The 57,671-nt window shown below is 59.8% G+C and carries 46 protein-coding genes and 1 pseudogene (2 of these 47 running past the window's edge); 16 read left to right on the top strand and 31 right to left on the bottom strand.

Annotated elements, in window-relative coordinates; all coding sequences use genetic code 11:
* Window positions 1-2,200 carry the 5' portion of a TonB-dependent receptor gene (locus AC1ECK_RS16440; protein ID WP_480320923.1) on the bottom strand. 140 nt of this gene lie to the left of the window's left edge, so 2,200 of the gene's 2,340 nt are visible here — the first part of the coding sequence; it begins with the start codon at window positions 2,198-2,200; its stop codon lies off the left edge, out of view.
* Window positions 2,201-2,286: 86 nt separating this feature from the next.
* On the bottom strand, window positions 2,287-2,646 hold the full coding sequence (locus tag AC1ECK_RS16435) for a DUF2946 domain-containing protein (protein WP_480320921.1): 360 nt from the start codon (window positions 2,644-2,646) through the stop codon (window positions 2,287-2,289).
* Window positions 2,647-2,868: 222 nt separating this feature from the next.
* On the opposite strand from AC1ECK_RS16435, the gene AC1ECK_RS16430 reads away from it, so the two are divergent.
* The 3 genes from AC1ECK_RS16430 to AC1ECK_RS16420 all read left to right on the top strand — a co-directional run bounded on the left by AC1ECK_RS16430 (window position 2,869) and on the right by AC1ECK_RS16420 (window position 6,095).
* A complete protein-coding gene (locus tag AC1ECK_RS16430) occupies window positions 2,869-3,849 on the top strand; it encodes a D-2-hydroxyacid dehydrogenase (protein ID WP_480321073.1) in 981 nt (326 codons plus the stop codon).
* 135 nt (window positions 3,850-3,984) lie between these two features.
* Window positions 3,985-4,371, top strand: a complete 387-nt coding sequence (locus tag AC1ECK_RS16425) for a VOC family protein (RefSeq protein ID WP_480320919.1) — start codon at window positions 3,985-3,987, stop codon at window positions 4,369-4,371.
* A gap of 266 nt (window positions 4,372-4,637) precedes the next feature.
* Window positions 4,638-6,095 (top strand): MFS transporter, encoded by a 1,458-nt coding sequence (locus AC1ECK_RS16420; protein ID WP_480320917.1) that lies wholly within the window; start codon window positions 4,638-4,640, stop codon window positions 6,093-6,095.
* A 57-nt stretch (window positions 6,096-6,152) separates the two neighbouring features.
* Here AC1ECK_RS16420 and AC1ECK_RS16415 read toward each other — a convergent pair whose 3' ends face one another.
* Complete coding sequence (locus AC1ECK_RS16415; protein ID WP_480320915.1) at window positions 6,153-7,019, bottom strand: SGNH/GDSL hydrolase family protein; 867 nt, start codon at window positions 7,017-7,019, stop codon at window positions 6,153-6,155.
* A gap of 324 nt (window positions 7,020-7,343) precedes the next feature.
* Between AC1ECK_RS16415 and AC1ECK_RS16410 the strand changes: the two genes are divergently transcribed.
* The 3 genes from AC1ECK_RS16410 to AC1ECK_RS16400 all read left to right on the top strand — a co-directional run bounded on the left by AC1ECK_RS16410 (window position 7,344) and on the right by AC1ECK_RS16400 (window position 9,789).
* The gene (locus AC1ECK_RS16410) at window positions 7,344-7,727 is read left to right on the top strand and encodes a hypothetical protein (protein WP_480320913.1); all 384 of its coding nucleotides are present in this window, start codon (window positions 7,344-7,346) and stop codon (window positions 7,725-7,727) included.
* A gap of 119 nt (window positions 7,728-7,846) precedes the next feature.
* Window positions 7,847-8,050 carry a hypothetical protein gene (locus tag AC1ECK_RS16405; RefSeq protein ID WP_480320912.1) on the top strand — a complete coding sequence of 68 codons (204 nt, stop codon included), beginning with the start codon at window positions 7,847-7,849 and terminating at the stop codon, window positions 8,048-8,050.
* A gap of 224 nt (window positions 8,051-8,274) precedes the next feature.
* Window positions 8,275-9,789, top strand: coding sequence for a trypsin-like peptidase domain-containing protein (locus AC1ECK_RS16400; RefSeq protein WP_480320910.1), 1,515 nt, complete (start codon window positions 8,275-8,277; stop codon window positions 9,787-9,789).
* Between the two features lie 18 nt (window positions 9,790-9,807).
* Here AC1ECK_RS16400 and AC1ECK_RS16395 read toward each other — a convergent pair whose 3' ends face one another.
* A complete protein-coding gene (locus tag AC1ECK_RS16395; RefSeq protein WP_480320908.1) occupies window positions 9,808-10,941 on the bottom strand; it encodes a lactonase family protein in 1,134 nt (377 codons plus the stop codon).
* Between the two features lie 212 nt (window positions 10,942-11,153).
* Window positions 11,154-12,101: a helix-turn-helix domain-containing protein gene (locus AC1ECK_RS16390; RefSeq protein ID WP_480320906.1), complete on the bottom strand. Its 948-nt coding sequence runs from the start codon at window positions 12,099-12,101 to the stop codon at window positions 11,154-11,156.
* Between the two features lie 1,267 nt (window positions 12,102-13,368).
* Between AC1ECK_RS16390 and AC1ECK_RS16385 the strand changes: the two genes are divergently transcribed.
* Together AC1ECK_RS16385 and AC1ECK_RS16380 are read left to right on the top strand one after the other, a co-directional pair.
* A complete protein-coding gene (locus AC1ECK_RS16385) occupies window positions 13,369-14,142 on the top strand; it encodes a hypothetical protein (RefSeq protein WP_480320904.1) in 774 nt (257 codons plus the stop codon).
* A 320-nt stretch (window positions 14,143-14,462) separates the two neighbouring features.
* A pseudogene (locus AC1ECK_RS16380) lies at window positions 14,463-14,615 on the top strand (MFS transporter); the annotation flags it as partial.
* A 120-nt stretch (window positions 14,616-14,735) separates the two neighbouring features.
* Here AC1ECK_RS16380 and AC1ECK_RS16375 read toward each other — a convergent pair.
* The 10 genes from AC1ECK_RS16375 to AC1ECK_RS16330 form a co-directional block, all read right to left on the bottom strand.
* On the bottom strand, window positions 14,736-16,469 hold the full coding sequence (locus AC1ECK_RS16375) for a hypothetical protein (RefSeq protein ID WP_480320902.1): 1,734 nt from the start codon (window positions 16,467-16,469) through the stop codon (window positions 14,736-14,738).
* A 317-nt stretch (window positions 16,470-16,786) separates the two neighbouring features.
* Window positions 16,787-17,707 carry a phosphate ABC transporter substrate-binding protein gene (locus AC1ECK_RS16370; RefSeq protein ID WP_480320900.1) on the bottom strand — a complete coding sequence of 307 codons (921 nt, stop codon included), beginning with the start codon at window positions 17,705-17,707 and terminating at the stop codon, window positions 16,787-16,789.
* 28 nt (window positions 17,708-17,735) lie between these two features.
* Complete coding sequence (locus AC1ECK_RS16365) at window positions 17,736-19,280, bottom strand: acetolactate synthase large subunit (protein ID WP_480320898.1); 1,545 nt, start codon at window positions 19,278-19,280, stop codon at window positions 17,736-17,738.
* Entirely contained in the window at window positions 19,281-20,138 is an 858-nt protein-coding gene (locus AC1ECK_RS16360) for an HpcH/HpaI aldolase family protein (RefSeq protein WP_480320896.1), read from the bottom strand.
* A gap of 37 nt (window positions 20,139-20,175) precedes the next feature.
* Window positions 20,176-21,162, bottom strand: coding sequence for a DODA-type extradiol aromatic ring-opening family dioxygenase (locus AC1ECK_RS16355; protein WP_480320894.1), 987 nt, complete (start codon window positions 21,160-21,162; stop codon window positions 20,176-20,178).
* A 72-nt stretch (window positions 21,163-21,234) separates the two neighbouring features.
* Window positions 21,235-22,515 (bottom strand): MFS transporter, encoded by a 1,281-nt coding sequence (locus tag AC1ECK_RS16350; protein ID WP_480320892.1) that lies wholly within the window; start codon window positions 22,513-22,515, stop codon window positions 21,235-21,237.
* 95 nt (window positions 22,516-22,610) lie between these two features.
* The gene (locus AC1ECK_RS16345; protein WP_480320890.1) at window positions 22,611-23,462 is read right to left on the bottom strand and encodes an amidohydrolase family protein; all 852 of its coding nucleotides are present in this window, start codon (window positions 23,460-23,462) and stop codon (window positions 22,611-22,613) included.
* Window positions 23,463-23,518: 56 nt separating this feature from the next.
* Window positions 23,519-24,544, bottom strand: coding sequence for an amidohydrolase family protein (locus tag AC1ECK_RS16340; RefSeq protein ID WP_480320888.1), 1,026 nt, complete (start codon window positions 24,542-24,544; stop codon window positions 23,519-23,521).
* A gap of 73 nt (window positions 24,545-24,617) precedes the next feature.
* Window positions 24,618-25,595 (bottom strand): ABC transporter substrate-binding protein, encoded by a 978-nt coding sequence (locus AC1ECK_RS16335; protein ID WP_480320886.1) that lies wholly within the window; start codon window positions 25,593-25,595, stop codon window positions 24,618-24,620.
* Between the two features lie 267 nt (window positions 25,596-25,862).
* A complete protein-coding gene (locus tag AC1ECK_RS16330) occupies window positions 25,863-27,017 on the bottom strand; it encodes a porin (protein ID WP_480320884.1) in 1,155 nt (384 codons plus the stop codon).
* Window positions 27,018-27,366: 349 nt separating this feature from the next.
* Here AC1ECK_RS16330 and AC1ECK_RS16325 point away from each other — a divergent pair, with 349 nt between their 5' ends.
* Window positions 27,367-27,741 carry a hypothetical protein gene (locus AC1ECK_RS16325; protein WP_480320882.1) on the top strand — a complete coding sequence of 125 codons (375 nt, stop codon included), beginning with the start codon at window positions 27,367-27,369 and terminating at the stop codon, window positions 27,739-27,741.
* A 131-nt stretch (window positions 27,742-27,872) separates the two neighbouring features.
* Here AC1ECK_RS16325 and AC1ECK_RS16320 read toward each other — a convergent pair whose 3' ends face one another.
* Both AC1ECK_RS16320 and AC1ECK_RS16315 read right to left on the bottom strand, forming a co-directional pair.
* Window positions 27,873-30,239, bottom strand: a complete 2,367-nt coding sequence (locus AC1ECK_RS16320; RefSeq protein WP_480320880.1) for an LPS-assembly protein LptD — start codon at window positions 30,237-30,239, stop codon at window positions 27,873-27,875.
* A 209-nt stretch (window positions 30,240-30,448) separates the two neighbouring features.
* Window positions 30,449-31,333 (bottom strand): LysR family transcriptional regulator, encoded by an 885-nt coding sequence (locus tag AC1ECK_RS16315; RefSeq protein WP_480320878.1) that lies wholly within the window; start codon window positions 31,331-31,333, stop codon window positions 30,449-30,451.
* Window positions 31,334-31,411: 78 nt separating this feature from the next.
* Here AC1ECK_RS16315 and AC1ECK_RS16310 point away from each other — a divergent pair, with 78 nt between their 5' ends.
* Complete coding sequence (locus AC1ECK_RS16310) at window positions 31,412-32,713, top strand: aspartate aminotransferase family protein (protein WP_480320876.1); 1,302 nt, start codon at window positions 31,412-31,414, stop codon at window positions 32,711-32,713.
* Window positions 32,714-32,853: 140 nt separating this feature from the next.
* On the opposite strand, the gene AC1ECK_RS16305 is transcribed toward AC1ECK_RS16310, so the two are convergent.
* The 8 genes from AC1ECK_RS16305 to AC1ECK_RS16270 all read right to left on the bottom strand — a co-directional run bounded on the left by AC1ECK_RS16305 (window position 32,854) and on the right by AC1ECK_RS16270 (window position 43,409).
* Entirely contained in the window at window positions 32,854-34,023 is a 1,170-nt protein-coding gene (locus AC1ECK_RS16305; RefSeq protein WP_480320874.1) for a porin, read from the bottom strand.
* Window positions 34,024-34,827: 804 nt separating this feature from the next.
* Window positions 34,828-35,706, bottom strand: a complete 879-nt coding sequence (locus AC1ECK_RS16300) for an SMP-30/gluconolactonase/LRE family protein (protein ID WP_480320872.1) — start codon at window positions 35,704-35,706, stop codon at window positions 34,828-34,830.
* The gene (xylB, locus tag AC1ECK_RS16295) at window positions 35,703-36,470 is read right to left on the bottom strand and encodes a D-xylose 1-dehydrogenase (protein ID WP_480320870.1); all 768 of its coding nucleotides are present in this window, start codon (window positions 36,468-36,470) and stop codon (window positions 35,703-35,705) included. The genes AC1ECK_RS16300 and xylB overlap by 4 nt, the downstream gene beginning before the upstream one ends.
* 62 nt (window positions 36,471-36,532) lie before the next feature.
* A complete protein-coding gene (locus AC1ECK_RS16290; RefSeq protein ID WP_480320868.1) occupies window positions 36,533-38,938 on the bottom strand; it encodes a glycoside hydrolase family 3 N-terminal domain-containing protein in 2,406 nt (801 codons plus the stop codon).
* 85 nt (window positions 38,939-39,023) lie between these two features.
* On the bottom strand, window positions 39,024-40,154 hold the full coding sequence (locus tag AC1ECK_RS16285; protein ID WP_480320866.1) for an ABC transporter ATP-binding protein: 1,131 nt from the start codon (window positions 40,152-40,154) through the stop codon (window positions 39,024-39,026).
* 115 nt (window positions 40,155-40,269) lie between these two features.
* Entirely contained in the window at window positions 40,270-41,115 is an 846-nt protein-coding gene (locus AC1ECK_RS16280; RefSeq protein WP_480320864.1) for a carbohydrate ABC transporter permease, read from the bottom strand.
* A 2-nt stretch (window positions 41,116-41,117) separates the two neighbouring features.
* On the bottom strand, window positions 41,118-42,035 hold the full coding sequence (locus tag AC1ECK_RS16275) for a carbohydrate ABC transporter permease (RefSeq protein ID WP_480320862.1): 918 nt from the start codon (window positions 42,033-42,035) through the stop codon (window positions 41,118-41,120).
* A 57-nt stretch (window positions 42,036-42,092) separates the two neighbouring features.
* Complete coding sequence (locus AC1ECK_RS16270) at window positions 42,093-43,409, bottom strand: extracellular solute-binding protein (RefSeq protein ID WP_480320860.1); 1,317 nt, start codon at window positions 43,407-43,409, stop codon at window positions 42,093-42,095.
* A 272-nt stretch (window positions 43,410-43,681) separates the two neighbouring features.
* Here AC1ECK_RS16270 and AC1ECK_RS16265 point away from each other — a divergent pair, with 272 nt between their 5' ends.
* Window positions 43,682-44,758: a LacI family DNA-binding transcriptional regulator gene (locus AC1ECK_RS16265; RefSeq protein WP_480320858.1), complete on the top strand. Its 1,077-nt coding sequence runs from the start codon at window positions 43,682-43,684 to the stop codon at window positions 44,756-44,758.
* A gap of 37 nt (window positions 44,759-44,795) precedes the next feature.
* On the opposite strand, the gene AC1ECK_RS16260 is transcribed toward AC1ECK_RS16265, so the two are convergent.
* Window positions 44,796-45,185 carry a type II toxin-antitoxin system VapC family toxin gene (locus AC1ECK_RS16260; RefSeq protein ID WP_480320856.1) on the bottom strand — a complete coding sequence of 130 codons (390 nt, stop codon included), beginning with the start codon at window positions 45,183-45,185 and terminating at the stop codon, window positions 44,796-44,798.
* Window positions 45,182-45,415 (bottom strand): type II toxin-antitoxin system Phd/YefM family antitoxin, encoded by a 234-nt coding sequence (locus tag AC1ECK_RS16255; RefSeq protein ID WP_480320854.1) that lies wholly within the window; start codon window positions 45,413-45,415, stop codon window positions 45,182-45,184. The genes AC1ECK_RS16260 and AC1ECK_RS16255 overlap by 4 nt, the downstream gene beginning before the upstream one ends.
* Window positions 45,416-45,764: 349 nt before the next feature.
* Here AC1ECK_RS16255 and AC1ECK_RS16250 point away from each other — a divergent pair, with 349 nt between their 5' ends.
* From AC1ECK_RS16250 to AC1ECK_RS16240, 3 genes are all read left to right on the top strand, one after another.
* Window positions 45,765-47,549 carry an IlvD/Edd family dehydratase gene (locus tag AC1ECK_RS16250; RefSeq protein ID WP_480320852.1) on the top strand — a complete coding sequence of 595 codons (1,785 nt, stop codon included), beginning with the start codon at window positions 45,765-45,767 and terminating at the stop codon, window positions 47,547-47,549.
* Window positions 47,550-47,652: 103 nt separating this feature from the next.
* Entirely contained in the window at window positions 47,653-48,840 is a 1,188-nt protein-coding gene (locus tag AC1ECK_RS16245) for a fumarylacetoacetate hydrolase family protein (protein ID WP_480320850.1), read from the top strand.
* A gap of 204 nt (window positions 48,841-49,044) precedes the next feature.
* The gene (locus tag AC1ECK_RS16240; protein WP_480320848.1) at window positions 49,045-49,338 is read left to right on the top strand and encodes a BON domain-containing protein; all 294 of its coding nucleotides are present in this window, start codon (window positions 49,045-49,047) and stop codon (window positions 49,336-49,338) included.
* Window positions 49,339-49,780: 442 nt separating this feature from the next.
* Here AC1ECK_RS16240 and AC1ECK_RS16235 read toward each other — a convergent pair whose 3' ends face one another.
* Complete coding sequence (locus tag AC1ECK_RS16235; protein WP_480320846.1) at window positions 49,781-51,454, bottom strand: electron transfer flavoprotein-ubiquinone oxidoreductase; 1,674 nt, start codon at window positions 51,452-51,454, stop codon at window positions 49,781-49,783.
* A 236-nt stretch (window positions 51,455-51,690) separates the two neighbouring features.
* On the opposite strand from AC1ECK_RS16235, the gene AC1ECK_RS16230 reads away from it, so the two are divergent.
* Window positions 51,691-52,695, top strand: a complete 1,005-nt coding sequence (locus AC1ECK_RS16230; protein WP_480320845.1) for a LysR family transcriptional regulator — start codon at window positions 51,691-51,693, stop codon at window positions 52,693-52,695.
* An 89-nt stretch (window positions 52,696-52,784) separates the two neighbouring features.
* Here AC1ECK_RS16230 and AC1ECK_RS16225 read toward each other — a convergent pair whose 3' ends face one another.
* The 3 genes from AC1ECK_RS16225 to AC1ECK_RS16215 all read right to left on the bottom strand — a co-directional run bounded on the left by AC1ECK_RS16225 (window position 52,785) and on the right by AC1ECK_RS16215 (window position 56,609).
* Entirely contained in the window at window positions 52,785-54,353 is a 1,569-nt protein-coding gene (locus AC1ECK_RS16225) for an AMP-binding protein (RefSeq protein WP_480320843.1), read from the bottom strand.
* Between the two features lie 32 nt (window positions 54,354-54,385).
* Window positions 54,386-55,459 (bottom strand): hypothetical protein, encoded by a 1,074-nt coding sequence (locus AC1ECK_RS16220; protein WP_480320841.1) that lies wholly within the window; start codon window positions 55,457-55,459, stop codon window positions 54,386-54,388.
* Window positions 55,460-55,532: 73 nt separating this feature from the next.
* Complete coding sequence (locus AC1ECK_RS16215; protein WP_480320839.1) at window positions 55,533-56,609, bottom strand: ABC transporter substrate-binding protein; 1,077 nt, start codon at window positions 56,607-56,609, stop codon at window positions 55,533-55,535.
* A gap of 383 nt (window positions 56,610-56,992) precedes the next feature.
* Here AC1ECK_RS16215 and AC1ECK_RS16210 point away from each other — a divergent pair, with 383 nt between their 5' ends.
* Window positions 56,993-57,671, top strand: the 5' portion of a protein-coding gene (locus AC1ECK_RS16210; protein WP_480320837.1) for an NAD(P)/FAD-dependent oxidoreductase. The gene runs 509 nt beyond the window's last position; only the first 679 of its 1,188 coding nucleotides appear in the window; its start codon is at window positions 56,993-56,995; its stop codon lies off the right edge, out of view.

Raw genomic sequence — 57,671 nt, 5'->3', positions numbered from 1 at the left:
CGACCGTATACGTACTGGTGCCGCCGAAGACATCCGGATTGGTGTCCGTGTTCGTCAATGTGTTGTACTGACGTCCCGAGTAGTGCACGCCAGCGGTGAGCGTCGAGCGTTCGTCAAGGTGGTAGCTCGCCACCAGATCGGCGCGCCACAGCGGAATGCGGTAGAAATATTTGCCCACGGTCGCGGGATTCTGCGCATTGGCGAGAATCTTCGATTGCGTATAGGCCACACTCGTCATCAGATCGAGCCCGCGCACCCCTACATCCTGCCCCTCGTAGCTCGTCTCGACACCGCGCGAACGCACTTCGCCGATGTTCTGGAAGTTCGTGACGTTCGGCACCACTGTCGTATCGGTCTGGCTAAAGATCGTGTTCTTGACATCGTCCTGGAACAGCGTGAAGCGGAACAGCCCGTTCCAGTGCGCCCATTCAGCCGTCAGCTCCCTGGAGAGGTCGTTTTCCGGCCTCAGGTTCGGGTTGTTGTTGACGATCGACGAGCCGTTGATTTGCCCTTGAAACAGCTCGCTGACGGTCGGGAACCGGTAGGCGCGTCCGATCGACGCCCGCAAGATCAGATCGTCGCTAACGTCGAACGACAGCGATGCCTTCGGCGAGAAATGCTGGTCACTTACGTCGCGATAGGGCAAGCGGGCAGCGGCCAATGCCTGCGAGCCGTCGTAGGCTTGCCAGTCTTCATACCGCACGCCGTAAACCAGCTTCCAGCGCGGCAGGAAACGCCAGGCATCCTGTGCGTAGAGCGCCTGGGTCTGCGTCTTGCCCGCGAACGCGTTTGCGAACCGGGTGCCTGCGCCGTCGCTCCAGTTGAGCGTGTTGTAGGTCGTGTTGTCGAGAAAGTAATTGTCGTAGTGGTAACCGAACGTCAGCGCGTGATTCGCAAGACCCGCCTCGCGCACGGAGGGGGTATAGGTCGTTTTCAGGTCGAGCGTTTTCCAGCCCGTACCGTCTCCGAACGTCACCGTGCCTGGACCGTTGGCCGGTGCGCCTAAGCTCGCCGTGCGCGCCACGCTGCTGCCGACGTCGTAGTAAGAGGCAATCGCTTCGCCGTTCCAGCCGGTCGCATTGTGCGTCCTGAGCGTGAGACCGTAGAGCCAGTTTTCGCTGTAGCCCGCGCTGGGCGCAAACTGGGCCGCGGGAATCGCATACTCGTAGCCGCCGATGTTGACGTTGCCGCTGTAGACCGGATTGCCGTTGGCATCGCGCAGGAAAGTCGAGGTCTGGCTGTTATAGCTGTGATGCCAGTAGCCGAGCGTGAAGCCGGCTTGCAGTGTCGGCGTGAAGTCGTACTGCAGCTTCAGCTTGAACTGATCGTTGATCGAGTGTTCGATGCCTTCACCATTCACGCCGAGCACAGCGGTTTGCGTGTTGGTCTGGTTGTTGTAGAAATACGCCCCCGTCACCGGAATGTCGCCTGCTTTGGCGGGTGTGGCCGATTTGGCGAGCGTCCCGAACTGCAGCGGCTGGCTGGTGTTTTCCAGGTGGTTCACGTCGAGCAGATACGAGAAACTGCCGATCCTGTCGCCTATCGAGGCACTCGTCTCGCTCCCGTTGAAGTTGCCGTTCACGCCGAACAGGTTGAAGTGCTGGGTAAAGCCCTTGATGTCCGCCTCGGCCTGAAATTTCGTCGGCATGCGTGTCGTAATCAGCACCGTTGCGCCGAGCGAATTGCCCGGATATGCCGCGGAAAACGGACCATAGATGACGCTGACCTGCTGGATCTCATCAGGCGCGACCATCGACCATGCAGGTGGAAACGAATAGCTGTTGCCCAGCAGGTTGCTTAACAGCAGGCCGTCCGCGTAAACCAGTCCGCGTGCGCTTTGACTATTGCTCGTACCCCGAACGGCAATGATTGAGTTCAGATCACCGATAAAGCGCTTGCGCACCGCGAGGTTCGGCATGTACTGAAGCACATCCTCGCTATTCACCACATTCCAGTTCCCGAACTGCGCGGGCGTCACCGTCTCGACGGTCGCGGGGAGATTGGGGTCGACAAGCGCGACCGGAGCAGGTGCGCTAGCGGTGATCGTGACCGAGGGCAACGTGACATCGCTAGCCGGGCTCTCAGCTTGAGCAAAGGATGGAGCGACGGCAAGCGGCAATAGGCTAAGCGTGAAGTGCGAAACATGACACGCCCTCTTGCGGACGCAAAGAGGCCGGCTTCGCCAGGCGAAGTTGAACATGAAAATTTCCTGAAGGCATTGGACAAGCGGCCGCGCACGCCTTCAACAGGCGCATCGACAGGCACGGCCAGCAGCAATAACGACTATCAGGAAACAGCAGGCGGGTCGCGTGGGCGTCCGGAAGGGAAGGCGCCAAGCGGCGTAAAGCGGGTGTTCAGCACCGGCGCGGCGGCCACGCTGACGAGCACGAAGGTGGAAAGTGCTGCGGGAGGAATCGACGGTACCGCCATGTGATCCGCCAGCAGGTCGCAATAACCGCAGGCGGCTAGCGAAGTGACAGGCGGATGGTCCGGAGTACCAGGTTGATCGGCAGAGCAGAGCACGGCGACGGGTTCATGCGCGTGCGCGGAGACGACCAGTTGACTGACGATCGGCGCGAATACGATGAGCCACATGGCGATCAGGCCAAGCCATGCGGTCAGGTATTTGCGGTTGTAGAAGGTCATGATTTTTGGGCGCAATAACGCGCCGAAGTCTATCACCTGGAATCGGACATATCCAGAGTGGCCGGCGCGCTGCGTGGCGTTTTGACGCACGACGTCGATCGTTCGCTTTCCCGCGTGGAAAGTCCCATTGAGGATCGAGAAAGCCGTAGAGCCATGCGCTGTTCACAATGGAGGCACCGCTCACCCATGCTCAAGCATGTTAAGTCCAACTCCCGATCGCCAATGCCAAACGCCCCCGCTTCCGTGAAGGTCGTCTTTCTCGACCGTGCAACTATTTCGCCGCAGACCGTCCTCAAGGCGCTGCCTTTCCAGCATTCCCTCGAAATGTTCGAGCAGACGCCGTCCGAATCGGTTGCCGCGCGAATTGCCGACGCCGATATCGTCATTGCAAACAAAGTTCGCCTGACCGCGGCGGACCTCGACCATGCCAGTCATCTGAAGATGATTGCCATTGCGGCGACGGGAACCGACAACGTCGATCTGAAGACCTGCCGCAAGCACGGCATTGTAGTGAGCAACATCCAGAACTACGCCACGCACTCCGTCCCGGAGCACACGTTCGCGTTGATCTTCGCCTTGCGACGCAGCCTGGTAGCGTATCGCGACGCCGTGCGCGACGGCCGTTGGCTGCGAGCAAACCAGTTCTGCTTTTTCGATTTTCCGATCAGGGACCTGCGTGGTTCGACGCTAGGCATTGTTGGCGATGGTGCGTTGGGACGCGCAGTTGCCGAGATCGGCCGCGCCCTCGGACTGCGCATACTGTTCTCCGCGCACAAAGGCCGCGATGGCATGGGTTCGCTGTACACGCCATTCCGGGAGGTACTCGAGACTAGCGACATCATTTCGTTGCATTGCCCGCTCACGGCCGCTACGCGAAACCTGATCGACACGCCCGAGTTTCTCCAGATGAAGCGCAAGCCGTTACTGATCAACACCGCACGCGGCGGTCTCGTGAACGAGGCCGCGCTCGTGGCGGCCTTGAAGTCGGGCTCGATCTCGGGAGCCGGTTTCGATGTCGTGACACAGGAACCCATGCCGGCCAACCACCCGTTTCAGGAAGTGCTCCGCCACCCCGGCTTCCTGCTCACGCCGCACGTAGCGTGGGCAAGCGATGAAGCCATGCAAGCGCTTGCCGATCAGCTTGTCGACAACATCGCCGCGTTTCAGGCGGGCAATCCGCGCAACGTGGTAAGCGCAAGGTAGCCGGGTAAACCATCACGCTCTGCGCGACGACCTCGAAGCCTTTCCCGGCAAGAAACCCTGCTTGAGAATCCGTCGATTATCACGCCGGCAAATTTGGCTCACGATGCAAGGCACAAGTCAGACAAGGAGTTGAGCATGCCGTTGATTGACCATCTCGATCATCTAGTCCTCACGTGTGTCGATCCCGAGGCGACCCAACACTTCTACACGAAGGTCATGCAGATGGAACTGGAGACGTTCGGTGCCGGTCGCCTGGCGTTCCGCTTCGGTAACCAGAAAATCAATCTTCATGTTCGAGGAGCGGAATTCGAACCCAAGGCACACGTCCCTGTGCCCGGCGCACTGGATCTGTGCTTCATCGCTTCAGTTCCTCTAGATGAGGTTATCGAGCATCTGAACCAGGTTGAATGGCCGATCATCGAAGGACCTGTCGAGCGCACCGGTGCGACGCAGAAGATCCGCTCGGTCTATATTCGCGACCCCGATCTCAACCTGATCGAGATTTCCGAACTCTTGCATTGAATCGCACGGCCCGCAGCGCCGGAGCACAGTCCGGTATAGCGCGTGCGCCTGGCGAGCCGTCGCGATGACGGACGTCCATACGCAACCACTCCATTTCGACCCGTTCCGTTCGAAGTCCCCAGTCTGCGCAACCGATTGCACGGACTGGACCGCACCAGGCGCAGAACCGTGGGCGGCACAAAAGTACGACCCAATCCATTCAGCAATCAAATTGCATGGGATCGGAATAAGCGCTAAAGCGCCAACTCCGATCGACAGGAGACACCATGAGCACGAACAATCTCGATCTGGGCAGCAATGCGCCTGCCCAGCCGCCGTTCCATTCATCCGGCCCGAGCACGTCGACCGATAGCCATCCGCAGCCTGCGCAGAACCTCACACTCGGCGACTGGATGGACAACATGCCGGTGGGGTCGTTGCACCGATTCGTGGTGTTGGTGATCGGCATTGGCCTGTTCTTCGACATGTACGAGATTTTCCTCGTCAGCTCGATTGGCACGGCACTACAGAGCGAATACGGTATCGACCGGCACAGCACCGATTTCAAGTTCCTGCTCGCCTCTGCTTTTATCGGCATGTTCTTCGGCTCGATTTTTCTGGGCAGCATGGCCGACCGTATCGGCCGGCGCAAAGCGTTCCTGTTCAACCTGGTTTGGTACAGCGGCTTTTCGCTGGCCGGCGCGTTCTCCGTGAATGCGGAGATGCTGGTGATCTGCCGCGTGCTCACCGGCATCGGTGTTGGGGCGATCTATCCTGTTGCAGATAGCTTCCTGTCGGATATCCTGCCCAAGGAACGCCGCGGCCGGCTCGCCGCGTGGGCCTATACCACTTCATATGTGGCCGTGCCGCTGGTGGGATTCCTGGCGCTATGGCTAAACCCGATGCACTTCGGCATCGTGGCGGGCTGGCGAATCATTCTGGCGATCGGCAGTCTCGGCGCCGTGATGGTGCTGATCGTGCAGCACAAGTTGCCCGAAAGCCCGCGCTGGCTTCTGGCGCAGGGACGCGTCGAAGAGGCTCATGCCATGTTGCGGCGCTTTGCCGAAAGTGCGGGGGTGAAGATCTCGAACATCGCGCCAGAAGCGATTGCGCACCAACGCCCGATGCGGCTGCATGAGCGAATCGCGTTGCTACGGCGCGCACCCTACGGCAAGCGTTATCTGATGCTGACCATCTTCCATCTGTTGCAAGGATTCGGTTATTACGGGTTCGGCACGCTAGCCAGTACGGTGGTAAAAAGCCGTGGCTATGACGTCACTGACGGGACGCTGTTTATTGCGCTGTCGTTCCTTGGGTATCCCGTCGGATCGCTGCTTTCCATTCCTTTGCTGAACTGGATCGAACGCCGGACGCTCGTGATCTGGTCGATTCTGACAATCGCTGTCTTCGGGCTATGTTTCGCCTATTCGAACAACTCGGCGCTGATCGTGTGCTTCGGTTTTATGACAACCTGCGCGTCGAATGTCTTCAGCAATGCATACCATGTGTATCAGTCTGAGATATTTCCGGCTAGCGTGAAGTCCACTGCGATCGGCAGCACCTACTCGTTATCGCGTATCGTCAGCGGCATTCTACCCTTCGTCCTGCTGCCAATCTTGAGCCGCCAGGGCGCAGGCACCATGTTCGGCATCATTGCTGCGGCGCTGTTCACTGTAGCCGTCACTGTACGGATGCTGGGCCCTCGCACGACACGCCGCAATCAGGATGAAATCAATCCGGTGTAGCCGACTGAAGCCACCCTGCCCGCGCGTCATAGGCAGGCGTAGCGCGTCAATCGGTAATCAGATCCGTCCAGGAAACCTGAGCGACAGGGCCGCGCGGAATTTCTCTGCGATCCGGCGAAAGCCTTCCGGCGTTGGATGCAATTCGTTCGCCCATTCGTTCGCCGCCAGCGTTCCTTGCGTCTCCACGAACACGGCATCGGGCACGGTCGCGCAAAACGCCAGCAAACGCTGCTTGAACGCGCTCAGAATTTGCCGCACGATGTCCGAGCCATCCGCCAGCGCGGTCCATCCCCGGTCATCAAGAGAGGGCTTCAACCAGGGCCCCACCGACGGACATGCGCCAATGCCGGTTGGAACGGCAAAGTCATAGGCATGCACCAGCAGCAGCGCTTGGGGCGCGTATTGCTGCCGGATTTGCGCCAGGTCTGCGTAGGCCGCGAGCACGACGCCGAGGATATCGGCGAGTAATTCGTGATTCACCCCACCGCGCGGATCCCCATGCGCCGCGGCGGCATCCCGGAGCCACAAGCGAAACTGATTGCCGACCAGATCGTCTCCGCCACCCGAGAACATGATGAAATCGATCGGTCCATTCAGCGGGTTCTTGAGTGCAGAAATGAGGCGATGCCTTTTTTCGACGCCCAGTAGAGCGGTCGTCGCGGCGCCGATGTATGCGAGATTAAGAATGATCGGCTGCGGAACGCCGATGTCGGTCAGGCTGCCCCGGACGTCCTTGGGGTCGAGAACCGGGAGTGGGTAGTCAAACCAGGAGTCGCCATCCGCCACGCCAATCAGGGGCTGGGCGCCGCCAACCAATGCACGCGCTGCGTGGGCCACCGCCGCTTGATGTTCTGCCTCGCGCCGCGCCAGCTCGTCCTGAATCGAACGCTGATTTCTGACATATACATCAAGTTCTGATTCCACTTAGCTTTCCTTATGGTCTAGACCCTTGCTGCTGTCTGCTTAGGTTGTATCGTCGCACGTGATTTCCCCCATCGGCAAATGCCAGTTTCGCGATCTGTCCGGTGACCGCCCGAACCTCCTCGCCCACCGCAGGCGAAAGGAAAACGTCAGAAATCAGCCGGCGTCGCTACGCTTTGTAAGCATCTGCCCCATTGCGAGCGTCGCGACGGTTCGCGTGAGCCGCTTGGCGGAAGCCTCATCAGACGGTTGATCGCGCAAGGCTCAAGGATCGGCGTCGACAAGCCGTTATAGGCGTTGCAACCATGAAAACTCAGGGGAGAGACCATGAACAGCAATGAGCCACTCAGGCGCGAGTTCTATACGAACAGTCCCTCCTATTGCAGGGTGATGGGCGTCGTCGCGGCCGTAACCTTCGGTCTCTACCGGGTGGAGGGCGGCGGAACGGTCGGTCTGCTTTCCATCCGTTGGGAAAATCTGGGTAATGAGGTCGTACCGCAATTGCACGCCTACTTCGACAGTTGGCGCGTGCTTGCTTCGTTCTCTGACGTGCTTGCCCGCATGAGTGAAGTAGCGGGAGCGCCTTGCTCTCCCGAGGCCTTCTGCCAGATCCTGCTGGATTGCGGATTCGTCCATCACGCCGAGCCGGGATCGGGTGAAGGCATTCTATTGTCCCGGCAACGAGATCCGCTTCAGGGAAAGGGGGCTTGAGCCCGCAAGTTTTTTTGCTCAGGTCGAACGTCATGTTGTAATCGAGTGGCTCCACAAGGCGTTGGTTCTCGCCGGCTCGATCAATCACCAAACATTAGTCTTGGAAGGAAATTGTCATCATGTCAGTCACGGTTCGCGTCGAATATCAGTATTGCCAGCACGGCAAGAGAGGGGTTAAAACAGGAAGCGACCTTGTAACCGCGTCGGAGAATACCAACAGCGCGATCCTCGCTGTGCTTCGGCTGCTGCATCCGCACTGGGAGTCGATCAAGGTGCTCTCAGTGTCGACCGAGACGCCGTCAACGACGGCTTCAGGCGATTAGCGCGACGATTGGTTTGCCGAACTCAGCGCCTCGCTATGCCCGTCGCATCGGCACCCCAGGATTAGCACTCCCTGCATTTTTCCTGCCCCTCTTCTATAAATCAGTGTAGGGGAGGGCCGCGCATTTTTCGCACCAGAGTATTCGGTGTGCGGAGTGCGTTTGTCTGTCGATCGGCCCACATTACAAGCCCACCCTTGGCATTTCGACCGCCATGGAGGTGTACTGTGCTTCGCCAGACTCGTGCCCGCACGTTGCTCTACGCTGCGCTGATCGCGGCTGTTCTTTCCAGCTATCCAGGCCTGCAGCCGAAGGCAAACGCCGCGGCCCTGGCTGCGCCCCCTGCCAAGGAAAATCGGGGCTCGCCGGCCGGCGCTTCAGCATCGATCGACTTCCCTACCATCGTGGAGCGATACGGGCCCGCTGTGGTGCACATCAGCGCGACGGCGCCCGGCACGACGGCGCCCGGCACGAGTGCACCTGAGCAGCAAGCGTCGATAGCCACCCCCACTGAAATCGATACCGACGATCCCCTGCTCGCCTTCGTCAAGCACATCGAGCCGCAATCACAGCCGTCTCAGGGCAGTTCGGCCCGCGCCATCACAGGTATGGGCTCCGGTTTTATCGTGAGCCCCGACGGCCTGATCCTGACCACCGCTCATGTGGTGGATCAAGCTGACGAAGTGACGGTCAGGTTGACCGATCGCCGCGAATTCAAGGCGAAGGTGGTGGCCGTCGACATTCCGAGCGACGTCGCGGTCATCCAGATCGATGCCACGAAGCTGCCGACCGTCAAGCTTGGCGACTCGTCACGCGTGCGCGTCGGCGAGCCGGTCCTCGCAATCGGTTCGCCCGACAGCTTCGAGAACACGGTTGCCGCCGGCATTGTCAGCGCCACGTCTCGCACGCTCCAGGACGGCAGCAGTTTTCCGTTCTTTCAAACCGATCTCGCCGCCGATCCGAACAATTCAGGCGGCCCCCTGTTCAACCGTGCCGGCGAGGTAGTCGGCATCGACGTGCAGATTTACGCGGCCTTGGACAGGTCACCCAGCCTGGCTTTTGCCATCCCGATCAACACGGCGGCCAAGGTACGTTCGCAGGCGCTCGCCGCGCAAACGCCGCCCTCCCCCGGCGGCCTCGGCGTGGAAGTACAGGACGTCGGCCCCGGCCTCGCCGTGGCCTTCGGCCTGCCGAGGCCGGCAGGCGCGCTGGTCAATTCCGTCGTGCCCGGCACCTCGGCTGCCGCGAGCGGCGTCAAGCCGGGAGACGTGATCGTCCGGATCGGCGACAAGACGATTGATCGGTCGGCCGAACTCGGCGAGGACGCTGCGAGTCTGCCGCCTGGGACGAAAACCACGCTCAGGCTGATCCGCAATCACAGGCCGATGACGGTTCCAGTCACGCTCGGCGCGTCCACGGAAATTGCCAGCGAAAGCGCCAAGGCGCGGCCAGTTGCAGGCAACGCGGGTAGCGCAGGAGATCGCCTGGGCTTGAGCTTGCATCCGCTGAATGACGACGAGCGGCGCGCCAGCGACCTCGCTGTCGGTCTGATGGTGGACAGCGTTGCGGGTCCGGCGGCAAACGCCGGCATCCAGCCCGGGGATATCGTCCTGTCGCTCAATGACACGCTGGTCGAAACGCAGGCGGACGTGAGCGCGCTGGAAGCAAAGGCCGGGAGACAGGTGGCCGTGCTGATCCAGCGGAATCACGCGCGCAGTTTTGTTTCAGTCGAGGTTAGATGAGACGGCCCGAACGGTCCCTCACCTCACAAAGGCGACACTGACAGGAGCGGGTATCTCAACCGATTGCCCTGTGTCTGCAACCATGCCGGACGCGGGGTCGATGCTGAACACATTGACGCTGCCGCTCTGCTGGTTGGCGGCCAGCAACCATTTCCCCGACGGATCGATGGCAAATCCCCACGGCCTCTCACCGCCTGAGGAGATGCGCTGAACCAGCGCAAGCTCTCCCGAATCAGGACTGACGCGATAGACGACCAGTGCATTTTCCCCGCGGTTTTCGACATACATAAACCGTCCGTCACGACTGAGTGCAAGATCGGCTCCGCTCTTCACACCTTGAAATTCCTGGCTGGTTATCGGCAACGATTGCACCAGCGTCAGACGCCCGCGCGATGCATCCCAGCGCAGGACGGTGATCTCCGCACTCAGTTCGCTCAGCAGATACACGAACTGACCATTCGAACCGAAAGCGATATGGCGAGGGCCACTCCCCGGCTCGGCAATGAAGGACCGCGGACTGTTCCCGTCATCCGGCGACAGCGCATGGGTCGTCCGGTCAAAACCATAAACAAACACGCGGTCAGCACCCAGATCAGGAACGAGTGCGTATCGCCCCGATGGATCGACCGTGGCGCTGTGTGCATGCGCGCTCGCCTGCCGCCGGTTCGGTCCGGAGCCGGTCTCCTTGATCGTGGACACGAGTGAGCCCAGGCTTGCGTCGTGATTGACCGCGATGCTCGATACGGAGCCACTGCCGTAATTCGCGGCGAGTAAGGTCATCGAGGGCAGGTCCAGCCACAGATAGGTGGTTCCGCTGCCTCCGGTGGCAACCGTATTCACTTTGGTGAGTGCGCCGGTTCCGCGATCCACCGCATATGCGGTGACGCTTCCCTCTCTCGTGTTGTCGTCATCGACCGCATAGAGCATCGGCAACTGAGGATGCGCTGCGACCCATGTGGACTTCGGCCCCTGCGCTACCATGCCGATCATCGTCAGCTTGCCGGTGGACGCATCGAAGCGCAGCGCTTGAATCTGACTCTTCTGCGTGCCGACATAAACGAGTTCCGTCTGTGTATTTTCCGGCAGCGTCGCGGCGCTGTTAGACGTGCTGTACATTGCTGCCAACCACGTCAGTACGATGAGCGCCGTCATCGCGGTACATCGCGTGAACCTGTTTATCCCGAGGGACTGCGTCATAGTCGAGAAGCCTGGAGGCTAGATAATGTGGGAGGAACAAACAGCCCGGCCAAGCCTACTCGATTCACCACCACGCGTCCCTGCACAAAACCACGATCCATCGGCACTTTTCGATGCGGCCAGGTACAGCGCCGACTCGCCGTCCAATCAGCAGGGCATCGACCTGGTCACTGCGCCCCGGCATTACGATGGGACTGTTGCCGGGCAGCGACGCGAAACTGGCTTGGCGCTTGACCGACTTCTCTACGGAAGAAACGCGTAAAGTACGCGGCGTCCGCAAAGCCAAGTCCGAATGCGATCTGCTCCACCGACATGTCGCCGAAAATGAGGTTGCGCTTCGCCTCCGTGATAATGCGCGCATGAATCATTTTTGTAGGGCTTTGCTCAGTGGCGGAAGCGCAGGCTGCCCGCAGTTGTACCAGAGACACGGCCATCATTGACGCATAGTCTTGCAGCGGCAAATTCTCCCGGAAGTGTTCATCAATCAACTTACGGAACCGGTCTACCTGCCGGATATCGTTGCGTGTCGCGCCTTCGTTGCCGGTCTGGTCCAAACGCGCTTCGCGAACCAGCATCAGTAGAAGACTCGTCAGCAGTGCTTCTGTGCCGACTACCCGGCCGACTGCGTCGGACTCGATCTCCTGCTTCAGGCCTTTGATCAAACGGCAGAACTCGATGCCCGCCTCGGCAGAATCAGAGAGTGGAATCACCCGGGGTAAGGTCCAGAGCTCGATGAATTCATGAAGTCTGGCGTTCACCTGGGTCAGGTAAGCGACCTCGATCGTCACTACCCATCTGTCTACGTCGAGCTCGTAGTCGAGACCGTGAACGCATTCGGTCGGCAACAGCAAGGCACAAGGGCCCTCGAATGGCACGCTGCTACCTTCGAGGTTCATGACACCACGTCCACTGCGAACGAAGATCACCTGGCCGTACTCGGGATGCGCGTGAGGCTCGGTTCGCCAGCGCCCCCGGTCGGTGACATGCCCGACATGCACAAACCACTTTTCTTTTTCTTCAGGACGCTCGACGTACAACCGGACCTTCGGGACGGAAATTGACTTCGCGTTGGGGACGGATCTGGATTGATGCCTTGCCACGACACTGTGTGTCATAAAGTCTCCTTGGCGGCCGAATCGATTTCGCAGCGGCCGACTTTGAAATTCCGGCCCTGCTCAGAAGATTTCTGGCGCGGGTTGCGCGTGGGCCATATGTAATGGGTGTCGATGCGGATCGGAGTGGTTGCTGCGATCGCCGTGGAGCGCGGGTGGAAGTTGCAGCGCCCGGCCTGGAAACGCGCGCGTCGCAGAGCTCGTGTCGAGCGGGGGCAACAGTTGCGTGGCGCCACGATGGTTCGCACCGATCACAATCATGGCGGCCGGGAGGTCGTCAGTGCCGGCGGCGATAAGGTGTTTGTAACCAGCTCGCGCCATCGTAAGCCCATCTCTTTCATAGAGTCGCGGAAACTGGCCATATTTTCCATGCATTTCCGCGGGGCGTAACCTGCGATTTACCCGAACGACGACGCCTGTCCCGCGGCGCCCGGGTCGTCAGCATCAAAGAGTCGCCGCCACGGAGGGTCAGTCTTCGTCACTCAAACCCACCTGCCGGGCAATCTTCCTCCTGCCCTGTTCGGTCATCGCATAACCATATTCCATGCTCGATCGCGCGTCCCTGCACAAAAACTCGATTCACTGGCACTTTTTGATCCGCAGGCGAGCGCAGAAGATTTGAACGTGGGCGCCCTCCACCAAGGTCGTGAACAGAAGCGATCCTTACCTCACCTTTTCTCATGCTGGTTCGCTGGGCCCGTTCGGACCTGATCGACAGCGCAGGCGTCTGAACGCGCACGACTGGTTCGGGCCACCGCATCGAGCTCACCGCACAGCCCAATTTCGGCAGCGATCCGCAGCAGACGCTCCTTCGTCTGCAACATGATCTGAGGTCCGCCTACCTCTCGTTGGGCGCCAAAGCTGCTGCAGCAAAAAATACAAGCGAATCTATTTTTTGTGTAAAGGCATGCGCCTGGCCATCAAATACTATTCCTCATCACCGCGACAGAACGTTCTGCGTTGGATTGCTCAGCCAGTTTCCGACGCTGCGGCCGAATCGAGAGTCGGGAAACGACCACACCTCATATATCAACATCGATCCACATGGACGGAGACAATGAGAAACATTTCGTTAGCTGTACGAACGCCGCTTATCGGCATGGCCGTGTTCTGTTGTTTGACTGAGATCGGCCACGCCGAGGAGGTGCTCAGCGCGCCAGGCGATTCCGCTCCGCCGCAAGTTCAGCAGACCTCACCGCCCAAGACGAACGGCGCCGCGCCTCTGAGCGCTCCGGACTTGAAATCGGCGGAGGTACCCGGCGCGCCACCTGTGTCCTGGAACGACACTTTTGTCGGTTACCGCTATAGCAATGATTTTCACTACCCAGGCATCGCCAAGAAGGTCGCCCAGAACATCGGTTACCTCTCCACAATCGGCGGATTCAAATACGGTAGCTACGCATTCAACGTCGATTACCTCGTGTCCAACTCGGCGAATCCGGAAGCGGGCGGCCCGTCCAACGGTGGTGCTCAGGAGGTGTATAGCATCGGCCGTGTCGAACTGAGCGCCAACAAGATTCTCGGCCGACCGGTGGGGATCGGTTTCATCCGTGACTTTGGTTTTACCGGCGGCTACGAGTTCGGCGTCAAGAACGATGCCTATGGCGAGCGCGCCCGCATGCTGGTGTTCGGTCCGACCATCGAGTTTTCCGTGCCGCGCGGCTTCTGGAACGTCACCGCCGGGGTTCGCACCGAGAGCAACCACAACGGCATTACAGGCGTGGACGTGCACTTCAATCCCGCATGGCACGTCGAAAGCTCATGGCTGTTTCCATTCAGAGTCGGACCGGTGCCGCTGGTCTTCAAGGGCTTCGCCAGCATCACCGGGCCTAAAGGCAGAGACGGTTTCGGTGTCGAGACCGAGACGGAATTTCTTGCTCGCGCCTCTCTGCTGGCCGATCTAGGCTCGTTTGTCGGCCACCCGCGCGTGGCGTATGCGGGGGTGGGTTACGAGTACTGGCATCACATGTACGGCTCGCCGACTAGGGAAACGGTCGGCACGATAACGTCCGCACCGATGTTGATAGCCGAGTTCCATTTCTAATCAGCGGCCCTCCTGAACGCGATCGTTGGCGACCCGTCATGCGGGTCGCCAATTGTCGTTTACGCGAATGGAGACAAACCAATTGCAACGATCAGCGGCTGAGAATCCCTGGAACATTCTCGTACTTCTCGCGCTCGGGCTGCTTCGGGCTGCTGATTTCGTTTGCTGACCGTACGAGCCTGTCTTCCGCACTGGCGAGCCAGAGTTTCGTCTGAGAATTTGCGCTGACGAACGTTGAGCGCGGTTGGCTCAACTCAGCCGTGTTCTGGTCATACGGTCTCTTTCAGATTCCCATGGGGTGACTGGTCGATCGCTACGGCGTGAAATGGTCTTACTCGATCTGTTTCGCGCTGCGGTGCGTGGCGGCGGCTGCCACAGACATGGTCACGAAGCTTTCGGCCCTGATTGTCATGCGTCTGTTCATCGGCGTGGCCGAAGCCATTGTGATCCCGGCCACTTATCGCTACCTAGCCAATAACTTCGCGGAAACTCAAAAAGGCACGGCCCTCGGTATTTTTTCGATTGGCGGCAACAATGAACAAGGGCGCTGTGCTTTCGCCCAGCGCCCTTGTTACACCAACGCGGTAACCCGATTACGGGTTGGGAATGTACAACGGCATCGCCTCTTCCCACAAAGTATCCGTGATCGGATGCTGATCGGTCCCGTCAGCATTCATCACCCAGTTCTGGCCGTCGGGTTGAAAACTGTTGTCGTACAGCGCGAGTTCATCCCTGAAGCCATAGACACCCGAACTGTATGCGATCCGGCCATCCCAGGTCCAAACGGCATGCCCCTGGTTCGCCCCAGGCGTAGTCAGACGAGTCAGACCCGTGCCGTCCGGTTTGATCGTGTACACGTCGTAGTGGAACTTGTTGGGATCGCTCGGGTTGATCTCCTTGCGGGTGAACACGATTTTGCTGCCATCCGGCGACCAGTCCGGCAGATTGTCCGGCTCGGCGGTCAACACAGTCGTCTCGTGCGTATCGAGGTCGAGAATACGCAAACCTTGTACCTTGGTGCTCCACACGCGATAGACGATTTTCTTCCCGTCCGGCGCGTAACTCGGAAAGCCGGCATTCATGGAACCATCGGTCAGGACTTCCGGGTGGCCATTCATGCTACCGTCGGTCCTGATACGCATGATCCGGCCGGGACCGGCGCCGCGCGTAAAGAACCAGTCACCCACACCGAACGCCACCCACTCGCGATCCGGCGACCATGTGGGCTGGAATGCACCGGCCAGACCCTTCTTGATCATGTCCGGGTCCAGGCCACTGTTAGCCGGATCGTAAATCCGCGTGTAGCCAGAAAAATCGGGGTTCATGATGGCAATGGAAGAGTTGATTGCCTTCTCCGTGTACACCAGTTTCTGGCGATCCAGCGACAGTTGCGGGAACACGTCAATGTACCGGTAGTTCCAGTTCGGGTCGAAGCTAAATAGCGGCGTTCCATTTGCATGCGCTGGACGCATCGTTATTTTTTCGTAGACCATCTTGCCGCCGTCCGCCGAATAGCGAGGCGAGCGAATCCCCGTGTTGGTCGTCGAGCGGAAAGTGCCGGCCGTGGTATAGATCCCTTCGGTGTCTCCGCCTTTGACGTGATAGGCAACATTGGTATCGCCCAGATATTGCGGGAACACCTTGAAGCCTGGGCTCGACGTCAAGCTCGTCCGGTCCAGCGTGGACACATCCACCGACACCAGTTGCGAGCTGACCTTGTTGATCAGCTCCGGACGGTGTGCGCCCCAGGTCGACTCCACGGGCGTTTCATAGAACACCACGCGCTTGCCGTCCGGCGACCACGAAGGCGAACCTTCATCAAAGCCGGGATTGCCGGCAATTTTCTTCCAGCCGGAACCATCGGGCCTGATGATATAGATGCTGCTTTCCTGCGTGCGCTCCCAGCCACCCGGCAGATTGTGGCCGCGCCAATCGGAGCCCGTGTCGGAAGAAAGTGCCAGCCACTTGCCGTCGGGGGACCACGAAGGTCTGAAGTAGCCATGGGGCCTGGTCGGATCGAACTTCAGCGAACCTGTGACGTTTTTCAGCGCGCCAGTCGCAATGTTCAGTGTCCAGATGTTCGTCGTGCCGAAGTCCTTCGTATCCCTGCGTGATGAGACGAAGGCGATGATGTCCGGGTTCGCCGGCGAAAAGACGGCGGCATCGGACACGCCAATGTGATCGGTGAGCCGCTGCAGGTCCGTGCCATCCACCTTGACGCGATAGAGGTTCGACTGCCCGAGGCCGTCACGTTCGGAGGTGAAGACGATCCACTGTCCATCTTTCGAGAACGAAGCGTGATAGTCGAAACCATCGGTCGGAATCAACCGGTGTTCATCAGTTCCGTCTGCATTGGATACATACAGCTCGGATGTCACGGGGCCGACGCGGTCGAGCAACAAGGTGCCTTTCGTGACTGCACCCGCTCCGGCTGGAATGAGAATCCAGGCGCCCCCAATGGCCACGCAAGCCAGGAGCTTCTTCAAAGACGTAGTTAGATACACAGCTAAATGCCTCCATTAATTATGCGTAGGCGGGCGGTTTGAAACCGCTCAACCGCTTCTGCGCCGCCACTTTCGGCAACGCATGGTGCTTCTGCTTCTTACCGCTCCTTACCGGGCCTCGTCGGTTTTTCCGCTGTCATTCAGCCGAGACTACCCGTAACGTCATCGAACAGTTCGTCGACCGACAGACGATGCGGAATGATCTTCTGATCGAGTGCCCAGTCGATCGCCAACTGGATTCCTTTGCGGTTCTGCTCCAGCCCGATCGGCGGAAAGATAGCGGGCACGCCACCTTCGGTCAGCGCACGGCTCTCGACGATCATCCGGTACAGCTCGCGAACGATATCGGGGCGCTGCTTTGAAATGTCCGCGTGCACGACGAACATATGGTTGATCGGCACCACGCCTTCGCGCGCAAACCAGTCTTTGGCTGCGGCCTGCGCATCGGGAACGAGCGTGCGCACCCGCGGGTCTTTCGGCATGTCTTCACCAAGCAACGCAGCACTCAGCTCACCGTCGAGCATCATCTGCGGGATCGACGAGCCGACGGGCAGGCGCTGGCAGTTATTCGGATCGCGATACTCGGCGAGATGCCCGTCACCGAGCGTCATCCAGGTCACCTTGTCGAGATCGACACCGTATTCGTGACGCAGGATGCCGCGGATCCACAGCGCCGTGGTTTGCGTATAGGTGCGAACGCCAACTTTCTTGCCTTCGATGTCCTTCGGGTCCAGATGGCCGAAGTCGATGTTGTAGCCCGCGCAATGATGCTGGAAGCGCCCCGAGATCGGTGTCGGCAACAGCACGTAGGGCTTGCCATAGGCCTTGGCCTGCAGGAACGTCACGATCGCGAGTTCGCCCGCATCGAACTTGTTTTCGCGCACCATCGCCTTGAAGCCGTTGTGTGCCGGCGTGGGGCCGCAATAGTCGAGCTTGACGATCTCCGAGCTCACGCGCCCGTCCTTCATCGCCTTTGTCACCGGGTAATCTGCCAGATTGGTGCGTAATGTGGGAACCTCAGTGAGAACCCCGGCGGGCACCCCGTTTAGCGTCGTTGTCATTGATGTCTCTCCTTACGCTTGAATAGATTTACAGTCTGACCTCGATAAGGCAGGGTCCCGGCTCGTTCACCGAATCGGCCATGGCTTTGTGGAGAGCCTCGGCTGTGTCGACGGCGACGGCTGGAACACCCATGCTTTTCGCCATGGCCAGCCAGTCGATCCGCGGACGATCGATGTCGATCATGGCCAACGCGCGCGCGCCAGGCGCACCGGCGCCCATGTTGGCGTACTCGGCCTTGAGGATCGCGTAGCTGTTGTTGGCAAAGATGATCGTCGTGATGTTCAGGCTCTCGCGTGCCTGGGTCCACAGCGACTGGATCGTGTACATCGCGCTGCCGTCACCGACCATGCAGAACACCCGCCGGTCAGGGCAGGCAAGCGCTGCGCCGGTAGCAACCGGAGTTCCATAGCCGATCGAACCGCCCATGTTGTTGATCAGGTCATGCGGTGCAGCGCCTACGGTCAATCCCATCGTCTCGCGGCCGGTGGTCAGCGATTCGTCAACGAGAATGCAGTTTTCGGGCAACGCGGCGGCCAGCGCCTGCGCAATCGTGGCCGGGGTGAGTGCGCCGGTCGGCGACAGCGCGTCCGAACGTTGCTGGAGCACGGCCGCCGTGTTCGTCGCGCCGAGCGCCTCAACCAGCATGCCGAGACCGGCAGCACCGTCCTCGCCAATTTCAACCAACGAATGAACACTGGTGCCGGGCGACTTGAGCAAGCTCGGTTTGTCCGGATAACTGAAGAACGCGATCGGTTCGGTCGTCTCCACCGTGATGATGTGCTTGAAGCCTTTCAGATACTCGACGGCCAGTCCGACTGCGTAGGGAATGCGTTCGAGCGTCACCCGCCCTGCCCCGCGTTCGATCCGCGAACTGAAGAATTGCGTCGCAATGCGACAGCCGGTCGCCGCCTTGAGCTTGCCCGCCAGCTCGATTGCACGGCCGCGTGTCGAGCGGCCGGCCAGCACGATCAGCGTTGGCTCGCCCGAACGCAGCACCTGCGCAATGTGCTCGATGCGCGCGGCGTCTGGAATTTTCGCCGTGGCAACCGCGCGCGGCAGCGCGACTTGCTCGCCCGCATCCTGCCAAGAGGTATCGCCAGGCAGGATGAGCGTCGCAATTTGCCCCGGATGTTCGCCTGCCTTGCTTACCGCAGCCGCAGCGTCCCAGGCCACCGCACGCGGCGACTCGACGCGCCGCACCCAGTGACTCAGGGGCCGCGCGAGACCTTCGATATCGGAGGTCAGCGGTGGATCGTATTTCAGGTGCGCCGCCGAATGCTCGCCCACGATGTTGACCATACCCGACGATGCCCGTCTGGCATTGTGGATATTGGCCAACCCATTCGCGAGTCCAGGCCCGAGGTGAAGCAGCGTGGATGCAGGCGTCTCCTTCATCCGGTAATAGCCGTCCGCAGCGCCTGTACACACGCCCTCAAAAAGACACAGGACGCTGCGCATGCGCGGATTCTCGAGCGCCTTCAGAAAGTGCATCTCCGAGGTGCCCGGGTTCGCGAAACAGATGTCCACCCCCTGATCGGTGAGTGTCTGAACCAGGCTTTCGGCTCCGTTCATTTAATACCCCGCCATCTCGCGCGCCATGCCGACCACACCGTAGCTCTTCAGCGGAGCCGAGATCAGGAAGCGATAGCCCTCTTCGAGCAGACGCTTATGATTCTTGGCGTTGACATGCGGATTGCCAACCACCACGTTGTGCTTGTGGCAGGTCTCGACGATCTGACGCATGGCGTCGACCACAACCGGATGCTCGTAATCGCGCGGATGGCCCAGTTGCTGGCTGAGATCGCCCTCGCCAATCAGGATGAAGCCGATACCGGGCACATTCGCCAGAATGTCATCGAGATTTTCGATCGCCTCGGTGCTTTCGCACATCAGCCCGACCAGAATTTCCCCCTCCGGGGCCAACGGCCAGACATCCGCCTTCCTGTAATAGTCGGCCATGCTCAAACCCCAGTAGCGTGCCGCGTTGGCGGGCCCATCGCCACGGATACCCTTGGGTTCATACAGCGGTGCATCCTTGGGACGGGCATAGCGGCACGATGCGACGGCGTTATACGCCTGCTCCACCGTCGACACGTGCGGCCAGATCACGCCATAGGCGCCGCGATCGAGCACCTGTTTCGCAAACGACTGGTTCATCTCCGCACCGTTGGCCGGGATGCGGGCAATCGGCGTGACACGGGGCGCCACCGAACCGGACTCGGCGATCTGCTTGCGATTCAGCATGTATTGCAGCGCGTCGCCCAGTGCCGTCACATCGTACGGGTTGTGTTCCATCTCGAAGATGAGCCCGTCATACGGCGCGTCGCTCATCTCGATGGCATTCTGCTTGTCCAGCTTGGAAAACGCGGCGAAGGCGGGCTTGCCCGATTCGAACGCGCGAATGATGCTGTTGAGGCGGGTGTCGCTCATGGTCTTTCTCTCTCATTGACGAGTCCGTGAAGCCGGATCACTCGGTTGCTTTCCAGTACATGAATCCCATGCCCTCGCCGGTGCCGGCAGGCGTGCGCCAGCAAGGGACGTAGTCCACCAGCGTCATCTCGGCACCCGTTTCCTGCACCGCTTTCATCACGCTGACGTAGAGTTTGATTTCCGAGGTGCCCGACTGATATGAGCGGTTGTCCACCGCGGCCAGGCCGTCGTAGTCGTAGTCGGCCAGCATCTTCATGATGCTGTGGTCGAATTCCTCGTCGTTGACAAAGTGGGACAGGCCACCCGAGGCGAAAATGCCAATCCTCACGTCCTCCGGCCACGCAGTAACGGCATCGCGCAGCACCCGGCCAAATTCAATGCAGCGCGACATCGACGGCTGCGTCGGCGGATAGAAACAATTCATGATGATCGGCACATGCGGCGGCGGGTTATCACCCATGATCTGGTGATAGACGAAGCTATAGGCATGCGGCACCACCGGATACTCGGGGAGTGGCTTCATCCAGACGTTGTCGGGCCAGGCAAAGAGGTCGGTCAAATCGAAGCCTTCACCCTGGAAGTGCTCGATCAGATACGTGGCCAATCGCGGATGACACTGGTGCGTGACGTGATGATCAGGAGCATAAACCGCGCGCTGCGGCGGACCGTTGTGCACTTCTGCACCGCTGTAGATGGCGATCGAAGGCGAGAAATCGGTGAAGATCTCCTTCTGGTCCTTGCCCAGAATGATCGCGACGTCGATGTTTGCTTCGCGGTAAGCGGCAGCCATCGCGTCAAGCGCAGTGCGGCAGCGCGCGGCACGGGCAGTGCGCTCCCCGAGCGTCAGGAATTTCTCGAAAGCGGCTCCGCGGTGCGCTTCCAGTTCGGGGTAAGTCCACGTCCGATTGCGGTACCACAACTCCGGATTGTTGCGATCCCGCTCCCCGTTCTTGAGCCAGTCTTCCGGTGCCTGACCAAGCATGCCGCTGTGCGGCACCGCCATCCCGAATACAATCTTCGCCATTTAGGATTTCTCAGTAAATTGATGTGTTTAACGAAGCTGGCTATTTCTGCTATTGCGGCCATGCTGTGATTTCTAGGCTCGCCGCAGCGAACCATGCGTTTCGGTCACCTTGGGCGCCCATTCGGGACGGAACATGGTTGCCGTGGCCAGCGCACCGATCAGCAGGAAAACCAGGATCACCATCATCGGCAAGTCATAGCTTCCGCCGACGTGGAGAAGCCAGCCCGAAAGGCTTGCCGCGACACCGCCCGCAAGACTGGTGGCAACCTGCTGCACGCCCGTGACCAGGCCGATTGCCTGTTTGGGGATCAAGGTCAGGCGGGACAAAACCAGGTTGTTCGCGGTGGTGAGGCCGAGCAGCGAGAGCGAGAGCACATTCCAGAACAGGGCCATCTGCAGCGAGTGGGCATAGGCGCCAAGCAGAACGGTGCAGCCGCCCACGAAACCCGCAATGGTGAAGACCTTGCGTACCAGAATGGGATTGCCTCCGCGAGCGATGATCCGGTCCGCTGCCCATCCCGCGAGAGCCGCGACGATCGCGATCCCGGCGAAGCTGAAAAAGGTGTAGAGCCCAGAGCGCGAAATCGACAGGTTGCGTTGCTCGACCAGATAGGCCGGCATCCAGGTCATGCAATAGAAGGTGAAATAGCCGTAGCAAAAGTTGGTGATCATTCCGCCCCAGACCACCGGGCTCGACAAGATGCTGCCGAAGCTTACCGTTCGCGCGCTGCGATTCGCCACCGTGAGTTCTGCCCTCGACGGCAGATCATCGCGGACCAGCAGAAACCACGGCGCCAGCCAGATCAGTCCGACCAGGCCGGTCGCAACAAACATGACTTGCCAGGAATAATTGACGAGGAACCAGGCGGCGACCGGCGCACCGAGTGCGGGACCGAACTTGTTGCCCATTGCCAGAATGCCTACGGCAAGACCGTTCTGGCTTTCGCCGAAGTTGTTGCGAATCCAGCGATAGCTCGCGGGAATCACGATGGCTTCGGCCATGCCGATGATCAGGCGCAAGACGACCAGGCTCGCGAGCGCCGTCACCGCCCCCATCAACGCAGTGGCGATGCACCACAGTGCGAAACTGATCGCGTAGGGCCATTTCACGCCGTAGCGGTCGGCCACCCAGCCCATCGGCACCTGGAACAGACCATACGACCAGAAGAATGCCGAGTTGATCCAGCCGCGATCGACGTTCGTGAGCGCAAAATGCTGAATGAAGCCTGCGTCCGCCAGCGTGGAAGAAATGCTGGTGCGATCGACAAATGAAATCAACACACCGATCGCAAGGAGCGCGAGTATGGCCCAACGGCTCACGGTCCCGGGTCGTGCAGGTTTGCCTGTCTCCATCTGCTCGTTTCTCTTTAGTTTGATTGGATTCCGCACGCCGGTCACCTGTGGGAACCCTTGGCGCCTTGGGTGGCCGGCACGCATGCGACGCAACCTCAGGCGAGGCCAGGATACAGTTGCTGCGCGGTCTTGCCGAAGACCCACGCGCGGTCTTCGTCGCTCAGGCATGCCAGCCCTGCCTGAGCGGTGGCGAGAATCTCTGCGAGCGTGCCCGGCGAGGTGGGATAGTTCGACCCCCATGCCATCCGTTGCGCACCGAAGGCTTCCACCACACGCGGGAAGAACGTCCCGGCGCTCGCCTTCTCCTTCTTCACGTCGCCGAAGATGCGCGGCGTCAGCTTCAGATAGATGTTCCCGAACGGGGCAAGATCGAACAGGCTTTGCGCCGCGACATACGGCGCGCCATCGGCAACCTCGGGGCGGCCCAGATGATCGAGGATGATCGCTACCGTCGGGAAGCGTTTCGCGAGCGCTGTGACTTGCGGCAGTCCGATCGGGCCCGTCTGGATGCACATCGGCAGGCCGAGTTCGCCACACAGTTCCCACGCCGGGAACGACCGCGGATCGTCGAGTTCGCTCGGGTCGAATTCTTTCGTGCTGCCGCCCGTGAACAGACGCAGACCGGCGAGGCCCCGCACCACCCATTCGCGGATACGCTGCGGCGCGTCCGGCTGGAGCACGTCGACCGAACCGACTGCGACCAGGCGGTCCGCATACTTCGCGCAACCGTCCACCACGTAGCTGTTGTCGAAGCCGTAGGTGGTCGACGAATGCACCACAGCGGCCCTGGCCACGCCCGCGGCGTCCATCGACCCGATCAGCGTCTCGACCGTGGTCGGACGTTCCTTCGACCAGTCCGAACGCTTGCCGAACAGGGGCGCTGGCGGATAGCGGTTCTCGTCGTCGGAAATGATGTGCGGGTGAATATCAACAATTGGGGAAGTCATGAGTGTCTCAGTGCCTGTCTCTATACTTGTTTCATTGCATACGGCCGACGCCGACCTCAGTTGCCGCGCGCTTTCAGGCGCGCATCGAGCCGTGGATACACGCGCCGCGCATTGCCTTCGAATATCTTGTAGCGGTCTTCGTCGGTGAGCGCCGTGCAGGCGTCGATGTAGCGCTTCGTGTCGTCGAAATACTGGCCCGTTGCCGGATCCTTGCCGCGCACTGCGCCGATCATTTCGGAACCGAACAGCACGTTGTCGGCGGGTATCACTTTGGTGAGCAGCTCGACACCCGGCTTGTGATACACGCAGGAGTCGAAGAAGATGTTGTCCAGCAGACCTTCGAGCGGGCGGTCGCACATTTCGAGCGACATGCCGCGATAACGGCCCCAGTGATAGGGAACCGCACCACCGCCGTGTGGGATCACAAGGCGCAGCGTCGGGAAGTCCCTGAAGACGTTGCCTTGCAGAAGTTGCATGAACACCGAGGTGTCGGCGTTCAGGTAGTGCGCGCCGGTACCGTGGAAGCACGGGTTGCACGAAGCGGCCACGTGGATCATCGCGGGCACATCCAGATCGACCAGCGCTTCGTAAAGTGGATACCACTCGCGATCGGTCATCGGCTTGCCGGTCCAGTAGCCGCCGCTCGGATCGGGGTTCAGGTTGCAGCCCACAAAACCCAGTTGTTCGACGCAGCGCCGCAGCTCCGGGATCGAGTTGGCAGGCGCGACACCCGGCGATTGCGGCAACTGGCACACCGGCGCGAAGTTGTCCGGATAGAGTTCGGTGACGCGGTACACGAGGTCGTTCGACACCTCGGCCCACTCGAGGCTCGTGCGTTCGTTGCCCAGATGGTGGCTCATCAGGCCGGCGATCGGCGAGAACAGTGTGAGGTCGCTGCCGCGTTCTTTTTGCAGCCTGAGCTGGCCGTTGCCGATCGCTTCGCGGATTTCGTCGTCGCTCACATGAGCGCCGTCGGGCGAAGGTGCGTTGGCCGGATCGTTCGCGAACTCGACCTGCCTGGCACGCCAGGCGCGGAAGGAAGCGGGGACGGTCGTGAAGTGACCGTGGCAATCGATAATCATGTTGTCTCCAGCGGGCCGCAGCAAGGCACGTCAGGCCTTGCTCCAGTCCCGTGCAAGAAAAATTGCGGGCCTCTCAGCGGGCCAGCGGGTCCACGAACAGTTCGTTGATCGACATGCGGCGCGGCGTCAGGCCTTGCCTGAACGCGGTCGCTTCCAGCGTTTCGATCGTCCTAAGGTTTTCCTGCAGGCCGTACGGCAGCGGATCGTGTCCGACGATCTTGCGCAGTTCGAGATACTTCCTGTCGCTGGCGCTCGTGGCCTCGCCAGCATCGAGGCGCGCGAGCCATTCCTTTTTTGCCTGGGCGAAGGCGTCATAGATCGATTTCGCGATCCACGGATGCTCAGCCAGCACCGAGTCCTTGACGACGATGGTGCCGTGCATCGGATAGACGCCGGTGCGTGCGTAGTATTCGGTTTCGAGCCCGGTCGCGTTGGGCAGCAGATCGGGATAGTCGGCCTCAACCTCCTTCCATCCCCCGGTGGGCGCGCCGGTGCGGCCAATCCCTGCTGCCGCGGCGAAGCCTGCGGACAACTCGCCCGTGGCCATCATTTCCGCCAGCGAACTCCCAGCCGGTGCGTGGATAACGTTTGACGGCAGCTTGAGTTGCGTGACGTGTTCTTCGTCGTCGACCACCCAGGTCACCTTCGACGAATCGAGGCCGAATTCGTCGATCAGCACCTGGCGCGTCCAGACACCGGTCGTGACCGAGTACGCGCGCACGCCGACCTTCTTGCCTTCCAGATCCTTCGGAGTCTTGATTCCTGCGTCCGGACGCACCAGCAGGCCGCTGTGGTGGAAACGACGCACGACGAAGACCGGCAAACCGACGAACGGCGCGCCATAGGCACGGGCAATGATGTAGGTAGTCGGCGCCAGTTCGCAGACGTCGAATTCGACATCGCGAACCATGCGGCGAAACGCGCCGATCTGCGGCTGGACGGTAATGAACTCGGCGTCCACGCCCTCGATAGGAATGGAACCGTTACGGATAGCCGACGTGTGTGGATGCTCAGCGATTGCGATCTTGAGCGGGACTTTTCTGGTCAACATCCTCTCCTTTGGATTAATCGTCGCAGGCCGCTGGATAAAGGTTCCAGCGCCGGACCGATAGTCTCGATAGGCTAAGAATATTGGAGGATGGGTCGCGCGTCCCTACACAAAAATCAGATTCAATGGCACTTTTGTTGATGGCTGGGCAGGCGCAGAGCCAATGCATTCTGGGTTAGTGCGCCGGGATATCGCTCACTCCGGTCGCCCGCCTCGCGCGGACGACCGGTTGCTCTGCGCAGCTTTCAGGCTGATTACCCGTCTGTCCTGTTAGAACTTATGACGGATGCCAAAGCTGACAATCTCCTGGGAACTGGTCCCTGCAACACCATATGAACCAATGGACGCCTCAGCGCTGCTCACGGTGCCGTCACTGTTCAACTGATCGCCGCTGGCGTGTTGCCATGCCCCGACCAGGTACACGTCCGTACGCTTCGACAGGTTGTAATCCGCGCCCAGCGAGATCTGGTTATACGTCGCACTCGTGTCGCCGTTTGCCCTCGTGTAGCTGTAGCCGAGGCCCAACAGCAACGCAGGCGTCGCCTGATAATTCAGGAAGGCCTGTCCGGAGTTGTATTTCTCCGTGTTCAGGAAGCTCGACTGAGCGTCGGCCTTATACATCGAGTTGCTGTAGCTCAGGCCGAATGTGTATGGACCGGCGACATACTGGGCCGCGACGCGTGCGATGTTGATCGACTTGGCCGTGTCGTAGCCCGAGTTCACCGGACCGTCGAACGTGCCGTCCGACGTCGACGACCAGCCGGTTCGTGTGGTGGTGCTGTTAGCGTTGTCTGCTACGAAGTAGCCTGCCGACACCGAGAGCGGACCGTTGTTGTACGCCGCCGCCAACGACCACGTCTGACCCGAGCCAGTCTTACCCGCCACCCCGCCCAGTGCGTACAGACCTTCGACCTGCAGGCCGCCGAACACCGGCGAGACATATTTCAGCGCATTGTTGGTGCGCGAACTATTGTCATAGTTGTCTACATCGCCTGCCGTTGCGAACGTGCTGCCGAAGTAGTTGTCTGCGGTCATGCCCTGAACCAGATCCACGAGCGGATCGTACTGACGGCCGGCCGTAAACGTGCCGTAGCGGTCGCTCTGCAAGCCGACGTAGGCTTGACGGCCGAATTCCGACGTAGTGCCGTTGTAGCTTCCCATCTTGCCGTTGTTCACGTTGAAGCCGTCTTCCAGTTGGAAAATAGCCTTCAATCCATCACCCAGATCTTCCGAGCCCTTCAAACCCCAGCGACTGCCCGACAGGTTGCCCGAATAGAGCCCAACCTGATTGCTGCCGGTCGAGGTAGCGTTATGCGTGTACTGGATCGATTCGTCGATCACGCCGTACAGGGTAATGCTGTTCTGCGCGTAAGCGACCTTGACGGCGGCCACTAGCAGCGCCAGGGTCACGACGGACTTTTTCATTTCTGATTCTCCGAGGATAAGCTTGAATAACGCGATGTGCGCTGTAACCGGATCAGCGAGAACATCAGGATCCGTTTGAGCGCACACGAGACGTTGCCTTTGGGTATCCGGAAGGCGGGTTGGCCCTAACACCCACCGGATGTCGCCATTAGCTCACAACGCTTTTCGTGAAGCGTTGGCAAGGAACCACAACGGACTTACCCTTCCTTTCGTGATCCGAAATGAGTAATTTGGGCCACATCCGAAGGCATGGCAATTCTGGAATTTCTAATAACGCGTAAACATACCGAAACACTTTTCCTGGCAATCTGGACTATGCTGAATTCTCGAAGATTCAAGAGGTGTCTCTATGTACCAACGTATGTTGATCGAACCGCTGCAAGGATCCGGAACAGCCGCGCTCCGCTTTGTCATCGGCAACAATGCGGCTTTGCTCGATGCCGCCGAAATTGACAACCTCATTGCGCAACTCGCCCAGTACCGGAGCCAAATGCTACCGGCCCACCCGCCGCAGCCGCAGCACTCCAGGACCTACCCGCTTGAAGTCGATCCATGCTGGCACGTCGACCGAAGCCCTCTCTTTGACGGTGTCGTCCTTCTGCTGCGACACGCCGGCTTTGGCTGGGTCGCTTTTTCCATGCCCCCGCAGAGCATGTCTAAACTGGATGCGGCATTGACGGCAGCGCCGCCAATGCAGTTTGCGATGAGCTCAGTGGCAAATTGAAAATCCGCTCGGCCTGACGCCCTCAATGGCATGAACAGCCGGGATACACCGGCAATGCTTAGACCCCGCGTTGCCGGCACTAGCCGGCACCCGTGCATCGCTATCGATATGACGCGCCCTTTGCGCTCGTCCTACTCGTAATCGCTAAGGCGTGAATCCTGTGGCGACGAGGACGGCAATGGTGTGTAGCCAGGAACGCTCGCCCGGAACTGCTGAAGCAAGCCATTGTCGACCTTGGAGAATCCCTTGAGCTGCAACTGCAGGAGCACCCGCGTGCCGCTGCTGGGCTCGCCCGTACTGTCATCTTCTTCGGAGTACTTCTGTACTGCCAGGCTAAGCGACCAGCACTGTGCGTCATACTGAACGCCCAGCAAGCCCGCAATCAGCCGGTGCGTCAGCATGTCGTAGTTGATTCGGCCAACGCTGGAGAGGTTGCGAGTCAGAGGCCACTGGGCCGATAGAATGATCTGATTTTCAGGCTCATCGTCGATCGTCGTATTGTTACGAATGTAGCGATAGCCCATGTTGACGATTTCATGGTCCGCAGGCTTCCACGTAAAACCTACCGTGGCATCGTCAACACGGTCGTATTCTTCGTCGTATTGCACCGACTGCTCTGCCGAGAAACCGCCCCCCACCTTGAATGAAGCGCCGGCGGTGACGGCCGCGCCGCGCAAGTCGGTTTCGGATTCATCCTCCACCAGCGTCACCCGTGGATTGGTGAAATAGTATTGCTGCGCGATCGTGAAGCGTGCCCGCTCGTCGCCCGTCGACGGATCGATAAAGCGCGTCGTCAGACCGCTCGTCAGGCGATTCAGATCGGCGACACGATCGCCGCCCACAAACGTGTTGGAGGTGAAAATCTCTGCAAGGCCGAAATCCGCCTGGGCGGTATCGAAGATCGGGGCAAAAGTCTGGTTACGGTAAGGTGTGTAGACGTAGTAGAGCCGCGGCTCCAGCGTCTGAATATAGTCCTTGCCGAAGAGACTGACGCTTCGCTCAAACACCATGCCGGAATCGAGACTCAGTGTCGGCACGTTGTAACTGAAAGTCTTGGGTTGACCGGCAGGCGCGGAGCTGCCAATCGAAGACAGATCGTACGCAGCAAAGTGCCATTGCAGCTTCGGCGTAAAAAACCAGTCCGGATGCACAATCGAGTAGCTGACATACGGGTCGAACACAACGCGGCTGCCTTGCGTGGCATCCGCGGTTGAAATGGTAAAACGCGTCGCATCGGCTTCGGCGCCGAAATCAAAGCCGGCGACATTGTATTTTGCGTACTTGACGTCGATTTCCGGTTCGCGGTTGTAGGAGGGACTGGTCGTGAAAGATTGCCAGTGCTGATCCCGGAACACGACCGACCACGGTCCGCTGTTATACGTCAAACCCGCTTCCTGCTGGAACTCCGTTGTCGAAGTCAGGGGGACTGCGCTGCCCTCCGCCAGGTCGGTTGTTACGTTCGCATCCGACACACGATTGTAGTTGGCGTAGACAGCAAATCCGTTGCCGAGATTCTGGTTGTGGACGAAGCTGATCGCATAACGGTTGGTCTTCGTTATCTCGTCATTCGGCAGATAAGATGCAGTTAGGCTTCCAGAGTAATCCGGCGAAAGATAGCGAAAGTTCTCCGACAGCATTTCGCCGCGCTTAGACATGATGCGTGGCGTAAGGGTCAGGTCGTAGTTTGGCGCCAGGTTGAAGTAATACGGAACCTCGACATCTACGCCATTCGTCGAACTCACGGAGAAGGTGGGCGGCAGCAGGCCGCTGCGGCGGTCGTCGTTGAGCGGGAATGAGATCCAGGGGCTGGCGAAGATGGGTACGCCCTGGAAAAAGATGATGCCGTTTCGCGCCACACCGGTATTCGTGCCATTGTCGATATCGAAACGCGAGGCTTTGACGTACCAGGCCGGATCGTCCACACACTGGCATCCCGTATAGGTACCGTGATGGATGACCGACTGGTCGTTGTCGATGATATCGATACGCTGCGCACTTCCCGAGCCACCTGTCAGGTTGAAGTGATACTTCGGCGTCGTCATATAGCCCTCCGATGCATCGATCCTCAAATGCGCCTCGGGACCGACGAATACATCGCCGTTCCTGACAACATGCACGTTACCGTACGCATCGGCCACGTCGGTATCGTCGTCGTAGTAAACGGCATCGCCCTTCACGAGGGTCGTGCTCGCGCGGAGTTCGCCATGGCCCTTGAGCGCGATTCCGGTGTCCTGTACAGCGTAGACCATATCGGCAATGCCGAATTCGGCCGCCGACTCGCCGGCGCGCAATAGATGCTCTTCCAGTTGCGGCGCAAAGCGCAGGCCCCAAGGGCCATCAAGCGACTGCGGCTGTGCGGCATCTCCTGTGATCTGGGCCTGGGCTTGAGAACAGGCAAGACTGGCTACCGCCGCTGCGATAGCAGCAAGGCGTGGTGCACGCACAATCCAGACGATAGATGCGCGTCTTAGGCACCTTTGCAGCAACAGCGCAACCACACCGGGCGGAGTGCGCAGTTGATAGATCCACTTCCTGCTATCAGACAATGACTCTGGTTTCCCACAAGAGTTGATTCATCGCGTACTTCCTGGATCCCTGGCGGGCCTGTGAACATGTGGAGGCACGACGCTATGCGTAGACAACCACAGTAGCGTGCGCTCTCACTTCACGTGTTACCAGTTCCATACCGATTCTTATCAACTCGCGATTACAGCAAGGGCAACGTCAGTCTGATGTGTTCCGCGAATGCCGCAGTCAGATGGGAGGGTCGCTTCCGCTCGAACTTCAGGGTGATGCCTATGGTGGGCAAGGGCGGAAGCGCAGGATCGCCATTGAGTATGTGGAGATCCGGAGCAACGGCGGTCTGCGTGAGGACGGCAACGGCCTGTCCCGAACGGACCAGAGCCGTAAGGCCGGCAAGGCTGCTGCTCGCATAGGCGATGCGGTAGGCCCTGCCTGCGCGTTGCAGCGCTTCGCAGGCCGCGACGTGGTCAAGCGTGTCCGGATCGGAAAGCGCCAGCGGCAACGGGTCGAAGTGCGCGGAATCGAGTCCCGGATAGCCAACCCAGACCAGCGGTTCGCGGCGAATGATGTCGTCGTTCGCAGCATCGTCCGGCAACGAGATCATGGCAAGATCCAGCGCATGCATCTCAAGTTGTTCGAGCAAGCGTGGGGTGGGGACGCAAACCACCTCCACCAGCGCTTGCGGGTGCTGGCTTGAAAACTGACGCAGCAAATGCGGGAGGAAAACGGCGGCGTAGTCGTCCGGACAGCCGAAGCGGATCGTCCCCGACAGCCCTTTACCGGAGAGATCGGCCATCGCTTCGTCGTGCAGTCGCAGAATGCGTTGGGCGTGGATCAACAGGCGTTCGCCGGGATTGGTCAGCACGACCCCTCGCCCCGTGCGCTGGAACAGCGGTTGATCGACGATTTCTTCGAGCCGCTTCATCTGCTGGCTCAGCGCGGACTGGGTCCGGCCGATCCGGTTCGCCGCACGACTGAGCGCCCGGACCTCCGCAACGACGATAAACGAACGTAGCAGATCGATTTCGAGTGAGAGACTCAAGATATTAGGCTCGCTTCTAGCTTCCATAAGAACTATTCGATTCTATGAAAGCAGAGAGCCAACTAGACTGCAAGTTATTCCCGCTACCAGCCCAGGAGAAGCAAGGTGTCCCGGAACGACGATGCAATTTTTTGGCGCAATGCCAGGCAGCACCTGATCCGCTACGGCGGCACCTTCGAGCCGATGATCATTGAGCGCGCCCAGGGCAGCTTCGTGTATGACGCGGACGGCCGCGCGATCCTCGATTTCACCTCCGGGCAGATGAGCGCAGTGCTCGGGCACAGCCACCCGGAAATCGTGTCGGTCATCAACGAATACGCCGGCAAGCTTGACCACCTCTTCAGCGGAATGCTTTCGCGACCGGTGGTCGATCTGGCAACCCGCCTGGCCAACATCACGCCTGACGGACTCGACCGGGCCTTGTTGCTCAGTACGGGCGCGGAGTCGAACGAGGCTGCGATTCGCATGGCGAAACTGGTCACAGGCAAATATGAAATCGTAGGTTTTGCGCAGTCCTGGCACGGCATGACGGGGGCCGCTGCATCCGCAACCTACAGCGCCGGTCGCAAGGGCGTCGGTCCGGCAGCCGTCGGCTCCTTCGCGATCCCTGCCCCGTTCCGTTACCGGCCGCGTTTCGAGCGCAATGGTGAATACGATTATCTGGCGGAACTGGACTACGGGTTCGATCTCATCGATCGTCAGTCCAGTGGCAGTCTCGCCGCGTTCATTGCAGAGCCGATCCTCAGTTCCGGTGGAATCATCGAACTGCCGGAAGGCTACATGGCCGCACTGAAACGCAAATGTGAAGAGCGCGGCATGCTGCTAATCCTCGATGAAGCGCAAACCGGGGTCGGGCGCACGGGCACCATGTTCGCCTGTCAACGCGATGGCGTTACGCCCGACATCCTCACCCTGTCGAAGACGCTGGGCGCAGGTCTACCGCTCGCGGCCGTCGTGACCTCGGCACAGATCGAGGAGCGAGCCCATGAATTGGGTTACCTGTTCTATACGACCCATGTGTCCGATCCGCTTCCCGCCGCCGTCGGTCTGCGGGTGCTGGATGTGGTCGAACGCGAGGGGCTGGTTGCGCGTGCGAACCTGATGGGCGAGCGACTCAAACGCGGCCTTCTGGATCTGATGGAACGCTTTGATTGCATCGGCGACATTCGCGGACGAGGGCTGCTTCTGGGTATGGAGATCGTCAAGAACCGTCTCACGAAAGAACCGGCGGATGGGCTTGGCTCAAAGATCACCCGTGAGTGCATGAAGCTGGGGCTCAGCATGAACATCGTGCAGTTGCCCGGGATGGGCGGTGTTTTTCGGATCGCTCCTCCGTTGACCGTCCACGAGGATGAGATCGATCTGGGTCTGGCGTTGCTCGGGCAGGCGCTCGAGCGTTCGCTGTAGTCAACTCGGCTCGCCTGAATGTGATGGAAGCATCCAGATAAAAAAACCGGCAGACCGCAGGGCATGACAGTCGTGCCGGACCGGAAGAGGGTCGACAAGGAGATCTTGATACTTGCCGCGCGTCATGCGCGGCAAGTCGTTCAGAACTGGTGCATGATGCCGGCGATCGCGCCGAACTGGCTCTTGCCGTAATTCGGCGCGTCGCTCGTGCCACCTTCGTTGGTGTTCGGCCCGTAGTAATCCGAATAGCCGTTACCCAGCCCAACGTTCGAGGTCGAGCTGTTGGTGATATACGCAAGCTCGGTGTACAGGAATGTGCTCTTCGACAGATTGTAGGTGCCGGCGAGCGTGTACATCGTCGCGTTGCCGTTGCCGTTGTTTGCATTGGCGTGGAATACGGCGCCCGTCACCTGGAGGAACGGCGAGACCGTGTAGGCAAGACCGGCCCATTCATGGTTGACGGCTGTCGGCGCACCGGTGACGCCCGAGGGCAGCGTGCCGGTCACTGCATTCGCCTGGTTGGCGAACGTCGCATTCGGCGCGCTCAAATGCTGGTAGCCAACATAGGCTTTGAGCGGACCCCACACGTACGTACCACCGACGATAGCCGAGCGCGAAGCCGTATAAACGTCGCTGAACTGGCCGTTCTGGTCTCGGATCTCGTCGTAGATCGCGAGCAGTTCGATACTGCCGCCGGTGTACATTGCCTTGACGCCGTCAGCGCGCCCCTGCGGGTTACCCAGGTTGCTGGGCTGGGTACCGCCCCCGCCATTGGTGCCGTTCCAGTTGCCGGGCGCGTTGGTCAGTTCGTACTGGCCCTTCAGGGTCAGGCCGCCAAACGTCGCCGAGGTGTACTCGAAGCCGTTGCCGGCCTGAGCCCAGTTACGGCCGCGCACCAGCGTCGCGATCGCGTACTGCTGCATCAGTTGCGGATCGAGGTCCCAGCTATCCTGCGAGATTTCCCCCGCGCCGATGTTACCGAGCTTGAACGTACCATACGTGTCGTTGGTCACGCCCACCGTCGCATGACGTCCAAACAGACCGCCGTTCTGCTGATTGCCGGCATCTGTGCCGATACCGCTTTCCAGTTGAAAGATCGCCTTGGTGCCGCCGCCAAGGTCTTCCGCACCTTGCATCCCCCACCACGATTCGCCCCAGCCGCCGCTTTCCGCGCCGATCAGATTGCCGCCCGGCAGACCGGTACGATAGACCACACCGTTGTCGATGCGGCCATACAGCGTGACGCTGCTCTGTGCGTATGCGCCTGTGGTCAATGTCAAAAGTGAAAGCGCGATGATTCTTTTTTTCATATGCAACCTGTCAGTAAATGTCTCGTCCATGAATAAAATCACTTCTTCTGAAACCCCGTTGGCATGGAAACACCAGCTCGCGTTTCGAGCGAATTTTATCGAGCCACGCTGACAGGAGTAGTATTTCGCTTCATAAGGAAAACGATGATAAGAATCCGCTTGAAAAAAACAGGTTTGATACGCTCATTTATTTATGACCATCAAGCGTGGTCATAATCGATTGAGACGCTTTTGGTATTGTTTGAAAAGGGAGAGAATGACGCGCTTCGGCAGGACAGCAAAGGCTGGGGTATGAGTACACAGAAGGCTGCTGGAGCACACTCTGCCCGCTCCCGTGTTGCGATCGGACAACAGCGGTACGAGCAAAGGGGCCGGCTTACGATCGGCTTGTTTGACACTTCGTGTGATCTCAGGCACTGCAGTGACTCTGCAATGCTCCCGGTATTCGCTGGAGTCCGCCGACGATTACCGCTGAGCCGGCCAATTCAGATTCTGTGGCTGGCGTAATAAATATTGAAACGACGAAATAGCATCAAAAAAATACTCCACAACGCCGACCATAAAACGCAATCACAAAAATTATGAATATTGTTTAATTAATTGCATTGCGGTTATTTCAACAGGATTAGCATGACCGCATAAATCCGGGTACCGCGCTGTGGCGCTAAAATCAGACGCCATTCCGGTCGACCATTGCAGTCGGCCAAATGCTTCAAGGGCTTGGCATTCGCGCCAAGCCCTTTTTTCCCGCTCTGCAGTTGCTTCCCCGCTGCGCAAACTTGACTAGCGCGGCGTCGGTCGCCGCTACCATGCGATGGTGCATACCGCCTGAGCTTGCCCCATCACCGGCGAGCGAAACGAGAACAGGCCACCCGCCAGCGGTTGCAGTCGCAGTTCGGCCTGCGACAGACCCTTGCGGGCCGTCGTGACATATACCGTGCGCAAATCCTCGCCGCCAAACGCAAGCTTCGTCACGTTGGAGCATGGAAAGGCGATCTTTTCCACGAGCACCCCGTCCGGTGAATAACGTTCGATGCGCGCCCCACCGAAGAGCGCGATCCAGACGAAGCCCTGCGCGTCCACGGCCATCCCGTCCGGATAGCCACCGTTCGAGATGGCGACAAATGTGCGTTTACCTTGCAGGATTCCGTCGTCGCCAACCTTGAACGCGTAGACCACCCGCCGCATGGTGTCGCCGTGGTACAGCGTGCGGCCATCCGGACTCATGGCTGGTCCGTTGGTAATGACGTAGCCACGATCCTGAGTCACGATCTGCCCGTCTTCGCCGACCCGGTAAAGCGATCCGGTGTGCTGCGTCTCGGCATCGTCCATCGATCCAAACCATAGACGGCCATCTGCATCGACAAAGCCGTCGTTGAGGCGATTGCCCGGCAGTTCGCCTTCGACAGCTTTCAATAGCTCGAACTGCCCGCTTGCGGGCGTAAAGCGATACAAGCCACCCTCCAGGCCACAAACGAACGCATCGCCGGCGAGAGGCAGAACGAAGCCAGACTGCATCGGCGCGGTCCAGGTTTGCCGCTGCCCCGTCGCCACGGCCAGGCGATGCAGCTTGCGTCCCTTGATATCGACGAAGTACACCGCGTTCTCGCCGGCCCGCCATACCGGTCCTTCGCCCAGCTCAGCCGCAACCGGCCAGACGCACACGGGAATGGTCGAGTTCATCCGCCATACCATCCTGCATCGACAAAGTAGTCGCGTCCTGAACAGCGAGCCGCATCATCGGAGGCGAGAAACAGCGCCATGCGGGCCACGTGCTCCGGATCGATACGCTGTTGCAGGCATTGATCCGCCACGATCTTCGCTTCACTCTCCGCGGATTGCCAAAGCTTCATCTGGCGAGGCGTACGAACCGCCCCCGGAATGATGCAGTTCACGCGGATGCCGTGCACGCCAAGATCGCGCGCCAACCCGCGCGTGAGCCCTTCGATCCCCGCCTTCGCCGTCATGTACACACTCAGATTCGGTGTCGCCAGGTGCCACGAGATAGAGCCGAGATTCAGAATGACCCCGCGCCCCAGAGTGCGCATTCCGTCGGCGACGGCCTGCGCGCAGAAGAACTGATGCCGCAGGTTCACCTCGATACTCTTGTCCCAGTACCCGGAGCTGACGCCGCCTACTTCATTCCGGTCGTCGTTCGCGGCGTTATTGACGAGCACCTCGACCGGTCCTCCACGCTGCGCGATTTGCGCAAACGTGGTCTGAATTGCATCCACGTCCCGAAGATCGCAGCGGTAAAACAAAGGCGGATGCTTCGCATTGCCAAGCGACTCCTGAAGCGCCAGCGATTCCTGCTCCGCCACGTCCAGAAAGAAAACCCGCGCTCCCTGTGCGACGAACGCCTCGACCATGGCAGCCCCTATGCCACTGCCACCGCCTGTGATCACGACGGTCCTGTCCGCGAGGCTTGGATAGATTGCGTACGACATCAGATTTTTCACACTCTCAAAGTATTACAGCGTTCGGATTGCCGTCGCTGCCTTCACGACCGTCAGGCTACTGTTTCCACCTCGCTCACCATTCGCCAGTCACGTTCGAGCGTCCGGGTTTGGTCTCCCGTTACGGTCAGCGTGTCGCCCAGATGAATGTCGCGGCTGGAACTGCCGATCATCAGATCAAAGTCGCCCGGCTCGACGATGCGCTCCCCTCTCCCATCCGTGAAGTTGAGCATGTCCACCGGGATTCGCGCACGCAGTCGCACTGATGCTCCCGCTGCGATGGACACGCGCGCGAAAGCCTTCAATTCCCGCACGGGCCGCGCGGAAGAGGCGAGCCGGTCGCGCACGTAGATCTGCACGACTTCATCGCCGTCACGTGATCCCACGTTGCTGACAGCAAAGCCGAATTCGAACGTACCGTCCGCAATCGCCGCTTCCCGCGCGTCCACGACGAGATCGCCATACTGGAACTGCGTATAGCTGAGCCCGAAGCCGAACGGATAGCGTGAGCCAAAGTGATACGCCACCGGCGTGCCTGCGCTTTTCAGCCGGTGATTGTAGGTATAGGGGACCGCGCCGGCGCTCTTTGGCACCGAGAGCGGAAGGTGGCCGCTGAAATTCACCTTCCCGGTAAGCAACTCGGCGAGCGCTTCGCCCCCCTTCTCGCCGGGCGCAAACGCCATCACCTGCGCGGCGATCCGGTCCTCGAGACCGCCCAGATTGTATGGACGGCCTCCCGTCATCACGACGACAGTCGGCGTGCCGCTGTCGACCACCGCGGCGAGCAACGCCTGCTGGACACCTGGCAACGTCAGACTGTCGGTATCCGAACCTTCGCCGACCGTACCCGACTGAAAGAGTCCCGCCAGATCGCCGACAAAGACGATTGCCACTTGCGCCTGCCGCGCAGCCGCCACCGCCTCGGGAAAACGCGTCGTATCCTGACTAATCAGCTCATCGACGCCGTCTGCGCTCATCGTCTCCAGAGCGACGTCACCCGGAAATACGGGTGCCCCGGCGCGACGTTCTTCGATGATGTCGCAACCACGCGCATAGATCACCCGATCTTCGCCGAGTGATCGGCGTAGCGCCTGCAACGGTGTCGTCATCGCCAGATCCGACTGCTCCCCGGTATTGATAAGGTGGACGGGGAAGCTATAGCCCGCCAGCAGCGCCAGTGGATCATCTGCCGTCGGTCCGATCACAGCAAACTTTGCCGCACCGTCGAGCCTCAGTGGCAACGCACCCTCGTTGCGCAACAGCACGACGGACTCCAGCGCAACCTCATGCGCGATATCGCTCGCGGCCGTGCTGCGCAGGTTCACCCGCTCAGGATCGACATAGGGGTTTTCGAACAAACCGGTGTCGAATTTGGCGCGCAGCACCCGCGTTACCGCAGCATCGATCGTTCCTTCGTCGATCTCGCCGCGCGCCATGGCTTCCTTCAGGTGCAACGCGCACTCGTGGCCGGGCAGTTCGACGTCGAGCCCGGCGTTGAAGGCGAGCGCCGCTGCGGCGGCGGCATCGCGCGCAACGCCGTGATGACTGTAAAGCAGGTTGACCGCGGCATAGTCGGCGACGATCAACCCGTCAAAACCCCACTTCTCGCGCAATACGCCTTGCAGCAGTTCGCGGTTCGCGTGGCACGGAACGCCGTCGATGTCGTGATAGGCCGGCATGACGGAGCCCGCACGCGCGAGCTTTACCGCCATCTCGAACGGCAGCATGAATGTATCGTTGAGCTCTCGCGGGCCGACATGGACGGGAGCATGATTGCGCGCCCCTTCGCTTGCGGAGTGCGCGACGAAGTGTTTGAGCGTCGCGAGCAGATCGCGACGCTCTCCCTGCAGACCGTTCACGTAGTGGCACGCCATCACGCCTACCAGGTACGGATCTTCGCCCAGCGTCTCTTCGGTCCGGCCCCAGCGCGGATCGCGCGAAACATCGAGCACCGGAGCCAGCCCCTGACGCGAACCGATTGAACGTGTCTGCTCGCCAATGATCTCGCCTACCCGGCCAATCAGGCCGGGGTTCCACGTGGCGGCGTAATTCAACGGTGACGGAAAGAGCGTCGCATCCCGGGTCATCAGGCCGACCAGACATTCTTCGTGCGCCATGACCGGAATGCCGAGGCGCGTCTCTTCCACCATCTGCCGCTGCAATGCGTTAAGTGCACGCACGCCCTCTTTCGGCTCGACTGTATGGGTGCCAAGCGGACGGGTGACCTGTCCGAGACCGTGGCGCAGTAGCGTCTCGAGCGGCACCCCGGTATCGCGCTGCGCGAAGTCTTCGGAGCGCGGTTCGTGACGGCCGTCGGCCGACAACTTAAGCCATACCGCGTGAAGCTGTGCGATCTTCTCGTCCAGAGTCATGCGCGGCAACAGGTCTGCGACGCGCTGTTCCGTGGAGGCGGCAGGGTTACGATAAAGCGGAACCTCGCTTTGGCTTTCAAACGACATTAAAAGGACTCCTGCAGATTGATTCTGGTCTATTAAATTCAGCAATTTATCGTTACCGTCAGTTTTCGTGCGCCGCCGGACCGGATCAGTCCAGACGTCGAAGCGCGAAATCCTGGTCATCGAAAACGTGGCAAGCGTTCGGCGGCAACGCGAGCGTCACCTGCTCCTCGCAGCCGAGCCGACTATCGCCCGGCAGTTTGGCGATCAGTTGGCCTCGCGGGTGGCTGCCGCCTTCCACGTGCACGTAACTATGTTCGCCCAGGTGCTCGACGAGACGCACCGTGCAGCGAATTGTCTGGATGCTCTGACCACCTGCTGCGATGCTCAGATGCTCGGGACGCACACCAACCGTGACGTTCATGCCAAGACGTGCACGACGGCCTTCGACACGTGCGCGGATGCGTTCGCCGGTGGTCAGTTCGACGTCGACGCCGGTTTCATCGATCCCCTTCACGACGCCCGGCAGAAAGTTCATCTTCGGCGATCCGATGAAGCCCGCCACGAAGCGATTTTCCGGGTGGTGATACAGGTCCAGCGGAGCGCCAATCTGCGCAATGCTGCCGTGCCGTTTCATACCGTCACCAGCTTGCAGCAGGACGATCTTGTCGGCGAGCGCCATCGCTTCGATCTGGTCGTGCGTGACATAAATGGCACTTGCGTCGCTGAATTGCCGATGCAAACGCGCAATCTCGATGCGGGTCTGCACGCGCAGGGCGGCATCGAGGTTCGACAGCGGCTCGTCGAAGAGAAACACGCCCGGCTCGCGCACAATCGCCCGGCCGATCGCCACGCGCTGACGCTGACCGCCCGACAACGCAGACGGCCTTCGCTGCAGTAGTTGATCGAGTTGTAACACGGCCGCGGCGCCGCGCACTTTGCTATCGATCGTCGCCTTGTCCAGTTTCGCCTGGCGCAAACCGAATGCCATGTTCTCGTACACGCTCATGTGCGGATACAGCGCATAGTTCTGGAACACCATCGCGACGCGGCGTTTGGCGGGTGGCACGTCGTTCATCAACGCACCATCGATGTGCAACTCTCCGCCGGTGATCGATTCCAGGCCGGCGACCATCCGCAGCAGCGTGGATTTCCCGCACCCCGACGGCCCGAGAAATACACAAAACTCGTTTTTCCCAACCTCCAGATGCACGTTGCGAATCACCGGAGAATTTCCGCCGTACGCCTTCTCTACGTTAGTCAGGGTAATACTTGCCATAGCTCGTTATCTATCTGCGCAGTTGTCGTTTCGGGCGAGTCTCGTCAGCCCGGTTGAACCTCTATTCGGAGCAATCCGGCAGCGCTGTTCGTCGCACCACCGTAGCCCCGCTTCTTCATCCCTTCAGCGACCCGGCCATCATCCCTTTGATCACGCGCTCCTGCCCAAATGCATAGGCGACGATCAGCGGTAGCGAGGTCATCGTCACAACGGCCAACATGGCTGGAATATTCGACGAGTACTGCCCCTGGAAGTCCCAGACAGCGAGCGGCAGCGTGCGGTGCGCCGGCGTCGAGGTCAGCATGTACGCGAAGATGAACTCGTTCCATAGGCCGATGCCGTTGTAGATCGCCACGGTTGCGAGTCCCGGACCGGACAGGGGGAAGAAAATGCGCCAGAAAATCGTGAATGGACCACAACCGTCCAGTTGCGCAGCTTCTTCGAGCTCCTTGGGTATCTGCCGCATGAACTCGGTCAGAATGAAAATCGAAATCGGTAAGCTAAGCGCGACATATGGACCCAGCAACGCAAACTGGGTGTCGTAAATGCCGAGATTGCGTGTCAGCAGATAGATCGGTACGAGAGTTGCATGGAGCGGCACGATCATTCCCGCGACGACAAGCCCGAATAGTATTTTGTTCAAACGAAACTGGATACGCGCAAACACGTAGGCCGCCATCGCGCTGAACAACACGATCAGCAATACGGACAGTCCAACCACGAACGCGCTATTGGCGAAGTACTGCAGATAAGGGCCGCGCAATACCGCCCAATAGTTTCCCAGGTACAGATGCGCCGGCAACGCCCAGACGGGTTCGGAGAAGGTCTCTTCTTGAGTCTTGAGACTCGTCAGAACCACGAAAATGAACGGCAGGGTCGTCACTGCAAGCCAGATCAGCGACAACATCGGTACGCCAATCCGAACCTTTGACAGCGTGAAGCGAGCAGATTTGACTGCCATCGTCATACCTCCGTCGCGTAACGACGCGTTATGCGCATTGAGACGATCGCGACAAGGAACACAATGACGAACATGGCCGTGCCAATCGTGCTGCCGTAACCGAGCTGAAACGAACTAAACACGGTGCGGTACATATAAGTCGCCATGACCTCGGACGAGCCTTCGGGCCCACCGCCCGTCATGACATAGATGAGGTCGAAATACCGCAGCGAGCCGAGCACGGAGAGCAACACCGCGGTACGCACGGTTCCCTGCAAATGGGGCAGTTTGATGCGCCAGAAAATGATCCACTCCGATGCGCCATCCAGACGGGCCGCCTCAGGCAATTCGGCGGACAGCGAAGACAGGCCCGCAAGAAAAAGGATCATGTAAAACGGCACGTTTTGCCAGCAGACCACCGCGATCGTGGCGCCCAGCGAAAAGTGCGCATCGCCAAGCCAGTCTTGCGCGAGCGCATCGAGACCCAGCGCCCGCAACCCCACGTTGAGCGGCCCGAAGTTCGGGTCGTAGACGTTCTTGAACAGCACACCAATCGCCACACTCGACATCAGCAATGGCAGAAAGTAGAGAATCTTGAGGATACGCGAGCCGCGGCCCGCCTTTTCGAGCAGCACCGCCAGCGCCAGCGCGATCGGCAACTCGATCACGACCGAGGTCACCGCGAGAATCACGTTGTTCTTGAACGCTTGCCAGAACGCCGCGTCGTGCGCGAGCGCGACCCAGTTGTGCCACCCTGTAAACCGAGCGTTGTTGCCCAGCCCATTCCAGTCCACGAACGACAGGCGCAGGCTCGACAGCAGCGGGTAGAGCATGAACACGGCGAGCAGCAATACCGCAGGCGCCAGAAATACCGTGATAACGAGCCACTGCGACGAGACGCGCATGCGTCGTGCGGAAACCGCGGAAAGTGCAATATTCACCAAGTTGCTCCCGGCCGACGCCGTACGGCGCGGCCGGGCTCCTTTTCTCAAGTACAGTTAGCTTCCCGACTTCGCGGCGTCTTCCATTTGCTGCGCCGCGGCCTGTGGCGTCAGCGACAGGCCGAACAGCGCTTGCGACGTGTCCTTATGCAATTCCCCGAGCTTCGGCGGCAGTTCCTGGTCGTACCAGAGCTGCACATTCGGCGCGTCGGCGATCAGCGTTTGCAGACGTTTCAGGAATGGGTCCGTGATGACGATGTTCTTGACAGGCGGAATCTTCTTGTCGGCCACGCGTCCCTGCATCGCCGTGTCATCGGTCATCGCCTGAATCAGCTTGAACGCGGCCTGCGGATCCTTGCATTCGGTTGAAATGCTGAGGAAGCCGTCACCCACCGTACCAATCACGTTGCGCGGATCGCCCTTGCCGCCCGGCACGCCCGGAAACGGGAAGAAATCCAGCTTGCTGTAAAACGCCGGATTCTCGTTCTCGATGGTCGACGCTTCCCAGCCGCCCATCAACTCCATTGCGGCACGCCCGGAATAGAGCAGACGGCGGGACGCGCCGACGTCATAGTCGAGCCCGTTGTAACCCTGGGCGAAGCCACCGGCCTTGACGAGTTGCTGGATATACTGGCCGGCCTGGACGAAAGCCGGATCGTCGAAACTGCCGCCCGCCTCACGATTCACCGCCTTGCGGAAAACCTCCGGGCCACCGATACGGTCCACGAGGTACATGTAGTACATCGAACCGGTCCACTTGTTCTTGTTCGACAGCGCGAACGGTGCGATGCCATGCGAGTTCAGCACCTTGACCACGTTCATCAACTGATCCCACGTGGCGGGCGGCGTCAGGTTGTACTGCTTGAACAACTCCTTGTTATAGAAGATCACGGCCGCGCTGGCGTTTTCGGCAGCGACGCCATAGGTCTTCTTGTCAAAGGTCACAGCATTCCAGGAGGTCGACAGAAAGCGGTCGCGATAGGCCGGATCCCTCTGTAGATACGGCGTCAGATCTACGATCTGACCGGCCTTCACGTATTCATGCAGGGGCCCGCCGCCCCACGATTCGAACACGCACGGCGGCTGGCTGGCACCGAACGCCACCTTCAGTTTGGTCTTGTACGCTTCGTTCAGCACATGCGAATCCTCGACCTTGTAGCCGGGGTTCGCTTTCTCGAACCGGTCGGCCGCATCGCGCAGCACCTTGCTCGACGTAGTATTGGTCTGCTGATCCCACTCGGTGATCACCTTCGCGTCCTGTGCATACGCGCCCCCTGGCGCCATGCTCAAAAGCGAACAGGCTAGCGCTACCGCGCCAACTACGGGTCGCGACTTCGAAAAAACCGCATACGCCATCGTGATGTCTCCTCTCATGAAGTTATGATCGTTAACGTTAGCCTTAACGTTAGAGCATGTTAGTCAACTACCCCACCTATCGCTATGCGGGTTAACCTGATTGTGTGTCGGGCGCGGCGCCAAACGCTGGCTCTAGCTCGATTTACGCTATGCTTTTGCTGACTACGTCGCTACGAGCGCGAATTGCCGCTGCTTTACGATCTGTTAGAATGAGGCCGTCAGCAACGATACCGCTAACGTCAAACACTTGGATCGACGTCGGCTCGCCCTGGAACGCTACTCGTCAGGCAATGACAAAACAAAACCCAACACTCGCGGATGTCGCCAGACTCGCAGGCATCTCGCAGATGACCGCTTCACGTGCGCTCAATGGGCGTCCCGGCGTGTCCCGCGAGACCCGTGATGAAGTGGTCAGGATTGCCTCGGACATTGGTTATGTCGTCAATCGCACGGCACAGAAACTCTCCGGCGGCCGCAACGGCATCATCGGCATCATTACGCCGACCCTGGATACGCAGTTTTCCAGTGAGCTGATTCTCGGCGCGGGGCGCGCCGCACGAGCCGCAGGCTGCGAGGTTCTCGTCTACACGCTATCCGATGAAGACCGCGGCAGGCATCACGACGTGCTCGGCCTCGTGCGACAGTTTTCCGACGGGCTGCTGGCGATCCTGCCGCGCGAATCGCTATGCCTCGATTCGCTGGCAACCGCCAACCTCCCCGTCGTGGTGATCGATCAACGCGGCACACTCAATCGCTTTCCATCGGTGTCCGTCGACAATTACGGCGGTGCGCAACTCGCCGTCGAGCATCTTGCCGAACTCGGCCATACACGAATCGCATTCGTCGGCGGCGATGAGTCTATCGAAGGCGTGCGCGACCGCCAGCGAGGTTACCTCGAGACTCTGGAGCGGCGCGGACTGCCGCGCGATCCGAAGCTTGTCGTCACGGGCGACCTCTCGCAAATCACAGCGTTCGAAGTGGCATCCGGCCTGCTCGAGCTGGCCGATCCGCCCACCGCGATCTTCACCGCCAACGACCAAAGCGCATTCGGCGTAATCGCCGCGGTACGGGAAGCGGGCCTGCGCGTACCTGACAACATTTCGGTGATCGGCTTCGACGATATCCCGATGGCCGAGCAGTTTCACCCCGCGCTCACCACCGTGCGCCAGCCCTTTCAGCAAATGGCCAGCTCCGCGGTCAACACGCTGCTCGCACAGATTGCCGGCCTGGACGCCGCGTCGCAGCGCATTACGTTTCCGGCCGAGCTTGTCGTGCGCAACTCCACCGGCCCGGCGCCGGCAGCACGACGCCACTCGGCGAAGACACCCTTGCGGCACAAGGGCCGCAGTCAGCGCAGGGGAGCGTGACGAGCGTTTGCGCGGAGTGGCGCAACGCCGGCGGACGTCACCAGATCGTCTCCACATAGGTCAATTCCCGGATTCTCGTATCCGGGGTGACCAGTGCACCGCCAAGGGTGCGCGCAGTAGCGGCAATCAGCCTCTGATGAGAGGACAGCTTGGACGACATCGAGGCGGCGCGAACCGCAATGCCGGTATCCACCGGCACCATTCGGACACCTTCGATCGAGACGAGGGTGGAAAGCCAACTGCGCGTATCGATAGAAAGAGCAAGACGACCGTCCTCGACGAACTGCCCGACGTCCACCACACTGATTGTCGAAATCAGCACTTCGCCGTCATCCAGCTCCCGTGTGATCGCTTCATGCGCCGCAGGGCTAAGGCCGTCCCGACCGCTCAACCAGTAAACAAGCGCGAGCGTGTCCAGCGTAATCATGGGTTCTCAAGCTGCTGCGCGACCGGCTCGGCTGCGTCCTTCAGATTGAAGTGCACAATCGACGCGCGCAACAACTCAAGCGGATTCTTGCGCCGACTGCGATAGGGTCTGATTTCGATTGTAGGCTGGCCATGATCCGTTACGACAACGCTCTCGCCCAGCATCTCCACTTGTCTGAACAGCTCGCAGGCTTTAGCCTTAAAGACGGCCTTCGATACCCTTTTTTCCATCGCAAATCTCCACCCTGTCAACCCGTACGATTGCTACGCGTACCGGTCGGCGGTTAGCCGGTCCGGCGATATGTTATCGGTAACGTCCGCACAATATCATGTACCGGAATACGCATTCAAGCTGGATCGAACGCGGGTATTCCCGCAAGCAGCCTGCGCGGCAAGCCCATCTCCCGCAGCAGCGGCAGACCCGGGATTACCCTCGGTTGTAGCCAAGATGGAAGCAGGCGTAACATGGAATAGTTAACGCTAACGTATCGGTATCAAGCTAGCACATGTGTGGCAGTGCGAGGCGATCGCCGTTACGCTGATCAACGCGCCCCCTTACCACGCTCAAGAGATGAAAGAGATGCCTGAATCCACACCCCGCAGGCTGAGAAGCCAAAACTGGTTCGACGACCCCGCCCACGCGGACATGACCGCGCTTTATGTCGAGCGCTTCATGAACTACGGCCTGACGCGGGAGGAATTGCAGTCGGGCCGCCCTATTATCGGAATCGCGCAGACCGGTAGCGATCTGGCGCCCTGCAATCGCCACCATATCGAACTGGCGCAACGCGTGAAAGCGGGAATCCGCGATGCCGGCGGCATCCCGATGGAGTTCCCAGTACATCCCCTTGCCGAGCAGAGCCGCCGGCCCACCGCCGCGCTCGACCGGAACCTCGCGTATCTCGGCCTCGTCGAAGTCCTCCACGGCTTCCCGCTCGATGGCGTCGTGCTCACTACGGGATGCGACAAAACCACGCCGGCCTGCCTGATGGCCGCCGCCACGGTGGACATGCCCGCTATCGTCCTGTCCGGCGGACCGATGCTCGACGGCTGGCATCAAGGCAAACGCGTCGGCTCCGGAACGGTGATCTGGCACGCGCGCAACCTGCTCGCAGCGGGCGAAATCGATTATGAAGGCTTCATGGAGTTGACCACGGCATCGTCGCCGTCCATCGGCCACTGCAATACGATGGGCACGGCATTGTCGATGAACGCGCTCGCGGAAGCGCTCGGCATGTCGCTGCCCGGCTGCGCGAGCATCCCCGCCGCGTATCGCGAGCGCGGACAGATGGCTTACGCCACCGGCAAGCGTATCGTCGATCTGGTGCGCTACGACGTACGCCCCTCCCAGATCATGACGCGCGAGGCCTTTGAAAACGCCATCGTCGTCGCGTCAGCATTGGGCGCATCCACGAACTGCCCGCCGCATCTGATCGCGATTGCACGTCATATGGGTGTCGAGTTGAGCCTCGACGACTGGCAGCGTATCGGCGAACAGGTGCCGCTACTGGTCAACTGCATGCCGGCGGGCGAATACCTCGGCGAAAGCTTCCACCGCTCGGGCGGCGTACCCGCCGTGCTTCGCCAGATCAAGGCGGCTGGCCTGCTGCATACCGACTGCCTGACCGTGTCGGGCCGCACCATCGGAAAGATCGCAGAAACGGCGCCCGACGCCGACCGTGACGTTATCTTTCCACATGACGAACCGCTCAAGCATCGCGCCGGTTTTATCGTGCTGTCCGGCAATTTCTTCGACAGCGCCATCATGAAGATGTCCGTGGTCGGCGACGCGTTCCGCCAGACTTACCTGAGCGAACCCGGCGCCGAAAACGCCTTCGAGGCACGCGTGATCGTTTTCGATGGACCGGAGGACTACCACGCGCGCATCGACGATCCCTCGCTGGAAATCGACGAGCACTGCATTCTCGTGATCCGGGGCTGCGGAACGGTGGGCTACCCGGGCAGCGCAGAGGTCGTCAACATGGCACCGCCCGCACAACTCATTCGCCGCGGCGTCACCTCGCTGCCCTGCATGGGTGATGGGCGGCAAAGCGGCACATCCGCCAGTCCGTCGATTCTCAACATGTCGCCCGAGGCCGCGGTGGGTGGAGGCCTGGCGCTGCTACGCACCAACGACCGCGTCCGCGTCGACCTCAATGCGCGTAGCGTGAACGTGCTGCTCGACGAAGCGGAGCTGGCACGCCGCCGTGAAGATGTCCCATTCGCCGCACCGCCGTCGCAAACGCCCTGGCAGGAACTCTACCGGCAGTTCGTCGGGCAACTCTCGACCGGCGGATGCCTCGAGCCCGCGACGCTTTACCTGAAGGTAATCGAGGAACGCGGCGACCCACGCCACTCACACTGATAGAGCACTGGCAAGTTGCGATTCGATCACCTTGCCGATGCGCTGCTCCGGCCGACATCGCCACGAAGTGGCGATGTCCCCATCCCCCCTCTCCAATCGACCCATGCAATCTTCTTCCAGCACCTCATATCTGCCTGATGATCTCGACCGCGCCCTTCTTGTGGGCCGAGTGTGGCGGCGTGGCGACGCCGCTGACGGCCCCTGTGTCGTTGTCGTGCGCAATGGCGAAGTGTTCGACATCACGAAGACAGTGTCGACGACGGCCGATCTGTTCGACCGCGCAGATGCCGTCGCGATCGCACGCGAAGCGAATGGCGAATCGCTTGGCCGCGCCGATGCGCTGATTGCCCATAGTATCGACCCAAAGTCCGCAGACGAGCCGTATCTGCTCGCACCGTGCGACCTTCAGGCCATCAAGGCGTGCGGCGTCACGTTCGCGGTAAGCCTGATCGAACGTGTGATCGAAGAGCAGGCGGGCGGCGATCCGGCCAAGGCCAAAGAAGCACGCAACGCCATCACCGCGCTGATCGGCACCGATCTTTCCAGAATTCGCCCGGGCTCCGAAGCGGCCGCGCGCCTGAAGGTCGAACTCGAGCGCCGCAATGCGTGGTCGCAATACATGGAAGTCGGCATCGGTCCCGATGCGGAAGTGTTCTCGAAGTCGCAGCCAATGTCGGCGGTGGGCTTCGGCGCGGACATCGGCTTGCATCCTGCATCCGTCTGGAACAACCCCGAACCCGAAATCGTGCTGGCTGTCTCCAGTGCGGGCACAGTCGTTGGTGCAACGCTCGGCAACGATGTGAATCTGCGCGACATCGAAGGGCGGTCTGCGCTGCTGCTCGGCAAGTGCAAGGACAACAACGGCTCGTGTGCAATCGGCCCGTTCGTGCGCCTCTTCGACGAACATTTCACGCTCGATACGGTGCGTCAGACAAGCGTCTCTTTGCGCGTCGAAGGTCGCGACGATAATTTCGTACTCCAAGGCATCAGCCACATGAGCGAAATCAGCCGAGATCCGCTCGATCTCGTCAACCAGACCTACGGCAAGCACCACCAGTACCCCGACGGCTTCATGCTGTTTCTTGGCACCATGTTCTCGCCGATCAAAGACCGCGATGCGCCCGGTGGCGGCTTCACGCATCACCTCGGCGACGTCGTCACGATCTCCGCGCCGCCACTCGGTGCGCTAGTCAACACGGTGCGTCTGTGTACGGAAATTGCACCGTGGACCTTTGGCGCTCGTGCGCTGTACCGCAATCTCGCCGCGCGCGGCCTGCTCGGGGCGCAATGAGTGTATCGCACGGATAACGCCTTTTCCCCGTCTGTGCGAGAATCACCTCTACACGAAGCGATGTAGGCGCATCTACAACCAGCCGGCCTTGTGCCGCGCAAGGACTCCTGATCGCATCGACTTCCATGAAACGCACTCCCGCGTTTCACGGAAAACGGGCGCCGGCAATCTCCGGCGTGCCCGTCTGTCTGCAAGGGGGTAGTGATGAAAGCTGCGTTTGTTTCAACTCTCGCCGTAGCCATTTCCTGCTCGATGCTGCCCGCGGCGTACGCCGACAGTGATGCGGGCACAACCAACAGTCAACTTGCCCACCAGGTGCGCGAAGCGGCCGCGCGTCAGGGCATATCCCTCTCTCACGTGTCCGTCTTTACGCAATCCGGTCAAGTGACGCTCGTCGGGTGGGTCCCAACGCGCGAACAGGTCGCGCTGGTGGAAAAATTCGCAATGAGTGTCGACGGCGTCACTGGCGTCAACAATCTGCTTTCCCGCGGACACTGAAATCGCACAGACGCTTCGCGTGATCGAATACCTGCGGCGGTATTCGCCTTGCTTCATTTCTTTTGCGTTACCGCCGGCTCCGTCACGCGGAGATTCTTCCTGGCAAGCTCCATTCTGATCCGAGGGAATAAAGTCCGTCATGCGAAAATTTTTCAGGCCTTTGATTCAGCAAGAAAATTTCTTGGCAAATCGATTCTTCCAAAGTCCGTCATAACACGCAAAACCAAGGAAACTCAAAAGCAACCGCGGAATATAGTCTGTCACGCCGGAGTGCACGGGGCTTAGCGTAGATCTGAAGGTATCCAGACCAGACTTCAGGCGCGACGTTAACTCCAAGATTCCGAGCGTCGGGGTGATGAGGTCGGTCCGATCGCCCGCAAAAATATCTGCAGGCGTGATCCAGCATTCGCAAGCGCATGTCCTCCCAAACCACGCTCAACGCTCACATGTTCGGGTAGTTCGGACCGCCGCCGCCCTCCGGCGTCACCCACACGATGTTTTGCGTCGGGTCCTTGATGTCGCACGTCTTGCAATGCACGCAATTCTGGGCATTGATCACGAGCCCTTCTTTGCCGTCGCTTTTCATCGCGAACTCATAGACGCCTGCGGGGCAGAATCTCGCCTCTGGCCCTGCGTATTTCGCGAGATTCACGTCGACCGGTACGGACGAGCTTCTCAGCGTCAGATGCACCGGCTGATTCTCTTCGTGGTTGGTGTTCGACAGAAAGACCGATGACAGACGGTCGAAGGTCAGCTTGCCATCAGGCTTCGGATAAACAATCGGCTTGCATTCAGCCGCGGTTTTCAAGGTCTCGTTATCCGGGTGCCGGTGATGCAGCGTCCATGGCACCCACCCGCCGAGCAACTTCTGTTCGAGCCCGACCATGAACGTTCCGGCGAGCAGTCCCTTGCTCATCCATTGCTTGAAGTTGCGCGCGCGGTGCAGTTCCTGCTTCAACCACGACTGATCGAACGCAACCGGATATTCGACTAGCACATCGCGCTGACGTTTTGATTGCAGCGCGTTGAATGCCGCCTCGGCTGCCATCATGCCGGTCGAAATGGCCGCGTGGCTACCTTTGATTCTCGACGCGTTCAGAAAGCCGGCTTCGCATCCAATCAGCGCGCCGCCAGGGAACACCAGTTTCGGCAACGACATCAGTCCGCCGGCGGCAATCGCCCGAGCCCCATACGACACCCGCCTACCGCCTTCGAGAAACTTGCGGATTGCCGGATGCGTCTTGTATCGCTGAAACTCCTCGAATGGCGACAGAAACGGATTGGTATAGCCGAGGCCCACGACGAAGCCGACCACCACCTGATTATTGTCCAGGTGGTAGAGGAAGGAGCCGCCATACGTATCGTTATCGAGTGGCCAGCCTGCCGTGTGAATCACCAGGCCGGGCTTGTGCATCGCCGGGTCGATCTCCCACAACTCCTTGATGCCCAGACCGTAGACCTGGGGGTCGGCGCTTTCGTGCAGCCTGAACCGCTCCATCAATTGACGGCCGAGATGTCCGCGCGCTCCTTCGGCGAACAACGTGTATTTCGCGTGCAGTTCCATCCCAAGCTGGAAAGCATCAGTCGGCTCGCCGTCCTTTCCCAGACCCATGTTGCCCGTTGCAACGCCGAGAACCTCTCCGCGCTCACCGTAGAGCACTTCGGCAGCGGGAAAACCCGCAAATATCTCGACGCCCAACTCTTCGGCGCGTGCTCCCAGCCAGCGTGTGACATTGCCGAGGCTGACGACATAATTACCGTGATTCTTGAAGTTATCCGGAAGCAGCCAGTTCGGAACTTGCCGCGCCCCTTTCTCGGACAGGAACAGAAAGCGGTCTTCTGTCACTTCGACATTCAACGGCGCGCCACGCTCCTTCCAATCGGGAATGAGTTCATTGAGCGCTCGCGGATCCATTACCGCACCGGAGAGCGTATGTGCGCCTACCTCGGAACCCTTTTCGAGAACACAGACGCTGATGTCGGCACCGTGCTGCGCGGCCATCTGCTTGAGCCGTATCGCCGCGGACAATCCAGCCGGACCGCCGCCAACGATGACGACGTCGTATTCCATGGATTCGCGTGGTCCAAATTTCTCGTTAAGGGTCTGTGTGTTCATGTGAAAGAGGCGTTTCATTGCAGGGCTTGCTGGCCGCTGGTGCGAATCGGGTCATCTTCTTCGCGAGCCGGTCGATACCGAGGGCGGCAGTGACCACATCTCGGGCACGGGCCATCGTAGAACCCCATAAATGCGACCTTCGCGACATAAAGGTTTCTTATGCTCCACACAATCACGGGTTGGTTTGCAGTCGAACTTTTATAGCGGTCGCAGGATCGCATACGGAGGGAAAGGGTATGCGAAACTCGACCAATAACGTCGACTTATGGGCTCTTCAGGCATTCGTCGCGGTCTGCGAAACGAAATCGATGACGGAAGCCGCGCGCGTACTGGGCGTGACTCAAAGCGCGGTCAGTCAACTCATCGCCAGCCTGGAACGCGAGCAAGGCGTGTCGCTGTTCGACCGTGACTTCCGGCCTGTGCGCCCCAACGCCGCGGGCAGGATTCTGTTCGAGCAGGCGGGCGCGCTGCTGGAACACGCGCAAGCGGTTGCGTTGAATGTACGGGCGGCGGCGAAGACCGGCGTCGCGAGCCTTCGGATCGGTTGCGTCGACTCTTATGCCGCCAGCGTGGGACCTCACCTCGTTCGACGCTTGTCTGAAAGGGCACAAGACTTCTCCATGTGGTCGGGTCTGACGCCCACGCTCAGCGAACAACTGGTGAACCGCGAACTCGATCTCGCCATCTGCACCGAGGCCACGCTTGATCCCAAACGGGTCGTACTTAGACCGCTCTTTTCGGAGTGCATGTTAGCGGTAGTCTCCAAAAACAGGCGCAATTCAGGATCACCGGTCGAGTTTCAGCAGATATTGCGCGACATGCCCTTGCTGCGCTACACGGCAAGGTCGGTAATAGGACAGCAGATCGAGCGATTCGTCACCCACATGAATTTCGATGCGCCGAGGCGCTATGAATTCGACGATACCGATCCGATTCTGAGTCTGGTCGCCGCAGGCTTCGGGTGTGCGATAACGTCCCCGCTCTGTTTGTGGCAGTCACGCGTTCATTTCAACGACATCAGTGTCGTCCCCTTGCCACAGACACGTCTCGGGCACAGACACTTCTATCTGCTCACGCGGCGCTCGGAGTGGTCCGACGTGGCGGAGGCGGTGACACGCGAATCGATCGCCATTGTTCGGGACGTGATCGAGCCTTCCTTGAGGGCGGTTCTGCCGAACTTGCCGGCTCGAATTTTTGATTCGTATGCAGCGAAGCTCGATGGCGCACATGCAGTGGGGTGAAGCGTCCTGAGCGCGGCGATCGCACGACGCCAGGCCGTTCGAAATCATAGCCAAGCGACAAACGCGCCGCTTGCCAGTCCACGACTCGATCAGGACGCTACCGCTCGTTGCGCGCCCGCATCCCAGCAATCGTCCGTTCTCGCCGACAAAACCTGCTTCTGAATTCTCTGCGTCGGCGTTTTCGAAAATCCTTCGACAATGGCAATGAACCGGGGAACCTGGAACCGCGCCATCCGTGTCTCGCACCAGGAGACGAACTCCGCATGGTCGAAGTTGGCGGCGTCGCATTTCAACTTCAGGAAAATCTTCAGATCTTCGTCCGAGAACTCATTGACCACGCCGATGAGTGCGCTTTCTTCCACATCGGGATGCGAGTTCACGACGTTCTCCACCTCCCATGCCGAGACGTTCTCGCCCCGTCTTCGCAAGCTATCCTTTTTCCGGCCAAGAAAGAACAGATAGCCCTCTTCGTCCTCACGCCCCAGATCGCCGGTATAGAGCCATCCATCGCGAATGGCTTCAGCGGTCTTTTCGTCGTTCCTGAAGTAGCCACGGGTCAACGTTCCGGGTTCCCGTTCGGCTACCCGTATTTCACCAATCTGGCCAGCGGGTAGCCGGCAACCTTTCTCATCGACTATTTCGACGTCGAAATAGTCGACCGCCCTGCCAATAGAACCCAGCTTGCCGTCGACATTGATCACGCTAAAGCTCGACGTCTCGGTCATACCATAGCCTTCTCTGACCGGCACGCCGAAACGCTGCTGAAACTCGCTCCACACGTTGACCGGCGCGCCGCCACCCCACGCCACTTTCAGTTGATGCTGTCTATCGGCTTGCGACAGCGGTTGCTTCAGCAGCAATTGCAGGACGCCGCCCACGAAGTGCAAATGAGTGGCCCGATACCGGGCAACCTCGTCCCAGAACTTCGACGCGCTGAACTTCGGCACGAACGCAAGCGTGATGGGTTGCATCAGCGCCATTACCAGCACTTCGCTGCCGAATACGTGGTAAATCGGGTCCCAGAAGTGAAGCACACTGCCCGGCGTAATCGAGCCAATCCAGGATGAACCGAGCGCGGCAGCGCGATACATCCGGTCGGTCATCTGGACACCCTTGGCCGGGCCAGTCGTACCGGATGTGTACAGAATGGCGCGCTGGTCCGAGTCGTCAGCCTGATACGGTGGTTCTTCAGAGTCCGGGTGCGAAGCCAGCGCTTCGAACGACGCCGGGTTCGCCGACCAGCGCGGACATTCTCCGCGCCATATCGTTCGCAGCGCAGGAGTAGCGCTCAGAATCGGTTCGAGGACCGCTGCGTACACGTCGTCAGCAATCATGAAGCGAGGGTCCGAATGCGTGACGACATGCTCGAGGCCGGCCCCTTTGAGGTGCGTATTCACCGGCACCTGAACCGCGCCCAGCTTCGCGAGCGCGAAAAACGTCAGCGCGTGATCGACATGATGGGCCAACATCACGGCGACCCGGTCGCCCGCCGCGACGCCGCATTCGGCGAGGCCATTGGCGAGCCGGTTGACCCGCTCGTTTAGCTGCGCATACGTCAATGCGAAATCGCCAGACTTGCAGAAGATATGCGCAGCGTTGTTCCGTGCGCATTCACGAAGCAAGCTAGGAATACTCTCTTCCGCCGACAAATAGTTCATTCGAGTTCCTGTTTCCAGCTATATAACGTCAGTCACCAGAGCCACTTGTGCGTATCGACGAACGTCCACCGCTCTACTCCGCTGCTGCGGTCGAAATAACGTTCGAGTTTGATATGGCCATTGAGCGTGCACACTCCGATATCGAAGAACGCGAAGACGGCCCGGCGCATTTCGTCCGACTGCTGAAATGGAAACGGCTCGAACGTATCGAACGTCACCTCTGCCGAGTCTTCGCCCGTGCTTTTCCACTGTGGTGCATTTTTGAACGCGCCCATCATCGTTGCGTACATTTGCGCGAGCGCAGCAGGGCGATTGCCTTCGACGCCGGAAAGCGCCTTCAGCGCCGGCGTGAATTGCACCGCGAGCAGCTTCATCGCCGACTCGACGATAAAGCAGGCTGCATTGATTCCGAACAACTGGATCACGGCTTCCACGACATGCTTGACGTAGTCCGATGCATAGTTCGCGCTGCCTTTCAGAACACGGGCTTCGGGCCACGCAATGGGGTCGAGTTTCGGCGCCTTCGACGCATCGAATTCGGGCGTCTTCTCGACATGCTGTACCTTGAAACGCTCTTCGGGTTTCAGGTCGTGATCGTATTCCAGGAAGTAGCCTTCGTCGTACGGGTGGCCTTCCGCGACGAACTTGGTCGCGACCCAACCCAACCGCGGACAGCCTAATAGCTCGCCGTTGCGCGGATGCCACGTGGATAGAATCGTCCGACGCACCGACGTCGGCACCGTAAGCGCCGAGATACCCGGGAACGATCCCCATGGCGGCAGATATCGTATCCACACCTTCCTCGGCGATTCCTCCATGTATTGCATGTTGATGCCGCCAATCGAATTGCTGAAATAGTGATATTTGGCGGCGGTCACTGCCGGGGTATCGCCCTTGATGCCCAACTTCTCAAGTGCCGCGAGAAAGCGGTCCGATTGTTCGGCCGTCATCAAGGTACGCCAGACATTGTTCAATGCCGCTTCACCCTTCTCCCGCAAAACGATCGCCGTGATACCGGAGACCATCGACCAGCCGAATGTCCCTGCCATATCGACACGCTGCTTGAGTTGAGCGAGGTCGTCTTCGTTATTCGCTTTCGATTGCATGTTGTTTCCTTGCCTGAATGTCCCGATGTTTCCAGGTTTTGCGGTAAAGCCGCGGCCGGCTGACTCCGCCGATTCACGACAGCGTCCATTCCTTGAAGCGTCGCGTCACGTCATCGAAATTCTTTGCCCACCACGCGTCGTCCATCAGCACACTGTTTTCGGATTGCAAATCCGGAATCCACTTCCGGCTGTCCGCGCTCATCAACGTGAGTGCTTTCTTGCTGCCAGGGGTGTTTCCGATGAGTTCCATGAAGGCCGCCTGGCGGTCGGGGCGCGCCGCGAACGCGAGGAATTTCGTGGCGGCGACCTTGTTCGGCGCGTTCTTGACGATAGCGAGATATTCGAAGCCATTGACCGTCTGGTCGAATGAAAAATCGACGGACTGGCCACTAGCCCTCGCCGGCCGCACACGCGATGCGTACGTATAGGTGAAATCCGCCTCGCCTGTCTGAAGCAGGGTCAGCGTCTGGGGAGTCTGATCGATCCACTTGACCACGTCGGGCTTGATCCGCTCCAGCGATTTGAATGCGCGGTCTATGTCAAGCGGATAAAGATGCTTCGGCGACACGCCATCGGCGAGCAGAGCCGCTTCAAATGTCTCGCTGGGACGATTCCGGAAGGTGCGTCGACCAGGAAACGCTTTCGTGTCGAAATACTCCTTGAAGTTCTTCGGGTGCTTGCCTGATGGATACTTCTTTGGGTCCCAGGCCACGCCGCCAACGAACACATACCAGGGCAGAAGATTGTTTCTGATATCGATGATCAGGTCGTTCCGGTCAAACATTGCCGCGTCGAGCGGCTCCCACAACCCGGCATTCGCGCCGGCAACACCGAGTGCACCGGGAGCATCGAAAACGTCCCACTGGACATTGTCGGTTTGCACCTGTGCACGGAGCTTGGCCATGTCGGGGGTGTCGACAATCGTCACCTGAATGCCCGTTTCTTTCGTGAACGGCTTGACCACCGACTCTTCGACTGCCTGCCGATAAGCGCCGCCCCAACTGACCAACGTCATCTGCTGATCCGCGGCGAACGCCCGCTTCGAATGAAACAACAATGGCGAGGTCGCGGCGGCTACTGCAATCCCCGCAACGCCCGATAGAAACTGCCGCCGTTCCGTATCCGGAGCGGGTTGAGTCGACTTCGACATGATTGGCCTCTCACACTTGGTGGTGCAACCTGATCAGCGAGGCGATGCGCCTACGAAAACCGCCTCGCTTGAGGGCGATTCCGGCTTGACGGCATACCGTCGAAATAGAGCCTACGCATGCAAAAAACCCGCGGCATCTTTCACGACAGAGTCTTATGCTTTGGATAAGTACTCTTGATGTACCGTTTTCTCCTTTCGGCAACCCTTCACGCGCCCGTCAGCCGAACCCGGTCATTCGCGATCCAAACCGGTGCGGGTCCATCCAATGTTCATTCGCATCCCTGACAGGCGCTTCTGCTAATAATCGAATCCGCTTATATTTCTGGCCCCCTGTTTTTGCCGCATCACACTTCGCTCACACCTTGCTCAAGAGGAAGCTGAACGTGAATACATATGATGTGGTGGTGATCGGGGCTGGCGTTATTGGTAGTTCAGTAGCGTTTCAGCTTGCGAAACTCGGTGCGAAAAACGTGCTCGTGCTCGATCGGGGTACGATTGGTGCCGGAACGACGTCGCAATCCTCGGGCATTCTGCGCACCCACTACTCGGTGAAGGAAAATGTTGAACTGGCACGCAAATCGTGGGACGTCTTCAACCATTTCGCGTCCTACCTGGGCGACGACGAAGCGTCGTGCGGGCTGGTCAAATGCGGATACATGATCGTCGCAGCCGAGGGCGACAAACTCGAACCGCTGCAGGCTTCGCTCGACCAGCAGAAAGAGCAAGGCATTCCGCTCGAATTGCTCGACACAAAGCAGGCTAAAGAGTTGCTGCCCATCGCACAGTTCGGCGATGCTGCGCTGATCGGCTACGAACCCGAGGCCGGTTTTGCCGACGCGTACCTGGTGGCCACCAGCTTCGCGCGCGCCGCCCGCCGCGGCGGCGTGACGATCCGCGAGAACGCATCGGTCAACAGGATTCTGATCGAGAACGGCAAGGTGGTTGGCGTATCCACCAGCATCGGCGACTTCAAGACATCGATGGTCATCAGCACACAGAACATCTGGACACCGGAACTCGCCGGCTGGACCGGCAAATCACTGCCGGTCATGCCCGAGCGCC

It is taken from the genome of Paraburkholderia sp. SSBN10T (genome assembly GCF_056619545.1).
Note: the sequence above shows the minus strand (reverse complement) of the source record. Positions and strands in the feature narration are given on the sequence as shown.

Excerpts from the sequence above, each read along its gene's own strand:
- AC1ECK_RS16250 (WP_480320852.1), top strand. The coding sequence starts at position 45,765 with ATGCCTGAATCCACACCCCGCAGGCTGAGAAGCCAAAACTGGTTCGAC.
- AC1ECK_RS16430 (WP_480321073.1), top strand. The coding sequence starts at position 2,869 with ATGCCAAACGCCCCCGCTTCCGTGAAGGTCGTCTTTCTCGACCGTGCA.
- AC1ECK_RS16315 (WP_480320878.1), bottom strand. The coding sequence starts at position 31,333 with ATGGAAGCTAGAAGCGAGCCTAATATCTTGAGTCTCTCACTCGAAATC.
- AC1ECK_RS16305 (WP_480320874.1), bottom strand. The coding sequence starts at position 34,023 with ATGAAAAAAAGAATCATCGCGCTTTCACTTTTGACATTGACCACAGGC.
- AC1ECK_RS16390 (WP_480320906.1), bottom strand. The coding sequence starts at position 12,101 with ATGACACACAGTGTCGTGGCAAGGCATCAATCCAGATCCGTCCCCAAC.
- AC1ECK_RS16290 (WP_480320868.1), bottom strand. The coding sequence starts at position 38,938 with ATGTCGTTTGAAAGCCAAAGCGAGGTTCCGCTTTATCGTAACCCTGCC.
- AC1ECK_RS16215 (WP_480320839.1), bottom strand. The coding sequence starts at position 56,609 with ATGTCGAAGTCGACTCAACCCGCTCCGGATACGGAACGGCGGCAGTTT.
- AC1ECK_RS16360 (WP_480320896.1), bottom strand. The coding sequence starts at position 20,138 with ATGAGCGACACCCGCCTCAACAGCATCATTCGCGCGTTCGAATCGGGC.
- AC1ECK_RS16420 (WP_480320917.1), top strand. The coding sequence starts at position 4,638 with ATGAGCACGAACAATCTCGATCTGGGCAGCAATGCGCCTGCCCAGCCG.
- AC1ECK_RS16300 (WP_480320872.1), bottom strand. The coding sequence starts at position 35,706 with ATGAACTCGACCATTCCCGTGTGCGTCTGGCCGGTTGCGGCTGAGCTG.
- AC1ECK_RS16280 (WP_480320864.1), bottom strand. The coding sequence starts at position 41,115 with ATGGCAGTCAAATCTGCTCGCTTCACGCTGTCAAAGGTTCGGATTGGC.
- AC1ECK_RS16235 (WP_480320846.1), bottom strand. The coding sequence starts at position 51,454 with ATGAACACACAGACCCTTAACGAGAAATTTGGACCACGCGAATCCATG.
- AC1ECK_RS16365 (WP_480320898.1), bottom strand. The coding sequence starts at position 19,280 with ATGAACGGAGCCGAAAGCCTGGTTCAGACACTCACCGATCAGGGGGTG.
- AC1ECK_RS16405 (WP_480320912.1), top strand. The coding sequence starts at position 7,847 with ATGTCAGTCACGGTTCGCGTCGAATATCAGTATTGCCAGCACGGCAAG.
- xylB (WP_480320870.1), bottom strand. The coding sequence starts at position 36,470 with ATGTCGTACGCAATCTATCCAAGCCTCGCGGACAGGACCGTCGTGATC.
- AC1ECK_RS16410 (WP_480320913.1), top strand. The coding sequence starts at position 7,344 with ATGAACAGCAATGAGCCACTCAGGCGCGAGTTCTATACGAACAGTCCC.
- AC1ECK_RS16220 (WP_480320841.1), bottom strand. The coding sequence starts at position 55,459 with ATGCAATCGAAAGCGAATAACGAAGACGACCTCGCTCAACTCAAGCAG.
- AC1ECK_RS16335 (WP_480320886.1), bottom strand. The coding sequence starts at position 25,595 with ATGTTGACCAGAAAAGTCCCGCTCAAGATCGCAATCGCTGAGCATCCA.
- AC1ECK_RS16350 (WP_480320892.1), bottom strand. The coding sequence starts at position 22,515 with ATGGAGACAGGCAAACCTGCACGACCCGGGACCGTGAGCCGTTGGGCC.
- AC1ECK_RS16245 (WP_480320850.1), top strand. The coding sequence starts at position 47,653 with ATGCAATCTTCTTCCAGCACCTCATATCTGCCTGATGATCTCGACCGC.
- AC1ECK_RS16270 (WP_480320860.1), bottom strand. The coding sequence starts at position 43,409 with ATGAGAGGAGACATCACGATGGCGTATGCGGTTTTTTCGAAGTCGCGA.
- AC1ECK_RS16330 (WP_480320884.1), bottom strand. The coding sequence starts at position 27,017 with ATGAAAAAGTCCGTCGTGACCCTGGCGCTGCTAGTGGCCGCCGTCAAG.
- AC1ECK_RS16265 (WP_480320858.1), top strand. The coding sequence starts at position 43,682 with ATGACAAAACAAAACCCAACACTCGCGGATGTCGCCAGACTCGCAGGC.
- AC1ECK_RS16325 (WP_480320882.1), top strand. The coding sequence starts at position 27,367 with ATGTACCAACGTATGTTGATCGAACCGCTGCAAGGATCCGGAACAGCC.
- AC1ECK_RS16425 (WP_480320919.1), top strand. The coding sequence starts at position 3,985 with ATGCCGTTGATTGACCATCTCGATCATCTAGTCCTCACGTGTGTCGAT.
- AC1ECK_RS16370 (WP_480320900.1), bottom strand. The coding sequence starts at position 17,707 with ATGACAACGACGCTAAACGGGGTGCCCGCCGGGGTTCTCACTGAGGTT.
- AC1ECK_RS16225 (WP_480320843.1), bottom strand. The coding sequence starts at position 54,353 with ATGAACTATTTGTCGGCGGAAGAGAGTATTCCTAGCTTGCTTCGTGAA.
- AC1ECK_RS16230 (WP_480320845.1), top strand. The coding sequence starts at position 51,691 with ATGCGAAACTCGACCAATAACGTCGACTTATGGGCTCTTCAGGCATTC.
- AC1ECK_RS16240 (WP_480320848.1), top strand. The coding sequence starts at position 49,045 with ATGAAAGCTGCGTTTGTTTCAACTCTCGCCGTAGCCATTTCCTGCTCG.
- AC1ECK_RS16345 (WP_480320890.1), bottom strand. The coding sequence starts at position 23,462 with ATGACTTCCCCAATTGTTGATATTCACCCGCACATCATTTCCGACGAC.
- AC1ECK_RS16355 (WP_480320894.1), bottom strand. The coding sequence starts at position 21,162 with ATGGCGAAGATTGTATTCGGGATGGCGGTGCCGCACAGCGGCATGCTT.
- AC1ECK_RS16395 (WP_480320908.1), bottom strand. The coding sequence starts at position 10,941 with ATGACGGCGCTCATCGTACTGACGTGGTTGGCAGCAATGTACAGCACG.
- AC1ECK_RS16340 (WP_480320888.1), bottom strand. The coding sequence starts at position 24,544 with ATGATTATCGATTGCCACGGTCACTTCACGACCGTCCCCGCTTCCTTC.
- AC1ECK_RS16255 (WP_480320854.1), bottom strand. The coding sequence starts at position 45,415 with ATGGAAAAAAGGGTATCGAAGGCCGTCTTTAAGGCTAAAGCCTGCGAG.
- AC1ECK_RS16285 (WP_480320866.1), bottom strand. The coding sequence starts at position 40,154 with ATGGCAAGTATTACCCTGACTAACGTAGAGAAGGCGTACGGCGGAAAT.
- AC1ECK_RS16435 (WP_480320921.1), bottom strand. The coding sequence starts at position 2,646 with ATGACCTTCTACAACCGCAAATACCTGACCGCATGGCTTGGCCTGATC.
- AC1ECK_RS16260 (WP_480320856.1), bottom strand. The coding sequence starts at position 45,185 with ATGATTACGCTGGACACGCTCGCGCTTGTTTACTGGTTGAGCGGTCGG.